Below are 57,671 nucleotides of genomic sequence, written 5' to 3'. Positions count from 1 at the left end.
ATCATGGACGGGATCGTCATGGGCGGCGGCGTCGGAGTGTCCGCACACGGCGACATTCGCATCGTGACCGAGCGCTCGATGATCGGAATGCCCGAGACCGGAATCGGTTTCATCCCTGACGTGGGCGGAACTTACCTGCTCTCGCGTGCTCCCGGTGAACTCGGAACGCACATCGCGCTCACCACGGCGCGACTGAGCGCCGGCGATGCCATCGCAGCAGGCTTCGCGGATCACTTCATCCCGTCGGAGAACATCGAGACGTTCATCGCCGCACTCGCGTCGTCTTCGGTTGCCGACGCCGTGGCGCAGTACGCGGAGCCGGCTCCGGTGTCGGAACTGTCGGCCCAGCAGAGCTGGATCGACGCCGCGTACTCTGCCGACGACGTCTCCACCATCGTCGAGCGTCTTCGAGCGAGTGGAATCCCCGAGGCGGAGAAGGCAGCGGAGCAGATTCTCGGCAAGTCTCCGATTGCACTGTCGGTGACCCTGCGATCCCTGCGACATGCCAAGGAAGCAGCAAGCTTGGAAGAAGTCCTCAACGAGGAGTTCCGGGTCTCGACGGCAGCGCTCGCCTCACACGACCTGGTCGAGGGTATTCGCGCCCAGGTAGTCGAGAAGGACCGAAACCCGAAGTGGTTGCCGGCAACCCTCGAAGATGTCACGGCTGAATCCGTCGATGCCTACTTCGCCCCGCTGGGCGACAACGAGCTCGGACTCACCCCTCAACCGCAAGGCAACTGATCACCGCCGAAGGAGCATCACAAATGAGCACCATTGGATTTATCGGACTCGGTCACATGGGTGGCCCGATGGCGGCCAATCTTGTCAAGGCCGGACACAAGGTCGTCGGTTTCGACCTGGCACCTGCGGCGCTGGAGCAGGCAGTCAAAGACGGTGCATCGGTGGCGGATTCGGCGGTCGACGCCGTTCGCGGTGCCGACGTCGTGATCACGATGCTGCCGAGCGGTAAGCACGTTCTGGGTCTGTACGAAGAGCTGCTGCCGGTGGCAACACCGGGCACCCTGTTCATCGACTGTTCCACCATCGACGTCGCCGACGCCCGCGAGGCACACGACAAGGCCGAAGCGGCCGGTCACCGCAGCGTCGACGCTCCGGTCTCCGGTGGAGTCGTCGGGGCTACCGCAGGCACGCTGGCATTCATGGTCGGCGGTTCCGAGGCTGACTTCCAAGCCGCGTCACCGTTGCTGGACGTGATGGGCCGCAAGGTCGTTCACTGCGGCGACGCCGGTGTCGGCCAGGCAGCCAAGATCTGCAACAACATGATCCTCGGCATTTCGATGATCGCGATCAGCGAGGCGTTCGTGTTGGGCGAAAAGCTCGGCCTGAGCAACCAGGCGCTCTTCGACGTGGCGTCCAACGCCTCGGGACAGTGCTGGGCACTGACCACCAACTGCCCGGTTCCGGGACCTGTGCCCACCAGCCCGGCCAACAACGACTACCAGCCTGGCTTTGCTGTTGCACTGATGGACAAGGACCTGGGTCTGGCAGCAAATGCGCTGCGCAACAACGGCGTCGATGCGGAGATCGGACTCAAGGCCGCCGAACTCTACAGTCGCTTCCATGCCGCGGGCGGTGGCGGTCAGGACTTCTCTGCCATCATCAACGACATCCGTGACCGTTCGACCGAAGGACAGTAGTGACCGACTTCAACACCATCATCCTCGAGCGTAAGGGTCGCGTCGGCGTCATCACGCTCAACCGCCCGAAGGCTCTCAACGCGCTGAACTCCGAGCTGATGAACGAGGTCGTCGCCGCGGTTGCCGACCTCGAGGCGGACAACGGCATCGGAGCCATCCTGATCACCGGTTCCGAGCGCGCCTTCGCCGCCGGTGCCGACATCAAGGAAATGCAGTCCAAGACGTACATGGACGCATACGTCGAGGATTTCTTCACCCCGTGGGATCGCGTCGCAGCAGCTCGTAAGCCGCTGATCGCCGCCGTCTCCGGATACGCGCTCGGTGGTGGCTGCGAACTGGCGATGCTCTGCGATTTCATCATCGCTTCGGATACCGCGAAGTTCGGCCAGCCCGAGATCAAGCTCGGTGTCATTCCGGGTATCGGTGGCTCGCAGCGCCTTACGCGCGCCGTGGGCAAGGCCAAGGCCATGGAGCTGTGCCTCACCGGCCGCAACATGGACGCAGAAGAAGCCGAACGTGCAGGCCTGGTTGCCCGGATCGTTCCGGCCGCCGATCTGCTCGACGATGCCCTGAAGACCGCAACCACCATCGCCGAGATGTCGCTGCCGATTGCGATGATGGCCAAGGAAGCAGTCAACCGCTCCTTCGAGACCACCCTCGCCGAGGGCGTCCGCTTCGAGCGTCGGGTGTTCCACTCGACCTTCGCGACGGAGGATCAGAAGGAAGGCATGACCGCGTTCGTGGAGAAGCGGTCGGCAGAATTCAAGCATCGCTGAATTTCAACAGCGCCGAATTTCAACAGCGCTGAAACTGCCCTCACACTCGTCGAGAGTGTGAGGGCAGTTTCTTTGTGTGTACGGGTGGTCGGTTCACCACTTGGTCGGTGCGCCGCCGGTGTCGAAGTCACCCGCAGTCTTGCGAAGTTCAGTGAGGATCGTCACCAATTGCTCGAGCTTGTCCTGCTGGAGTCCGGGGTGAGCGAACACCTTGCTGTTGAGCATTTCGGTGGCTTCGAGGGCCAGTGCGCGACCGGCGTCCGAGATCTCGATGAGCGTTGCACGGCGATCGCTGGGATGCGGGACCCGCCTGACCAACTCCGCTTTCTCCAAACGGTCGACGGCATTGGTGACGCTGGTGGGGTGAACCTGGAGTCGGGCACTTGCCTTGGCCATCGGGAGTGCGCCCGACCTGGTGAAGGTGAGAAGCGTCAGCAGTTCGTAGCGGGCGAAGGTCAGCCCGAGAGGCTTGAGTACCTCTTCGACCCGCGCCATCATGATCTGCTGCGCACGCATCACCGACGTGACCGCAGCCATACCGTCGGCGACATCGCTCCAACCGTGCTTCGTCCACTGACGATGCGCCTCTTCGATGGGGTCGAGGGGGAGCGGCGCGGGGGGAGACATAAGTTCGATCATCCCATGCTGGCAAGCGGTCGGGTGCCTTGTCTGATTGTGTGTCGCAGCCGCTTACGTCTGTAGAGTCCCACGGGTGATTTCAATCCTCGTAGCGGGTGGCGTCTCGTTGTTCGTCGCGCTCTTCCTGACTCCGTTTCTCATTCGTGTGCTTTCGCGGCAGGGGCTCGGGCACGAGATTCGGATCGAGGGTCCGCAGAGTCATCAGGGCAAGCGTGGCACCCCGTCGATGGGCGGGATCGCGATCATCGCCGGTATGTGGGCGGGCTACCTGGCGGCACACATCATCGGATTCGGCTCGCGGCTACCGCGGCTGTCTGCATCCGGTTGGCTGGTTCTCGCGCTCGCCACGTCACTGGGAATCGTCGGCTTTCTCGACGACTTCATCAAGATCCGTAAGAAGCGCAATCTCGGGCTCAACAAGACAGCGAAGACCGTCGGTCAGCTGGCGAGTGCCATCATCTTCGGCATTTTGTTCCTGCAGTTCTCCAACAACAACGGAGTCACTCCCGGAAGCCAGTACCTGTCCCATGTTCGTGACATCTCGGTGTTCTCCATGGGTGCCATCGGCTTTGTGGTCTTCTTCTGCATTCTGGTGTTCGCCTGGTCCAACGCCGTCAATTTCACCGACGGCCTCGACGGTCTCGCGGCCGGTTCGATGGGCATGATCCTGGGGACCTACGTCGTCATCGCCGGTTGGCAGTACCGGAACTCGTGTGTCCTCGAGCCTGCCGCCGGTTGCTACGACGTTCGTGACCCTCTCGATCTAGCGATCGTCGCTGCCGCCGCAGGCGGGGCGTGCCTCGGCTTCCTCTGGTGGAATGCCGCCCCGGCTCAGATCTTCATGGGCGACACCGGCTCCTTGGCACTCGGCGGCCTGGTTGTCGGCCTGTCCGTCACGACGCACACCGAGCTGCTGATGGTCATCATCGGCGCCCTGTTCGTCGCTGAGATCCTGTCGGTGATCATCCAGGTTCTGGTCTTCCGATCGTCCGGTCGACGCGTATTCAAGATGGCCCCGATCCATCATCACTTCGAGTTACTCGGTTGGCCGGAAACCGTCGTGATCGCAAGATTCTGGATCTTCGTCGCGATCTCGTGCGTCCTGGGACTTGCCACCTTCTACAGCGAGTGGTTCTCCGCTGCCGGTTAGACCGATTCACTCTTTCGGGTCGTAGCCAGAAGAGCGATCAGACCGAGCGACACACACGCCGTCATCGTGACGGCCAGGGCTGTGCTCGTGTTTCCCAGTAGGCCGACGGCCGGCGCGATGGCCGCACCGACGCCGAACTGGAATGCACCGAGCATTGCGGCGGCAGTACCGGCCGCTTCGCCGTGACGAGCGAGCGCCAGTGCCGGGGCGTTGGGCAGAACGAACCCGATGGCGCCGGCCATGACCCACAGTGCGATCACGAATCCAGCGAGCCCGCCCAGTTCCAGGACCGCGACAGCAATGACGACGGCCCCGGAGACAACGGCAGCCACGAGGGCCCACTTGGTGATCTGCTGAGGAGTCCACCGGTCGAGCAGTCGGACGTTGACCTGGGAAGCGCCGATCAACGCGATAGCGCCCGCACTGAAGAGCAGCGCGAACTCCTGTTGATTGAGGCCGTACTGATCCTGATAGACAAACGACGCGCCCGAGACATACGCGAACAACGACGCCATGCCGACGCTGGAGACGAGCGTGAGGACCATGAACGTGCGGTCGCCGAGCAGCGAACCGTAGGTACGGAGAACCGACGTCAATCCGCTCGGGCGACGCTTTTCCTTCGGCAATGTTTCGGACAGTCCGAACGCACCGATCATCGCCGTGCCGACGCCGATCAGTGCCAGGACGACGAAGATCCCGCGCCAGTCGAGGGCGACGAGGAGGGCGCCACCGATGCTGGGCGCCAGGATCGGCGCAACGCCGAGCACGAGCATCAGCCGGCTCATCACGACGGCAACGGTGTTACCGCTGTAGAGGTCGCGGACGATCGCCATGGTGACCACTGCCGCGGCCGCCGCGCCCATGCCCTGGAAAACCCGCAGGATGCCGAGGACAGCGATGCTCGGTGCGAAGACCGCCAGCAGCGAAGCCAGGATGTGCACACCGATCCCGGCGAGCAGCGGCTTCTTGCGGCCGAGAGTGTCCGAAAGCGGCCCGACCAACAGCTGTCCGAGTGCGAGGCCGATGAGGGTTCCGGTGATCGTCAGCTGAACCGTTGACGACGAGACTCCGAGATCGGCACCGATATCCGGCAGCGCGGGCAGGTACATGTCGATGGTGAAGGGTCCGAGTGCAGTCATGGAACCGAGGGCAAGAATCTTCCCGACGCTCGGCTTACGGTCGATACTGCTCGTTTCCAGCGGGGCTGCCTTCACAGGCGGGGCTGCCTTCACGGGCGGGGCAACGGCGGTGTTCTCGGCACTCATGAAACCTTCTGGGTTGTCTGGGTCTGGCGAACTGCTCGGTCGTTCGGTCGAATTTCGGGCCGCAATCGAATGACCTGCGCCCACCGAGAGAGTCAGCATCGAGACTGACCGATTTGTTCCCGAAAGGCCCGCACTTTTCCCAGAGACTGGAACGCTTGGTGAGAATGCACTCGAATCATGCTGAGCGGAACTGTGGTTCGAGATCGTCACTCAGGGCAGAGTTACTCACTGACGCGGGTGTGGCTGAGTGGCTAGGCACCGGCCTGCAAAGCCGTTCACACGGGTTCGAGTCCCGTCATCCGCTCGTGTCGGAGACCGGCAGGCATATCGCCTGCCGGTCTCTCTTGTGTGGTCCCGGTTCGCGGGGTCGGCTGCGATAGTCTGGGCTGCCGGAGCGAGCGGACCACATGAGTGAGGCACTGAATTGATTTCGGGACAGGACCTGCGATCGCGGCGCTTGCACGTGGGAATCAGTCAGTTCCAGTTCGCCCGCCAAGCGGGAGTCTCGTCAGCAGTCGTCTCCGCGTGGGAACTCGACAAGGCATATCCGAAGCCGCTGGTTGAGCGAGCAGTCCTCACGGCCCTCTCCGCGCTGGAAGCGGCCAAGCGTGAGGGCACGTACGCGGCCCCCCGGAAGCGATCGAGCGGTAGTACCCGTGCGCGTCGAGCGACACCGGTCAACGACCCCGCCTCGGTGGCCAGGCGTGCGGTCGCCGGGGCAGGAAACGGTGGCCCCACCGTATTGACGGCGTTCTCCGGTTGTGGCGGTATGGCCGAAGGCTTTCGGATGGCGGGGTTTTCGGTGGAGGGATACATCGAAGTCGTGCCGGAGGCGCGTGCGACCTTCGATCGGAACTTCCCCGGCGCGAGGTGCCTCGGCGAGGACATTCGGGCGATCGCCGAAGCCCGGGTGAAAGATCTTCTGGCACAAGTGGACATCGATGTGTTGGCTGGGGGACCGCCGTGTCAGGGGTTCAGCCTCGCCGGCCGGCGAGACCGCGACGATCCGCGCAACCATCTCTTCCGGAACCTGCTGCAGCTCGCCGAATTGGTGAAGCCGAAGGTCCTGGTGATGGAAAACGTGCGACTGCTGCTCAGTATGAAGGACCCGGACGGTGGGATGGTCGTCGACCGGATTCTCGGCGAGATGGCTGCATGCGGTTATGACGCCTCGGTCAACACGGTGAATGCGCAGGATTACGGAGTGCCGCAGTTCCGGGAACGAGTGTTCATCGTGGCGACCCGCCGCGACAGTGGTATCGGGCCGCTGCGTTTCCCGCCGAAGACTCACGGCGTGAATGGTGTTGCGCCGCTGAGGACTTTCCGCGATGCCACCGTCGATCTGGCCCCGCTGGAATCCGGGCAGGCCTGCGAGACGGACCCGCTGCACTGGGCCGTCGAACATCCCGAGCACGTCTTGCGGTGGCTGCGTGATGTACCGGAAGGAATGTCGGCTCACGACAACGAAGATCCGGCCATGCGACCGTCGTCCGGATACAACACGACGTACAAGCGCCTCCGGTGGGACGAGCCGGCGTCCACGGTCGGAACCACTTTCGGGATGATCTCGGCTTCACGCAACGTGCATCCGAAACACACGCGATCGTTGACCGTTCGAGAAGCTGCTCGCCTCCAGACCTTTCCCGACGACTACGTCTTCGAGGGTAAGTGGGGAGCGGTGCGCACGATGATCGGCAATGCGGTGCCGCCGCAGCTGGCGTCGGTACTGGCAGGAGAGATCAAGAAGGCACTCGGCTGAGATAGGGCACCTACGGAAAATGGGGCCGACGATGTCGGCCCCATTTCGAGTTACGCCCTGGCAGGGTGTGGTCCAAGCGAATCAGCTGAGGTTGAGCTTGGCGATCAACGGCTGGACGACCTTGATGATGTCGATGACGGCGCTGAGGGTGTTGATGGAACCCATGTTTCGGTCCTCCGTGTCGTATGTACAGGTTTGTATGTACAAGGTTGTGTCTGCGTGGTGTTTCTGTACGACCTTGTGTCGCAGACACAAATTAGCAAACTGGACGCTTGTTTGGGTCGAAATGACCGCTTTGCGCTGAAGTTGCTGAAAAGTTCACGGATTGTTCAGGAACGTAAACAAAAAACAGGCCGGACTCCCCGAAGTCCGGCCTGTCGATGACGCTTTGCGATCAGCTGAATGCCGACAGTGCGCTGATGAGGCCGATGCCCGCAACTGCGACCTTGAGGACACTCAAGACGTCTTCGAGCTTGACGCCAGCGGGCAATACGTTTTCGACAGACTCCATGTTGGATCCTTCATATGTTGGGGTCGTGGTCCAGCGCCACTGCAAGCAAGATACCCAATCGTGACCACCTGTGAAACCCCGGCGCGAAGATCACAGTTGTGTTGCGCCGGACTCACTGGCCGTCGCGACAACGGTGGCTGCCACTATTTGCTCCACGCTGATGCCCGCTGCCGGTAGGCAATGGTAGAAAATTCGTTCGCAGAGGTCGACCATTTCGCCTCGCTCGAGCGTCGGCTCGTCGATCCAGTTGACCACGATTTCCTCCATGAATGCCTGCCACCCGGCGATTGTCGCCTCCACGGTCGCGTTCGATTCGATGCCTAGATTCGTCAGCGCAGCGACGATCCACGTGGTGAAAGTGCGGCGCATGCCTCGGTAGATCGTGCGCATTCGGACGTCGCCACTGCCGGCCATACGCATCACGGCGAGGTAAATGGTGGGGTGCTCGATAACGGCGTCGACGAATGTCTCGATACCTGAGCGCAGCTGGGACGTGATGGGTAGCTCGGGATCCGGTCGCATTCGATCTTCGAGATCGGCCGAGGCGGCCTCGAGGATGGCGTTCTGGAAACCCTTCTTGTTCTTGAAGTAGTGGAACAGCAGTGGCGGCGAGACACCGGCCTCGGCTGCGACGCGATCCATCGACAGTTGGTCGAAAGGCTCGGTCCGCAGCATCTGTACTGCCACCTCGAGGATTTGCCTCTGACGGTCTTCGGGGGAGCGGGGGACTGCAGCCATTCCGTCATCCTATGTATTGGTTCGAAAGGTTCATTGACTTTTACTCAACGCTGTCTATAACGTGAGGTAACACATACGTGAGGCGAGGAGTCCGACAGTGTCTGCTTTCGACATCGTGGTCAACGACGGGTTGTGGTTCGACGGGACGGGGGCTCCAGGTCTGCGTCGTAATCTCGGAATTCGAGACGGCGTGGTCGCGGAGGTGTCCACGACGCGCCTCGAGATCGGGCCGGTCACAGAAGTGATCGACGCGGCCGGCAAATGGGTTCTCCCCGGCTTTGTCGACGTCCACACGCACTACGACGCCGAAGCCTTGGTCAGTCCAGGGCTTCCGGAATCGGTTCGCCACGGCGTCACGACGGTCGTGCTCGGCAATTGCTCGCTGTCGACGGTGTATTCGACGCCGCGCGAGATCGCGGATCTGTTCAGCCGGGTCGAAGCAGTTCCCCACGACGCGGTGCTGCGCATCCTCGAAGCGAACAAGACCTGGACCGGTCCCGCGGCGTACACCGCCGCCCTCGAAGCCCTTCCCCTCGGACCCAATGTCGCGGCCTTCATCGGTCATTCCGACATCCGCACGCACGTACTCGGACTGGGGCGCGGCACCGACAAGAAGGTCAAGCCGACTCGCTCGGAACTCGGCCGGATGGGCTCGATGCTCGAGGATGCCATCGACGCTGGGATGCTCGGCCTGTCGTCGATGACCAATGCCCTCGACAAGATCGACGGCGACGAATATCGTTCTCGCTCTTTGCCGTCGACGTATGCACGGTGGAAAGAGTTCCGATTCCTCAACCGCATCCTTCGCGATCGCGGCAAGATCTTGCAGAGCGCTCCGACCATCAACCTGCATCCGAACGTCGCGGCGTTCTTCGCCGAAAGCTCCGCGATCGGACGCAAGAAGCCGCTCAAGACGTCGCTGCTCTCCGGTGCGGATTCGAAGGCCTACCCGGTGATCGTGTACTTCATGCTCGCTGCGGCCCCACTGCTCAATCGCTTCGCGAAGACCGATTTCAAGTGGCAGCACCTTCCGGTTCCCTTCACCGTCTACGCGGATGGAATCGACCTGGTCGTGTTCGAGGAGTTCGGTGCCGGCGCCGCCGCTTTGCACCTCAAGGACCAGGTGGAGCGCAACGAACTGCTCCAGGACGAGTCGTACCGTCGCGCATTCCGTAAGGACTACGACAACAAGTTCTCACCCCGCATCTGGCATCGCAATTTCTACGATGCGGTCATCGTGGGATGCCCGGACGAGACGTTGATCGGCAAGAACTTCGGTCAGGTCGGTGACATCCGCGGAGTGCACCCGGTGGACGCGTACCTCGACCTGGTGGTGAAGTACGGGCGAGATCTTCGCTGGCGCACCACCATTGCCAATCACCGGTCCAAGTTCGCGAAGAAACTCGCCGCGAGTTCCGGTGTGCAGATGGGCTTCGGCGATGCCGGCGCGCATCTGCGCAACATGGCGTTCTACAACTACCCGGTGCGACTCCTCAAGCGCGTCAAGGACGCTCAGAGTGACCGCAAGCCGTTCCTCACCATCGAGCGCGCAATCCACCGCCTGACGGGCGAACTGGCGGACTGGTACGGCATCGACGCCGGGCATCTACGCCAGGGTGACCGCGCGGACTTCGTTGTCATCGACCCGGCCGGGCTCGACGAGTCGGTGGACGGGTTGTTCGAGGCAAAGGTTCCCGAGTACGGCGGGATCAGCCGGATGGTCAACCGCAGCGACGACGCAGCGGTCGCTACGGTGATCAACGGCCGACTCGTCTACCGCGAAGGTGAATTCGCCCCCGGATTCGGAATCGAAAAGACAGGTCAGTTCCTGCGTGCCGGTGAAAAGGCTCCGGTTACCAGGGCCGCGAAGACTAGCGTGGCGCTATGACTACACCGGCGGATCGCCTCACCTCGTACTCCCGGTCCGGGCTGACCTTCGACGTACGCGACGAAGGACCCGCCGACGGTCCGGTCGTGGTTCTCCTGCACGGGTTTCCGCAGGATTCCCGCTCATGGGATCACCTTGCGCCGTTACTGCACGCCCGCGGCTTCCGGACCGTCGCACCGGATCAGCGAGGGTACTCACCCGGCGCCAGGCCGAAAGCGCGCTGGGCGTACCGTGGGTCCGAACTCGCCGCTGACACTGTCGCACTGATCGACGCGCTCGCGGTGGGCAAAGTGCACCTGGTCGGCCACGACTGGGGTGCCGCAGTCGCATGGCAGGTGGCCGCCGAACGGCCGGACTTGCTCGATACCGTGACCGCGGTGTCGGTTCCGCATCCACTGGCGTTCGTCAAGGCGATGGTGACCAGCACGCAGGGACTGAAATCGTGGTACATGGGGGCGTTCCAATTGCCGTTCGTTCCCGAGAAGGTTCTGTCCTCCACCTCGGCGGGTGAGAAGTTCCTGATCTCGAGCGGGCAGACGCCGGAGAACGCACGGCGCGATCTGAATGCCATGCTGGCTCCCGGCCGCCTGCGCGGTGGTCTGAACTGGTATCGCGCGATGTGGATGACCAAGCCGAACCCGGAAGCTGCCCGGGTCACCGTGCCGACCCTGCACGTCTGGAGTGACGGCGACGCCGCCATCGGACCCAAAGGGTCTGCGCTCACCCCCGCGTTTGTCGACGGTCCGTATCGGTTCGAAGTTCTCCGGGGTGTGAGCCACTGGATCCCCGACGAGGCGCCGACGGAGTTGGATCGGTTGCTCGGTGAGCATTTCAGCAGCTGACCGAGTTTCGTACCGAAGCCCCCGCCGTTCGGCGGGGGCTTCAGTCGTCAGCAAGGTCGTCGACCAACCGTGGTCAGCGAGCTCCGAATCGCTCTTCCACCTGCTCCTTCGTCAGGCCGAACTCCTCGAGCGTGTACTTGTGCGACGGTTTGCGAGCACCCGAGCGGCTTTCCTCGTGCATGGCCTCCATCGACTGCTGCGCGGCAGATGTCAACGGGATGTCGAAGTGCGTGTAGATATTCTCGACGGTTCCCAGCGGATCGGTGACGAAGTCCTGATAGTCGACGTCGATGAACTGTGCGGGATTGTGGTGTGCGCGTGCACTGTCGAACTGCTCGAGCCCCCTGGCCCACAATTCGAGCTGACTTTCGCCGATCACCTTGTCGGTGAACGTGTTCGACCAACCCTCTGTCGCCTGGGCGGCCAGGCTGCATACCGACGGAATGATCGTCGTAGGGGAGCGGTGAGTCTGGATGACGAGAGCGTCGGGGTACGCCTCCATCAATTCGTCGAGCGCGAACAGGTGGCTCGGGTTCTTGAGGACCCACCGTCGATCCTGATCGGGCAGACCGATCAGCTGCAGGTTCTTCTTGTGTCGTGCATAGGCGTTCGACCACTCCTGGTCCCTCAGCCATGCGGAGTACGTGGGTAGATTCGCCAGGCACTCGTACGACACGGACTTGAACGTCTGACGCAAGAGTTGCCAACATTCTTCGACTTCGCTGGCGGACATGTAGTGCACGCCCATGAATTCGGGATGCTCGACGTGGTGTTGACCGAATGTCTCCTCGATCTTGGCGAAGACCGGGTTCGATTCCCACGTATCGCGAGGCGGGCGAGGCTGAGGGAACTCGGTCAGCCACATCTCGAGGCCCTGGTGAGCCGGGTCGACCGTGAGGAGGCGGTGCAAGGCAGTGGTGCCCGTCCGTGGCAATCCGGTGACGAAGATCGGCCGCTCGATCTTGACGTCGGCGTGCTCCGGATGCTCCTTCCATGCAGATTCACTGAGCAGACGTGCCACCAGGGCGCCTCGAAGGAATACCCGAGAGATCTTGCTGCCGAAGGGCGTCAGATCCTCGTCACGGTCGTAGGACTCGAGCAGGACCGACAGAGCTTCGGTGTAATCGTCGACGCCGAAGTCCGTCAGTCCGGTCATCCGTGTCGCCGAGGCGTGGAGATCCTCGACGGTGCCGACGTGAGTGCGTTCAGTCATGGTGCTCCTAGTGATGGAATTCGCCGCAGTTGACGTCGATGCATTGGCCGGTGATCGCGCTGGCCATCGGAGACGCCAGGAAGATCGCCGCGTCGGATACTTCATCCGTCGTCGGCAGGCGCTTGAGGTCGGTGTTCGACGCAGTGTGCTCGTAGATCTGCTCGACGGTCATGCCGAACTTCTCCGCCCGGTGCGCGAAGTATCCCTTGAGGGTGTCTCCCCAGATATAGCCGGGTGCAATCGAATTGACACGAATTCCCTGCGGGCCGAGTTCGGTGGCCAGGGACTGCGACATGGCGAGCAGGGCCGACTTCGCCATCTTGTAGCTGCCGTAACGCTCTTGCGAATGCCGCAACACCATCGAATTGATGTTCACCACGGAGCCGTCCGACTCGGCAAGTGCTGGCGTGAACAGCTGAGTCAGGCGCAACGCACCCAGCACGGTCAGTTCGATGCTGTCGCGGATGTGCTGGTAATCGGTGCGAGCCAACGGTTTCATCGACGGAATCGAGAATGCATTGTTGATCAGAGTGTCCACTTTGCCGTAGGCGGCAATGGACTCGGCCACCAGATTCTCGGCGGAAGCCTGGTCGGTGATGTCGGTGGCAACGGTGACGGCGCGCCCACCGGCATCGACTATTTCCTTCGCAACGTCGTCGAGTCGCGATTGCGTACGTGCTGCGAGAACAAGACTCGCGCCGGCCGACGCACATCGAAGGGCCAGAGCGCGGCCGAGTGCCGGGCCGACTCCGGAGATGACTACTACACGGTCTTCGAGCAAGGCGGTCATGATTACCCCAGCATTCGGTTGTCGATGGCGGCCTGGCGCTGGGCAATGCGCGCTGCCCAGTCCTCGGCGGTGATGGCGTTGGTGTCGAAATGCGGCAGGTGCTTCGCAATATCTGCGACGGCGACGATTTCGACGGTGGGACCGTCCTGCGGCGTCAGCTCGCGGGACACGCGCTGCCAACGGAACTGCAGAATGCCGCGCGGATGTCCGACGGTTTCGATCCAGTTGGTGACACCGGGGTTCTTCTCGCTGACCACCATTCGAACCATCCCGTCCGGATCGACCTGTGCCTGGCCGTTGTTGAGGGAGGTCTGATGATTGACGTAGTCCAGTGAGATGTACCAGAGGCTCCCCAGTTGGAAGCCGAGATACGGTGCGTCGGAGGCGGGAACGGTGATGATCATCGCCTGCTCGTCGGTGAGTTCGTAATGTCCCACCGACGAGTACTGCGTTGCCAGCCCGCCCGGTGTCAGGCGTGGTTCGGTCATGGTGTTGACCGCGAGCTTGAGGTAGAACCACTCCGGGAACTGGAGCCACGTCTTGACCCGCGTGACCAGTGCCTTCCCAGCCCGGGCGTAACGCTTCTCGGTCTCTTCGGCGGTGAGAGGTGGCGGCGCTATCCCGATCGAATCGGTGCGCTCGATGCGGATCACACCGCGCTGCTGACTCCAGTCGCTGTAGACCTCGCGAACGACCAGCTGCGAGGATCCGGGCGCCAGGGTGTAGTAGTTGGCTCGGCCGTCGGCAGGGCCGGGGCCGAACCAAGCGACGAAGTTACCGTCGTCGTCTATCTCCAGCTCGCGGTCGTCGAAGGCGATTTCGCTGCCGGGAACGTTCGAGTTGGTGTAGTTCCCACTCAACACCTGGAAGCTGAGATCGGCTGTGGTGCCGCGCTTTCCGGTGACCTTGTATTCCTTGTCGTCGTTGATTCGGGCGCCGAAGTACAGAGTGTCGGGGTTGTCGAGGCCCATCTTGGTGAATGGTCCGGTGCCCTGGATGAAACTCGGATGGGTCTTTTCGCCGGCCCAGGCGGCATGCGTCGTCGCGATGATTCCGCCGGCCAGATATTGGTATCCCTCCAGTAGATCCTGTTCGGATCTGATGTGCGGCGCAGTCTCGATCAATTTCTCGGCTTCGGCGATCGCCTCGGCAAACGGGTCCGTCAGCACGCTGGCTCCTCACAGTTCCGACTATGTCGCCGGTCCAGAGCGTCGTGGTACAAATATGTACCTATTTGGTAGATGTTGGGTATTTCGACAATAGAACGCGTTCTAGGGAGTGGTCAATGGGTGGACCGGAGAAGACGCCTGAAGAGGGACGCCCGAGGGGGAGACAATCGCCTCCCACCGAACGGGTGGTTCAGGTGCTCGACTACCTCGTCGGTCGCCCTGATCAGCGGTTCGGGCTGTCGGAACTGGCCCGCGCGCTCGAGATCAGCAAGCCCACCTGCTTGGGAATCCTCACGGCGCTGGCTGATCGTGGATACCTGACTCGGGACGAGGTGTCGAAGACCTATGGGCTCGGTCCGGCCTTGATCGCAGCCGGACGTGCAGCTCAGCGGGGATTTGCCGTCGGACCCATTGCCCGCACCCATCTGGAGAAAGTGAGCACGGAGTTCGGGACGACGTGCACGGCGTCCGGTGTGATCGGTGATCAGATCAGCGTTCTCGAAGTGACCGGACCGATCGGCGCGCGTCGCGCCGCCAAGGTCGGTCAGGTGTACCCGTTCGCTCCACCGGTCGGACTGATGTACGTCCTCTGGGGTTCGGATCACGACATGGACAGTTGGCTGAGCAAAGAGCCGAGCCTACCGGTGCGCTTGGATCGCGAGCGTCTGTGGAACGTGGTCCGCGAGTGTCGGGCTGCGGGGTATCTGGTCGAGAGTCTGGATCCCGTCGGGCAGCGACTGCACACGCTGATGGCGGGCGTTGCGACGCACGATCTTCCGCCGGAGGTGCGTGAACTGCTCGGTGAGATGGTCTCGAGCCTGGGCGAGAGGGTGTATCTCGGACGCGACATCAGCTCTGACGACGAGCATCCGGTGAGTCTCATTGCCGCCCCGACCTACGACGCCGAGGGGCATCAGGCCCTTGTGCTCACTCTGTATGTGGGTGGGGCGATCACGGGCGCCGAGATCGAGCGCCGCGCCGCGGCGCTGGTTGCGGCGGCGGATGCGGTGACGGCGGAAGTTGGTGGCAGGAGTCCGGTTCGCGGTCTGTGACGTCTGATTGCCGGTCATTGACCTTTGGGTAGAACGAGTTCTATTCTGTGATTGCGTTCAATTTAGAACCAGTCCGGTACATAAATGTACCGATGCGGAATGGTGTTCCGCACGGAGTACGTGATGCTCAGGAGCGAAAGACATGGCAACACTCCAGACCCCGCCCGCCTACGAGTTGTCGCATCTGCGAGCACTCGAAGCGGAGGCGGTCCATATTTTCCGCGAAGTCGCAGCGACTTTCGAAAAGCCGGTCCTCCTGTTCTCCGGAGGTAAGGATTCCGTCGTGATGCTGCACGTAGCGGCCAAGGCATTCTGGCCTGCCCCACTGCCGTTCGCTGTGATGCACGTCGACACCGGTCACAATTTCGACGAGGTGATCGAATTCCGCGACCAGACGGTCGATCGCTTCAACCTGCGTCTTGTCGTCTCCAGCGTGCAGGACGACATCGACGCCGGACGCGTCATCGAGGACACCGGAGTCGGTTCCAGTCGCAATCGCCTGCAGACGCACGCGTTGCTGCGCGGAATTCGCGACAACAAGTTCGACGCCGTGTTCGGTGGTGCTCGCCGAGACGAGGAGAAGGCGCGCGCCAAAGAGAGGGTGTTCAGCTTCCGGGACGAGTTCGGGCAATGGGATCCGAAGGTGCAGCGACCTGAACTGTGGAACCTGTACAACGGCAAACACCGTAAGGGCGAACATATTCGGATCTTCCCGCTCTCCAACTGGACAGAGCTCGACATCTGGCAGTACATCGAGAGCGAGCAGATCGACCTCCCCGGCATCTACTACGCCCATCGTCGCGAGGTGGTTCCACGCGACGGAATGTTGTTGGCACGCACCCGTTTCCTCGAGCTTCGCGCCGGCGAAGAGTCCTACGAGGCGTTGGTGCGCTTCCGTACGGTCGGCGACGCAACGTGTACCGGATGTGTCGAATCGTCGGCCGAAACACCGGGCGCTGTCGTGGAAGAAGTTGCGGCGAGCCGTATCACGGAGCGTGGCGCAACCAGGGCTGATGACCGGATTTCCGAAGCTGGCATGGAAGATCGTAAGAAAGAGGGGTACTTCTGATGCCGCAACTGCTGAGAGTCGCTACAGCGGGCAGTGTCGACGACGGAAAATCGACACTCATCGGCCGGTTGCTCTACGACTCCAAGTCGATCTTCGAGGACCAACTCGAGGCCGTGGAACGGAGCAGTCGAGAACGCGGCGACGAGTACGCCAACCTCGCGCTACTGACCGACGGATTGCGCGCCGAGCGTGAACAGGGCATCACTATCGACGTGGCCCACCGGTATTTCGCGACCCCTCATCGGAAGTTCATCATTGCGGACACTCCCGGGCACGAGCAGTACACCCGCAACATGGTGACCGGCGCGTCGACGGCCGACCTTGCCCTGATCCTGGTGGATGCTCGCAAAGGGGTGCTCGAACAGACGCGGCGGCACGCCTTCTTGTCCACTCTCCTGGGGATACCCCACCTCGTGCTGTGTGTGAACAAAATGGACCTGGTGGGCTGGTCTCAGGAACGGTTCGAGGAGATCAAGGAAGAATTCCGACAGTTCGCGATCAAGTTGGACGTCCACGACCTGACGTTCATTCCGGTCTCGGCGCTGTTGGGGGACAACATCGTTGCCCGGACCGAGAACATGTCCTGGTACGACGGGCCTTCTCTGCTGCACCATCTCGAGCAGGTGCACATCGCGTCGGATCGCAACTTGATCGACGCTCGGTTTCCGGTGCAGTACGTGATCCGTCCGCAGAAGCAGACCGACGCCGACCTCCACGATTTCCGTGGATACGCCGGAACGGTGGCCAGCGGCGTCTTCAAGCCCGGCGACGAAATCGTGGCTTTGCCTTCAGGATTCACCTCGACGGTGAAGGCAGTCCACGGGCCGGGCGGTGACGTGATCGACGAAGCGTTTGCGCCCTCGGCCGTATGCATCGAGCTGACCGACGATCTCGACGTCAGCCGCGGGGACCAATTGTGTCGGCTCAACAACCGGCCGCAGGTCGGGCAGGAAATCGATGCGATGGTCTGTTGGTTGACCGAACAGACAACTCTGTCGGAGAACAATCGCTACTCGTTGCTGCACACCACGCGCTCCACGAAAGCGCAGATCGTCAAGCTCGACTACCGGCTGGACGTCAATTCTCTGCACCGCGACGAGAAGGCAGAATCTCTGTCCCTCAACGAGATCGGCCGCATCTCGATCAAGACGCAGCAGCCGTTGATGTTCGATCCCTACCGCCGCAACCGCGTGACGGGCAGCTTCATTCTCGTGGACGAGACCACGGGCAATACCGTCGCCGCCGGAATGATCAACGGTCCGACGCTCAAGGAATCGCGCGTCGTCTGGCACAGTTCGGAGGTTTCTCGCGAGGAACGTGCGACTGCCGGCGCCACCGTGTGGCTCACCGGTCTCTCGGCCTCGGGTAAGTCGACGATCGCGGTGGAACTCGAACGCCGCTTGGTGGCCGCGGGTATCCCGGCGTACCGCCTCGACGGCGACAACCTCCGGCACGGATTGAACGCGGATCTGGGATTCAGTGCCGATGACCGCGCCGAGAACGTCCGCCGAGTCGGCTCGGTGGCGCAGTTGTTCGCTGATTCAGGTGCAGTGGCAGTGGCCTGCCTGATAAGCCCGTACCGCGAAGATCGTGATCGAGTGCGGGCGGCGCACGAGGCCGCCGGGCTGAAGTTCGTCGAGGTCTACGTCGACACCCCGATCGAGCAATGTGAAGCCCGAGACCCCAAGGGCATGTACGCCAAGGCCAGGGCCGGGGAAATCACGGGATTCACCGGAGTCGACGATCCCTACGAAGCTCCGACAAGTCCCGAGCTGGTGATCAGACCCGAAGACGGAACGCCTACCGAACTTGCGCTGCGAATTATGGAAGTGTTGGACCGGTGAGCGAATCCACACACAGCAGAATCGCCGACGAGGCACTCGCGGCGGAATTGGCGCAGGCCGCCGGTGCGATCCTCCTGGGGATCCGAGCCGAGGGTCTGGGTGTCGACGACGGTCGTGAACTGGGTCGCCGGGGCGACAAGGCCGCCGATTCCTACATCCTCGACCGGTTGGCTGCCGAGCGGCCGGGCGATGCCGTGCTCTCTGAGGAATCTGCCGACGATCGCAGTCGTCTGGATGCAGCTCGGGTCTGGATCATCGATCCGCTGGACGGCTCCAAGGAATACGGCTTGCCGAATCATGCGGATTGGGCAGTGCACGTGGCGCTTTGGGAGCGCGGTAGCGGAATTACCGCAGCCGCGGTTGCTCAGCCGGCGCTCGGAGCGGTGTACTCCAGTGGCGACGAGGCAGCTTCGGTTGCCGCCAACTCGCCGCTCCGCGTAGTAGTCAGCGGATCGCGACCACCCGCATTCACCGAAGCGGTGGCAGCCGAACTCGGCGCCGACGTGGTGCACATGGGATCGGCCGGCGCCAAGGCGATGGCGGTGGTGCGCGGCGAGGTCGACGCGTACCTGCACGCCGGTGGGCAGTGGGAATGGGATTCGGCTGCGCCCGTCGGCGTCGCACAGGCGGCGGGACTGCATTGCAGCCGCATCGACGGTTCGTCGCTGCTCTACAACGAATCTCATCCGTACCTGCCGGATCTCGTGATCTGCCGACCGGAGTTGTCGGAGTCGATCCTGGGCGCAATTGCCAAGCACTCCACGGAGTCTGCGGTCAGCGGACGCGTCGCCATGGCGCGTGAATACGTGAACGCATTGCTCACTCATGACGCAACGAAGGTCCGCTTCGCCGCCGACGCCTGGCGGGTCGAGAACGGTCAGCGAACCGGTGACAGCGGCGCCTTCATCAGCAACGAGCTCGAACAAGGCCAGCAATATCGCGGAATCGTGGCGATACGTGAACTCGCGCTGCGTGAGTGGGGCGAGAGCGTCGTAGCCCGGTATCTGCTCGACCTCGGAACACCTGGCCAGGCACCGGCCGTCACAGTTTTCGTCACCGAGTACTTCGGGATACCGGCAGGCGAGATCGAAAGCATCCTGGCAATCATCGAACCCCACGAAGACGATTCGAAAGAGGCTGGAACACAATGACATCGGACAAACTGATCACCGATTTCTGTGCGCTGTGGGCAGACATCGATGTTGCAAAGATCGTCGACTACTTCACCGATGACGTCGTTTATCACAACATCCCGATGGAGCCCGTGGTCGGTCGCGAGGCCGTCCGGGCGTTCATCGAGCAGTTTGTCGGTGCCTTCGGCAACATCGACTTTCAGATCAAGCGTCAGGTCGCGGACGGCAACACCGTCATGAACGAGCGCGTCGACGTTTTCACCATCAACGGCGCCGAGGTAGCGCTCCCGGTCATGGGGGTGTTCGAAGTCGAGGACGGAAAGATCAAAGCCTGGCGCGACTATTTCGACATGGCGCCGATCAATGCGGCAGCCGGCCAGGCCTGATCGGGGCGCCTACTCCGCGATGACAGCGTGCGGGTAGTCCGACGAGCGGTGCTGGAAACGTGTGATGGCGGGATTCACGATGACGCCGTCCCGGATTTCGATGGCCCGATCGACGGTCTCGTCTGCCTTCCAGGCCGTCTCTCCTGCCATCACAGTGGGCAGGTAGGGAAGAAGTGATTCGCTGATCTCCCACGACGCGGAGTTCCACAGGTACGACGGGCTGTGATCGACGCCGTAGTAAGTGATGTTGTCGCCGACGATGAAGGTCGGATCCGCGAACGAGGTGGGACGAGCCCAGCTGAACCCCATGCCTTCGTCGCACGAGACGTCGACGATGAGGCTTCCCGGTTGGAAGTCCATGAGATCTTCCTCGGTCAAGAACGTCAGTGGGGCGTCCGTGTTCTGCAGTACGCAGTTGACGACGATGTCGTGCTCGGCCAAGAAGCCGGGCACCGGCACGCTGTGGTTGTCGAGCATGACGTGGCTGCCACGGACGTCACCGTTGTTGTTGTCGAACGAGACCATGCGCGCCGAGTGGATGGGGGAGCTGACCGCGGTGACTCCACGCTGGGTGAGGACGTTCACTTCGTGGATACCGTGCGCCTTGAGTGCTGTGACCGCGCCGCGTGCAGTGGCTCCGAAACCGATCACGGCAGCGGTGAGACGCCGGCCGTAATCACCGGTGGAACCGATCAACTGCAGGGCGTGCAGTACCGAGCAATAACCGGCGAGCTCGTTGTTCTTGTGGAACACATGCAGATTGAACGATCCGTCGCTGTGCCAGAAGTTCATGGCCTCGAAGGCGATGAGAGTCAGTTTCTTGTCGATCGCGATCTGTGTCAGTTCGGTGTCCTGGACACAGTGCGGCCAGCCCCAGAGAACCTGACCTGACCGTAGTTCGGCGAGGTCACGCACCAACGGCTTCGGTAGCAGAACCACATCGGTTTCCGCCAAAATCTGCTTGCGCGTGCGGATTCCGGCAACGAGGCGCGAGAGGTAGTCGTCGGAGTAGCCGAAGGGGTGGCCGTAGCCTTCTTCGAGGTAGATCCGAGAACGTAGTTCGGCATCGATGCGATCGAAATGCGCAGGATGGATCGGCAACCGGCGTTCTGCCGGTTTGCTCGACTGTCCGATGACTCCAAGGGTGCGTGCGTTGTTCAATTGTGTATCTCTCGATAGGAGCAGGTAGAGATGTCAGGCAGGAGCCTGAGGGACTAGCAGAAGCCGCAGGAACGCTGGCAGATTGCCTCGGCCAGGACCGCGTGAAAGCGTGCTGGCTGCGCTGCTGTCGATCGCCGACGGCAACAGAAAGGCGCGTCGGTATGTGCTCAGTCTAGTCCGGAACGGCCCTCGGCCGGTGGCCGGGCGCTGTGTCGTGCTCCGCTGACGTGTGGCTACTGCTCGCGCAGGCGTGAATCCAGTACGGCCAGTTGGATTTTGCTGGCGTCCGCGTGTACCTGACGTCCTTTGTCGGTGACGTCGACGAAGACTCCGCGCCGGTCGGCCTCGCACAGTGCTCGCTGAACCAGTCCGGCCTTCTCGAGACGGGCCACGCTACGGGAGAGCGCGCTGGGACTCAGGTACATCTCCGAGGCAAGCTCCTGCATGCGTGGACGTTCGCACGTGGCGTCCATGAGTCGGTCGAGAGCCTCGAAGTCGCTCATGCTCAGCCCATGCGCCGACTGCATCTGGCGATCGAGTTCGCACGCGATGTCGTTGTAGCTGGTCGACAGCGAGCGCCAGGTGTTGCGCAATTCGGATTCCGACGTCACGACCGCATTCTAGTTGAAGACTCGATTACGTGCAATTGCATTAAATGCTTGTGCATTATGTGCATGTGCATCTATTCTCGCTGACGTGACTTGCACAGACTCGACACTCAAACCATTCGATTCGCCGGAAGCCCCGGTTTCTACGGAATCCTCGGATCCGGCCACAGGGGAGGGCTGGTCCCTCAAGCTGTGGGGCATCCTCGCGGTGCTCTGCCTCGTGTTGTTCCTCGACGGTCTCGATGTGTCGATGGTGGGCGTCGCGCTTCCGTCCATCGGCAATGAACTGGGCCTGTCCACTACCTCGCTGCAGTGGATCATCAACGGCTACGTCCTCGGATTCGGCGGCCTGTTGCTACTCGGTGGACGTACCGCCGATCTTCTCGGGCGCAGGAAGGTCTTCCTGATCGCACTGACCGTGTTCGCAATCGCCTCGCTGGTCGGTGGCCTTGTCGACAACGGAACACTGCTGATCGCATCACGATTCGTGAAGGGATTGGCCGCGGCCTTTACCGCTCCGACCGCAATGTCCATTCTCACCACGACGTTCAAGGAAGGTCCGGCCCGTAACCGTGCGCTGTCGGTGTTCTCCGTGTTCGGCGCCAGTGGTTACTCGTCCGGTCTGATCCTCGGTGGGCTGTTGACCAGTGCCGGTTGGCGATTCACGTTCCTGATGCCGGTTCCGTTTGCCGTCATCGCGCTGATCGGTGGGTACTTCCTCATTCCGCGGGACCGTCCCGCAGATACCGGGGGACACGATCTCGTCGGCGCCGTCACCCTGGTGACGGGAATGCTTCTCACGGTGTACACGATGGTTTCGGCTCCGACCCGTGGATGGGCACACCCGATGACGCTGGGTTCGTTCGCCGTCGCAGCCGTGCTTCTGGCGACGTTCTTCTTCGTGGAGAAGAAGGTGGCGCATCCGCTTGTGCGACTTGGGCTTCTGCGCGTCGGCACTATCGTTCGTGCGAATCTGGCCATCATCGCACTCTTCGGTTCCTACCTGAGCTTCCAGTTCATGATGACGATCTTCCTGCAGTCGGCCCTCGGCTGGTCGCCCCTGAAGATGGCGATGGCACTGCTCCCCGCGGGCATCATCGTCGCCTTCGGATCACCGTTCGTCGGACGGCTGGTCGACCTGTACGGCAGTGCCAAGCTCATCATCGCGGCACTGACCTCGCTCAGCGTCGGGTACCTCTGGTTCCTCTTCGCGGGCAGCGATTCACCGTCGTACGTCGTGGCGATTCTGCCGAGCGTCATCCTGCTCGGACTCGGATTCGCGCTGGGATACACCTCGATCATGGCCCAGGCCACCTCGGGTGTCGACGACTCGGAGCAGGGTTTGGCGTCCGGGCTGGTGAACACCTCCGCTCAGGTCGGTGCGGCGCTCGTGCTCGCTCTCACCACTGCCCTCGTAACCGCTGGATCGCACACCGCGTCCGGCGCCGGTACCGCCGGATTCGAGCAGTTCCATCCCGGACTGATCCTGGTCACCGGGGTCGCGCTGGTGGGCTTGGCGATCACCGTCTCGCCGCTGGTACGTGGAAGGTCGCAGCGGGGAAGATCCGTGCGTGAAATGCGCGCTGAGGAAGAAAAGGAATTGGCCGAGGTCAACTGAATACTCGCTTCATCCGCGAATGCGCTCGGCCGCGTAGGGGACAATCCTGCGCGGCCGAGTTGCTGTGTCTGAACTATCGCGTGGCAGATTTCAGGGCAGCGTCTTTCAGTGCTACGTCGAAGGTCGTCGACGTAGCTTGCGAACCGAGAATCAAGGCAAGGCGCACCAACATGGCTTCGCGGTCGGACGGATCAGCCTGATCCAGTGCATTCGACAGTGCCAACCAGACGTGTTCGCGGTGGCACTCGTCGTCGACCACCGCAGTTGTCGCCGACTGTGCCGTATCGAAGTGCGTCGGCGCAGTGCCGGCGGTGAGGTGTTTGGCCACGTCGTTCAATTGCGTGGGATCGCTGATGCGGCACAGCACCAATCCGTCGGGCCGAATCACGAAGATCTCGCCGACACGTGCGCCGAGGGCAGATGCGAGATTGCCTTCGGCATCGGGAACCGTGGAGTCGGTAGTTCCCACGGTGATCACGCGTACGGTTTCCGGTGCAAGGGCCTGAGCAAGGATTTCGGCTTGCGTGTCGAGTTCGGATACCAGCTCAGCTGACAGTCCGAAAGCCAGCAGGCCGAATCCAGTACCGCGCAGACTGTTCAAGGAGGTAGATGAACCGTCCGCCGAGACCTGGACGACCCTGTCTTCCAACGGATCGCCGGGTAGTACGCCCTCGGCGCCCGCAGCTGTGGGCCACGTCAGCGGGGAGAGCCGGGCGTGCGTCGCACTCGACTGGCGCGGGTTGATGAGGTGCGCGAATTCGCTTCGCTTGGTGGCGAGTTCGAGTACGGCATCGCGGGTGGTCCGGTAGCCGTGACTTCCCGGCGACATGATGAGCGTCGACTTGCCTGCGTTGTCGACGTTCTGCTGCCACGCGCTGCGACGTTCCTTCGAATACGCGTCGAGGATGGTGGAATCGGCAGCTCCGTTGATGACGGCGGCTAGTTGCCACACCAGGGTCTCGGCGTCTTCCATGCCCGAGTTCAGGCCGCGCACACCGAAGATCGGAACGAGATGCGCGGCGTCGCCGGCAAAAAGCACACGGCCGTGAGTGAAATCTTCCAGAGCGAGTGCGTGGGCGCGGTAGAAGCCGAACCATTCCAGGGTCCAGGGGATGTCGCTCTGGAGCCATTCGAGGTGACGCGTGATGCGGTCACGGATGCGATCTTCTTGCGTCTCCGCTTCCGGATCGTCCGAGGCGTCGAGCTGGTAGTCGATGCGCCAGATGTCCCGTGGTTGGCGATGCATGATGATCGTGGACCCCGGGTTGCTGGGTGCGTCGAACCACACCAGACGCTCGGCCGGGAGTTCCGATTCCCAATGAATGTCGGCAATGACGTAGTTGCCCTCGTAGCTGTTGCCCTGCAAGCGGATTCCGCTGAGTTCGCGCATCTTGCTGCGTCCACCATCGGCGGCAACGACCCACGCCGCGCGCAGTTCGCGGGTTCCGAACGCGGTGTCGACGGTCAGAGTCACCTCGTCGTCACCGACGGAGATGCCGGCGATCGACGACGACCAGTGGAAGTTCACCAATGGGTGAGCGAGCAGCTTGTCGGTCATGATCTGCTCGAACTCGGATTGCGAGACGTTGACCATGGGTCCACGCGCGTCGTGCTCGGCGGATGCCATGCGGAACTGCAGTACTTCCTGATCGCGGTAGTAACTCCGACCACCCACCCACGGCAGAACTATGTCTTCGAGCTCGGCACCGAAGCCGAGGCGTTCGGCAACTTCGAGGCTGTGGCGTGACACGCAGATCGCGCGACTGCCGAACGAGACCTGATCGGCCGCTTCGAGAATCGTGACGGCAATGCCGCGCTGCGCCAAGCCCATGGCTACGCCCATGCCGACGGGGCCGGCTCCGACGATCACGACGGGAAGTGCGTCGGCCGAAGGCGCCAGGGAGGCGAAGTCCTCGGGTGCGTACTTCTTCGGATGAAAGTAGGTCGACATGGTCACGAGGCTTTCTGTGCGGCAGTGTTTTTCGGGATCAATTGAGGTTCCGGGAGCAGCAGGATGGAAACCAGGCTGATCACGGCAATGATCACGAAGTAGGCGGTGATGGCGAACGAGGTATCGAAGGCGGCGTAGAGCGCGGTGGCGATCATCGGGGCCAGACCGCCGCCGAGGATTGCGCCGATCTGGTAGCCGAGTGACGCTCCGCTGTAGCGGATGTGTGCGGGAAACAATTCGGCGAACAGTGCCGCTTGTGGGCCGGCGCAGCAGCCGAGCGTGAAGCCGAGGGCGATCATCGATACGAGCATCACCGGAACGATCGCTGTGTCGATCAGCGGAAAGAACACCGCTGCCGCCACTACCAGGGTGATCGAACTGCGGATGTAGACGGTCCGGCGTCCGAGAGTGTCCGACTTGTGAGCGCTGAAAGCCATTCCCGCCATCCAGAACGGGCAGGATGCGATGAGAAGAAAGAGCATCGTGGTCTTGCTGAAGCCGAGTTCGGTCTCGCCGTACTTGAGGACGTAAACCATGTACGCGTACGCGATTCCGTTGGTGGCGATGAAGGTTCCACCGGCGAGGAGCACAGTCTTCCAGTGTCTGGTGAGAACCTCGAGAATCGGCATGGACTCCGCCGGTGCCTCGGACTTCGACGCGGTGAACTCGTCACTTTCCTCGAGGCCGAGACGGATCCACATCGCAACGCCCACCAGAACTGCGCTGAGCAGGAACGGGATTCGCCATCCCCAGGAGTTGAATGCATCGTCGTCCATGAAGGCGGCGAGGGGGAGATAGACGAGATTGGCCACCAGTACGCCTGCGGGAACACCGATTTGTGGTGCGCTGCCGTACAGCCCCTTCCTGCCCTCCGGTGCGTTTTCGGTGGCGACCAGAACTGCGCCGCCCCACTCGCCGCCGACACCGAGTCCCTGAACGAATCGCAAGGTCACCAGGAGTATGGGGGCAAAGACGCCGATAGCGGCGTAGTTGGGTAGCAGCCCGATGGCAACGGTGGCGCAGCCCATCAGCATCAACGAGGTGACCAACATGGATTTGCGTCCGATGCGGTCGCCGAAGTGGCCCATCACGATTCCGCCGATGGGACGCGCGACGAATCCGACGGCGAGGGTGGCGAAGGCGGCGAGGGTGCCGGCCAGATCGGACGTGCCGGGGAAGAACTGCTTGCCGAGCACGAGTGCGGCGGCGGTGCCGTAGATGAAGAAGTCGTACCACTCGATGGCGGTGCCGACAAAGCTGCCGAGGGCGGCCTTACGCGCCTTGACCGTCGCGGCGGCGCGCGTTGCGGTCGGTGAGGCGATGGAGGTCATGAAGTGCCTTTCGAGATGAATGTGGCTTGAAGAAACAATGACGTGCGCCACAACAATTGAAAAGCGAAAGAATTGGAGGTTCTTGCACGGAAAATACGTGGAACCAGCTCCGCTGCCTGGTAGCGGGACTATTGGGCAGGTTCTGAGGGTGAAACGAATTCTATGAAAGCGCGTGCGACGCGGCTGAGGCGAGTGTTCTGGTGCCAAGCGAGAACTACGTGCACCGACGGCACGGCGGGGGAAGCGATGGTCTTGACGACCACCTCGAGCCCCTCGTACGTGACGTCGATCTTGGGCCGCTGGAGTAGCAGCGTCCAGCCGAGGCCACGGCCGACAAATGCCCTCGCCGTCTCGAAGTTCGCAGTTCTGTAGGCAACCTTCGGGGCGAATCCGCCTGCGCGACAGACGTCGAGCGCGTGTTTGGTGCTCGGCGGCGCGTCGAGGAGAACCATCGGGTGTTCCGCGAGGTCCGGAAGATGGATCGGTCGCTCGGACCGCGCGAGTGGGTGTTCTGCACCCAGGACGATCAAGGGTTCGCGGATGGCCAACGGAACTGTGCGTAATTGTGGAGACAGGTCCAGGTCGTAAGCGATTGCGAGGTCCAACTCGCCGTTCTCGAGATGTGTCTGGAGCCGATTCTGAGTGTCCTCGCGGAACTCCACCTGCGCGTCAGGATTCTCACGGGTGAACCCGGCGATCATCGACGGCAACACCGTCGGCCCCAGAGCGGGATAACAGCCGATCGCGATGGGCCCCGACACGCTTCCGCCGGTTCCGAGCGCATCGGATTCGAGTTCCCCGGCTTGCTGAAGTAGCGCCCGGGCGCGCACCAGAACGGATTCACCGGTGCGGGTCAGTTGAATGCCGAATGAGCGACGGCGAACGCACAGTTGAACTTTGAGCGCGCGTTCGAGTTCGGTGAGCGCCGCGGACAGGGCGGAAGGAGAGAGGTGCAGGCGCTCGGCCGCGGCACTGATCGTTCCGGTCTCGGCTACCGCGACAAACGCAGCAAGCTGACGCATCGTGTACGTGGGAGCAGGATCGATGCGAGGCATGAGATCGACAGTAGTCGGGTAGATTGCCCTGAATATTTTGGTGTGGCACCGTGAAGAGGTCGACGATCAATCGCTGACCTGCGTCTTCGTGGTGCCCCCGGCAGGATTCGAACCTGCGACCTTTCGCTCCGGAGGCGAACGCTCTATCCCCTGAGCTACGGGGGCGCACCGAACTTTCGGTGTGCCGATTGGGCTGCGTTAGCGTAGCGCATCACGGGGGGACAAGACCAAACCGGCACCCGTCTCGGCATGGCGTCCTCGCGTGAGGTAGTCGAGGATGCGGCCGGGGACCATGGTCGTCGAATCATCTGTACCGACTGACTCGGATGCTTTTTACGCCTAGGCTCGGCTCTGAGCACAGGCTCGGGCGGACTGCTCGGGCACCCTCGTGAGGTACGGGAGTCGTTGATGACCGATCACCACTATTCCGAAGACCAGCTCGCGCTCGACCTGAAGTGGTGGGCAGCGGCCAACTACCTGACCGTCGCGCAGATCTATCTGAAGGACAACACGCTTCTGCGGGAACCGTTGCGTGCCGAGCACATCAAGCCCCGACTGCTCGGGCACTGGGGGACCAGCCCCGGCTTGTCGATGATCTACACGCTCCTCAATCGGCACATCGTCGCCACCGGCGCAGACTGGCTTTACGTGACCGGTCCCGGGCACGGCGGTCCGGCGCTGGTCGCGTCGACGTATCTCGAGGGAACGTACTCGGAGATCTATCCGGAAGTCTCGGACGACGCCGAGGGCATCCACCGGATGTGTCGGCGATTCTCCGCTCCCGGCGGAGTGCCCAGCCATGTGAGTGTGCAGACACCCGGAAGCATCCACGAAGGCGGCGAGCTCGGCTACGCCCTTGCCCATGCGGCCGGCGCTGCCTTCGATCATCCGAACCTCGTGGTGGCCTGTGTGATCGGCGACGGCGAAGCGGAGACCGGGCCGTTGTCCGGCTCGTGGAAGCTCCCGGCGTTCCTGAATCCACGACGCGACGGCGCGGTGCTGCCGATCCTGCACGTGAACGGTGCCAAGATCGCCGGGCCGACGGTCTACGGACGCAGCAGCGACGAAGACATCCAGGCCTATCTTGGTGGACAGGGGTGGGCGCCGATCGTCGTCTCCGGTGACGACCCCGACGCGGTGTTTCCTCAGCTGTATCAAGCGATCTCGCAGGCGCACGAGAAGATCCGCGAGATGCAGGGTGCCGCACGCCGCGTAGAGGAGTGGACGGGTTCGTGGCCGGCAATCGTGTTGCGGACGCCGAAAGGATGGACCGGTCCACACACCGTCGACGGAATCTTGGTCGAGGGCACACATCGTGCGCACCAGGTGCCGTTGTCCGGCGTGCGAAGCAACGAATCACATCTGCGGCAACTCGAAGAGTGGATGCGGTCGTACCGTCCGGACGAGTTGTTCGACGCCAACGGATCACTCGTCGCGGAACTGGCGGCGCTGTCGCCGACGGGGGACAAGCGCATGGGGAGCACTCCCTACGCGAACGGTGGACGACTTCGCGTCGATCTCCCGATGCCGCCGCTCGAAAAGTATGCGCTTCCCATCCAATCCCCGGGTTCGACCTTCCACGAGACGACGCGAGTTCTCGGCGAGCTTCTGCGCGACATCTACGCCGCCACGGAAACCGAGGACAGCGGCGGGATCTTCCGACTCTTCTGTCCGGACGAGACGTCGAGCAATCGCCTCGGCGCCGTATTCGAGACAACCGATCGCTGCTGGCAACTGCCGATCACCGACTACGACGACGGGCTGTCCGCGGACGGTCGTGTCATGGAGGTCCTCAGCGAGCACCTCTGCGAGGGATGGCTCGAGGGCTATCTGCTGTCGGGCCGACACGGGATGTTCGCGAGCTACGAAGCATTTGCGATGGTGAGCGTGTCGATGCTCATCCAGCACGCCAAGTGGCTCCAACATGCCGTCGACCTGCCGTGGCGGGCGTCTGTTGCTTCGCTCAACGTGCTGTTGACCAGTACGTGCTGGCGCAACGACCACAACGGATTCAGTCATCAGGGCCCCGGCATGATCGACGCCGTTATTCCCTTGGCACCCAGTGTGATCCGCGTGTGGCTGCCGCCGGATTCCAACACGTTGCTCTCGATCTCGGATCACTGCCTGCGTAGTACCGACCACGTCAACCTGATAGTCGTGGACAAGCAACCGCACCTGCAGTACCTCACGCTCGAGCAAGCGCACGAGCACTGCGCGGCGGGCGCTTCGGTCTGGGAATGGGCCGGAACCGAGGCTCGCGGACAGGAACCGGACGTGGTCCTGGCCGCCGCGGGAGATGTGCCGACGCAGGAGATCCTGGCTGCTGCACAGTTGCTGCGCGATCACACACCCGAACTGATCACCCGCGTCGTCAACGTCGTCGATCTGATGGCCTTGCTGACGCCAACCGAGCATCCCCACGGATTCGGGGAGCGGGTCTTCCTCGATCTGTTCTCCGCGCAGACCGACGTCGTGTTCGCATTCCACGGATACTCGCGTGCCGTGCACGAACTGATTCACGGGCGTCCGAGTCCCGAGCGCTTCCACGTTCGCGGATTCAGTGAACAGGGAACAACCACAACACCGTTCGACATGGTCGTCCTCAACAAGATGAGCCGCTACCACCTGGTGATCGAGGCGCTACGACGCTCCAAGCGTCGGCCGGCCGGGGCGTCCGAGTTGGCGGAGTTCTGCCGCACACAACTCGAAAAGCACTCGCGTTACATCGTCGAGCACCTCGAAGACATGCCGGAAGTAGAAAACTGGACCTGGTCCTGAAATTCAGGACCAGGCCCAGTTGGGTCTGAACATTCTCGGCTCAGTTCAGTTCTGCTCAGTTCATGGGCAGTGGCATTGCGCCGCGAGCTGCCAACATGTCGGTCATCAGCTTGGACTCGCTCTGCTGCGTGTTGACCATCGTCTGCGCCAGGCTGCGCACCGGCCCCTCGGTGGCGTCGGCTGCTGCGTACTCCATCATCGGAAGCCCACCTTCGTGGTGACGAAGCATCAGCTGCAGGAACAAGGTGTCGAGTTGCAGACCTTCCGCTGCGCGGAGAGCCGCAAGGTCCTCGGGGGACGCCATGCCGGGCATGGTGTCGACCGGCCCGGAATGACTCATGTCCATCGTGGCCGAAGTCCCGTGCGATCCATGGCCGGAGCCCGAATCCGACGACATCCACTCCATGTACGGGCCCACCTTGGACAGCGGCTGATCCCACATGGTCAGCCACGCCTGCATCTGACCGAGCTGGTTCTGCTGCGTGGTCAAGATGTCGAACGCCAGCGTGCGTACGTCGTTGTCCGTGGACTTCGTCAGGGCGATGGACGCCATGTCGACGGCCTGGCTGTGATGCACGCTCATGTCCTGCGCGAAGCCCACGTCCACCGAATCCGAAGCCGGAACGGTCAGTGACGACTTCGCATCGGGTCCGAGGAGGTTGGTCAGTGCGCCGAGCGCAAAACCGACGGCGATCGCGCCGATCAGACCGATGATCAGCAGTGCGGTGCGCTGACTCGGCTTCGAAGACTGATCGGTGTTCGTCGAACTATCCACCGGCGGGAATCTGTTCGTCGGTGGCCGGGGTAGCGCCCGTGCCGTCCATCTGGATGGCGTCGGCGCCCGGAGGTGTCGGATCGAACGGCGACGTCGACGGAGTGAACAGCGGGTTGGTGCAGCTCGCGCCGACCTCGGGGTAGACGTTCGGGTTCTGGTTCAGCGCAGTGATGAACTGATCGATGCGATCGTCGTCGGCCTTGTCGATCTCGAGGCGATGGCCCCACGACTGCAGAGAAATGGGGCTGCTCTGACCGGGGTACGGCGACATCAGCATGTAGGACTTGCCGTTCACGCGTCCGGCGAGACTGTCGATCTGGTCCTGGTCGACGAGATCGGGGTTGTACGTGATCCAGATGGCGCCGTGCTCGAGCGAGTGGACGGCGTTCTCGGTGCGAATCGGGTCGGCGTACACGGTTCCGGTGCAGTTAGCCCAGGTGGCGTCGTGCGGGCCACCGAACGGCGGGGTCTGGTCGTACGCCACGCGCTGAGTGGAATCGACGTGCTGGCCGGCCGGGTACTCGATCTTGAGGACGCCGTCGATCTTGTCGGACGGATCCTTGTTCTCGGAGCTGTACTTGTACGGCTCGAGGGCCTGCCGCTCCTCGACCTTGGGCCACAGATTGATACCGAGCACGGCGATGAGTGCGAGCACAGCCACACCGGCGCCGATCGACAGCCAGGGGATCTGGCGGGGAGCGGGGACGCCGCCCTTGCCCTTCTTGGCCGGCCGACTGTTCTTGTTGGCGGCCTTGATGGCCTTGGCTGATTTGGCCCCGGAGTTCTTGTTGGGACCGCGACTATCGGAACCGCTTGGCATCGATTGGGCTCTTTCGGTGTGTGGGCTTGAGGTGTGGCGCGCCCGCGCATGAAGGTACGCGGTGGTAGCTCGGGCATTACCACTGTACTTTCCGAGTCTGAGGGCAAACTTTGAGAGTGGCGTGCGACACGCCACAGCGGCCCCGCGCACGTTCACGGAGAGCGAGGCGTGAGGCGAGTCTCCACTTCCGGTGTGCAGGCAATAGGATGAATACCTGTGACTCCAGCTGACCTTGCCGAACTGCTCCGCGGAACCGCAGCGAGCGTCCTTGCCGATCGTGGCCTCGACGTATCCGTGCTACCCGAAACCCTCACCGTCGAGCGACCACGCAACCCCGAGCACGGCGATTACGCCACCAACATTGCCATGCAGGTAGCCAAGAAGGTCGGCACGAATCCCCGCGAGCTGGCGGGCTGGATCGCCGAAGCCCTCACCGCTGCCGACGGAATCGAATCCGCCGAGATCGCCGGGCCCGGCTTCCTCAACATTCGGTTGGACAAGGACGCCCAGGGCGCGATCGTCGTGTCGGTTCTCGAAGCCGGTGCGTCGTACGGCTCGGGTGACTCCCTCGCCGGCAAGAAGATCAACCTCGAATTCGTCTCCGCCAACCCCACCGGACCGATTCACCTCGGTGGAACCCGTTGGGCCGCAGTCGGAGACGCGCTCGGACGCATTCTGTCCGCGCAGGGTGGTTTGGTAACACGTGAGTACTACTTCAACGATCACGGTGCCCAGATCGACCGCTTCTCGCGTTCGCTGATCGCTGCAGCGAAGGGTGAACCTGCTCCCGAAGACGGTTACGCCGGTGCATACATCGCCGACATCGCCGCCTCGGTTCTGAAGCAGCGTCCCGACGTCATGGATCTGCCTGCCGACGAGCAGCAGGAAACCTTCCGCGCCATCGGCGTCGAATTGATGTTCACGCACATCAAGCAGACCCTGCACGACTTCGGCGTCGACTTCGACGTCTACTTCCACGAGAACTCGCTCTTCGAATCCGGTGCGGTCGAGAAGGCCGTCGAATCCCTCAAGGGTTCGGGCAACCTCTTCCACGAAGACGGTGCGTGGTGGCTCAAGAGCACCGACTACGGCGACGACAAGGACCGCGTCGTCATCAAGAGCGATGGCAACGCCGCCTACATCGCCGGTGACATCGCCTACTTCCAGAACAAGCGCGCACGTGGGTTCGACCTCTGTATCTACATGCTCGGCGCCGACCATCACGGTTATATCGGCCGTCTCAAGGCTGCCGCTGCCGCATTCGGCGACGATCCGGACACCGTCGAGGTGCTGATCGGCCAGATGGTCAACCTCGTCAAGGACGGCACTGCCGTCAAGATGAGCAAGCGTGCAGGCACCGTCATCACCCTCGACGACCTGGTCGAGGCAATCGGCGTCGACGCCTCGCGTTACGTCATGATCCGCTCGTCGGTCGACTCGAGCATCGACATCGACCTCGACCTGTGGACCAAGACCAGCAGCGAGAACCCCGTCTACTACGTGCAGTACGCGCACGCACGCCTCTCGGCGATCGCTCGCAACGCCGCAGACCTCGGTCTGTCCGCCGACGCGAGCAACCTCGCCCTGCTCACCGTCGAGCAGGAGGGTGACCTCATCCGCACGATCGGCGAGTACCCACGCGTCGTGTCGAGCGCTGCGAATCTGCGTGAGCCGCACCGTATTGCCCGCTACCTCGAAGAACTCGCGGGTGCGTACCACCGCTTCTACGGCGCGTGCCGCATCCTTCCGCAAGGCGACGAAGACGCCACCGACGTGCACCGCGCGCGTCTGGCTCTCTGCGCCGCCACCCGACAGGTCCTGGCCAACGGTCTCGAACTGCTCGGCGTCACCGCACCGGAGCAAATGTGAACGCGCACCCCGCCGGCCCCAAGCACGCCGAGCAGTTGCAGGCCCCCGGCTTGCCCGACCGTCCGACCAGCCCCGAAGCCTTCGGCGAACTCTCACCGCAGGTGTGGCCGCGCAACGCTTCTCGTGGCGACGACGGTGAAGTGACCCTCGCGGGTGTCAAGGTCGGTGAACTTGCCGAGAAGTACGGCACTCCGTTGTTCGTCATCGACGAGGACGACTTCCGCTCGCGCTGCCGTGACATGGCCCGCGCCTTCGGCCCGGATGCCAAGGTGCACTACGCATCCAAGGCATTCCTCTGTGGCGAGATCGCACGCTGGGTCGCCGACGAAGGCCTCTCGCTCGACGTCTGCTCCGGCGGCGAACTGGCGATCGCGTTGCACGCGGACTTCCCGGCCGAGCGAATTGCCATGCACGGCAACAACAAGTCAGTCGCCGAACTGGCCGCTGGTGTCGCCGCGGGCGTCGGACACGTCGTGCTCGACTCGTCGATCGAGATCGACCGACTCGATCGTGTCGCCGGTGAGGCCGGTGTCGTTCAGGACGTGTTGATCCGACTGACCGTCGGCGTCGAAGCGCATACCCATGAATTCATCTCCACCGCACACGAGGACCAGAAGTTCGGTTTCTCGCTGGCCGGGGGAGCGGCGATCGACGCGGTCCGTCGCGTCTTCGCCGCCGAAAACCTGCGACTGGTCGGCCTGCACAGCCACATCGGTTCGCAGATCTTCGACGTCGACGGTTTCGAGGTGGCAGCGCACCGCGTGATCGGTTTGCTCCGCGACGTCGTCACCGAGTTCGGAGTCGAGAAGACCAAGCAGATTTCGATCATCGACCTCGGCGGCGGCATGGGGATCTCGTACATCCCCTCCGACGACCCGCCGCCCGTCGACGAACTGGCAGCAAAGCTCGGCCACATCGTGCGCAACGAGTCAGCACTGGCCGGATTGCCGGAGCCGACGCTTGCCGTCGAACCCGGCCGCGCCATCGCCGGACCTGGCACGGTGACGCTCTACGAGGTCGGCACCATCAAGGACGTCACGGTGGGTAGCTCGCTGACACGCCGCTACATCAGCGTCGACGGCGGGATGAGCGACAACATCCGCACGTCCCTCTACGGTGCGGAGTACGAAGCCAAGTTGGTTTCGCGAACTTCCGAGGCTGATCCCGTCGTTGCACGTATCGTCGGTAAGCACTGCGAGTCCGGTGACGTGGTCATTCGGGACACCTGGATGCCCGAGGACGTCGGGCCCGGTGATTTACTAGCGGTAGCAGCGACCGGTGCATACTGCTATTCGATGTCGAGCAGGTACAACCTGCTCACCCGCCCAGCCGTGGTGGCGGTGCGTGACGGAGTCTCACGCGTGATTCTGCGGAGGGAAACAGTGGAAGATCTGCTCAGCTTGGAGGTATCGCAGTGACGAGCGAATCGGCGCATCGCGCTATCGGTGTGGCCGTTCTCGGCCTCGGCAACGTCGGGAGCGAGGTCGTCCGGATCATTCGTGAGCAGGCCGAGGAACTCGAAGCTCGCGTCGGCGCCCCGTTGGAACTGCGGGGGGTTGCCGTCCGCCGTATCGGCTCGGACCGCGGAATTCCCGAGGAACTGCAGACGACGGACGCCGAGTCCCTGGTCGGTCGTGACGACGTCGACATCGTGGTCGAGGTGATCGGCGGAATCGAGCTCCCTCGCAAGCTGATTCTCTCTTCCCTCAACTCCGGTAAGTCGGTCGTAACCGCCAACAAGGCGCTGCTCGCGGACCACACCGGTGAATTGGCGGAGGCTGCAGAGGCCAACTCTGTCGACCTGTACTTCGAGGCCGCTGTTGCCGGCGCGATCCCCGTGATCCGCCCGCTCACACAGTCGTTGGCCGGAGACCGTGTCAACAAGGTCGCCGGAATCGTGAACGGCACCACCAATTTCATCCTTTCGGCGATGGACGAGACCGGCGCCGACTACGAAGAGACCTTGGCCGAAGCCGGACGCCTCGGATACGCGGAAGCCGACCCGACCGCGGACGTCGAAGGCTACGACGCCGCGGCGAAGGCAGCGATCCTCGCGTCGATCGCGTTCCACACCCGCGTCACTGCCGCGGACGTGTACCGCGAAGGAATCTCCACGATCACCTCCGCCGACCTGGCGTCGGCGAAGGCACTCGAGTGCACGATCAAGTTGCTCTCGATCTGCGAGCGCATCGTCACGCCCAAGGGCAAGGAGCGGATTTCCGCTCGCGTGTACCCGGCGCTGGTTCCGCTCAGCCATCCGCTGGCCTCGGTCAACGGCGCGTTCAACGCCGTTGTCGTGGAAGCAGAGAACGCCGGCCGGCTCATGTTCTACGGCCAGGGCGCAGGCGGCGCCCCCACCGCTTCCGCGGTGATGGGTGACCTGGTGATGGCTGCGCGCAACAAGGTTCACGGCGGCCGCGGCCCCCGCGAGTCCAAGTACGCCAAGCTGAAGGTCGCCCCGATGGGCGACATCCTCACGCGCTACTACGTGAACATGGAGGTCGCGGACAAGGAAGGTGTGCTGTCCGCAGTCGCCGCCGAGTTCGCCAAGCACGGCGTGAGCATCTCCGTCGTCCGCCAGGAGGGCGCCGGCGCCGGCGCGCGTCTGGTGGTCGTCACTCATGTAGCAACCGACGCGGCTCTCTCCGAGACCGTGGCGGCTCTCAACGAACTCGAATTCGTCACCGCTGTGACCAGCGTGCTGCGACTGGAAGGCACTGAACAATGACCGGCATCGTCAACCCCGTCCACAAGGCATGGCCGGGTCTCATCGAGGCATACCGGGACCGTCTCGCGATCGGTGACAACTGGAAGACCGTCACCCTGCGCGAAGGCGGCACCCCGCTCCTGCCGGCCGGCCACCTCTCCGAGATCACCGGCTGCGACGTCTACCTCAAGGTCGAGGGTCTCAACCCCACCGGTTCCTTCAAGGACCGCGGCATGACGATGGCCGTCACCGACGCCTTGGCCCGTGGCCAGCGTGCAGTTCTGTGCGCGTCCACCGGCAACACCTCCGCCTCGGCCGCTGCGTATGCAGCCAAGGCAGGCATGACCTGCGCCGTGCTCATCCCGCAGGGCAAGATCGCCATGGGCAAGCTTGCGCAGGCAGTCATGCACGGTGCCAAGATCATTCAGGTCCAGGGCAACTTCGACGACTGCCTCGAGCTGGCACGCAAGACCACGGCCGAGTTCCCCACCATCGGCCTCGTCAACTCGGTCAACCCGGTGCGCATCGAAGGCCAGAAGACCGCGGCATTCGAGATCATGGACGTGCTCGGCAAGGCTCCCGACGTGCACGCACTCCCGGTCGGAAACGCCGGTAACATCACCGCGTACTGGCGCGGATACTCCGAGTACTACGCGGACGGTCTGACCACGGTCAAGCCCCGCATGCTCGGTGTCCAGGCAGCCGGAGCGGCTCCGCTGGTCAACGGTGCACCCGTCAAGGATCCCGAAACCATCGCCACCGCAATCCGAATCGGTTCTCCCGCGTCCTGGAACGGCGCTGTCGCCGCGAAGGAAGAGTCGAACGGTGCATTCCGTGCCGCCACCGACGAGAAGATCCTCGAGGCTTACCGTCTGATCGCCGCCACCGAGGGCGTCTTCGTCGAACCGGCGTCGGCAGCCAGTGTCGCCGGCCTGCTCGCCGCACGTGCAGAGGGCTGGCTCGAGCCGGGCCTGACCGTCGTGTGCACGGTGACCGGTAACGGTCTCAAGGATCCTGACACGGCTTTGAAGGGTATGCCGAACGTCGAGCCGATCGGTGTCGATCCCGTTGCCGTCGCGGCTGCCCTCGAGCTTGCATAGTGTCCGTGGATTCATCGACCACTCCGCGGAATCCGGTGTCTGACATGACTATAACCCTGCCTATCGGCCTTTCGGTGACTGCTCGCGTCCCGGCCTCGAGTGCGAACTTGGGGCCGGGGTTCGACACCCTCGGTCTGGCGTTGGGGTTGTACGACGAAATCGTGGTCACCACAACGGATTCAGGCCTTCAGATTCGCGTCGAAGGTGAAGGCGCTGCCGACGTGCCCTGGGGTCCTTCGCATCTCGTGGTCCGCGCCATCGAGCGTGGTCTCGAGGCGGCCGGAGTGTGGGCCAGTGGCCTGGACGTGTTGTGCCGCAACGCGATTCCGCATTCGCGCGGGTTGGGATCCTCGGCTTCCGCGGCTGTCGGTGGATTGGCAGCAGCCAACGGTCTGGCGCGCGCTCTCGATGCCGAGATCGGCTTGACGGAAGAGCAGTTGGTTCAACTCTCGTCCGAGTTCGAAGGTCACCCGGACAACGCGTCTGCCAGTGTTCTCGGTGGCGCAGTCGTCTCGTGGAGTTGCCCACCGGCCGTCGAAGGCGACGAGCCGATCTACTCCGCGGCCAAACTCGACGTCCATCCCGACATCCGTGCTGTGGCACTGGTTCCCGAGGAGCGGTCGTCCACCGCACACACTCGCGGGCTCCTGCCCGAATTGGTTCCGCACCAGGATGCCTCGTTCAACGCGAGCCGCAGCGCGCTCGCCGTCGTTGCGCTCACTGCTCGGCCCGATCTGTTGATGGCGGCCACCGAGGATCGCCTGCATCAGGCACAGCGCGCACCCGCGCTTCCGCTCACGACGCGATGGATCGGGATCCTGCGCGAGGCGGGTATTGCTGCGACCGTTTCGGGAGCCGGCCCCACCGTGTTGGCGCTCAGCACAGAACCTTTCCCCGTCGAACTCGCGGAAGCGGCGCGGGCAGACGGACTACGTGTGCTCGAATTGGACATCGCCGACGGCGTCGAAGTATCCACGACGACGGTCTGATCCCTGCCTTGGTCCTGGTGATCGCCCACTACCGATCGGTAGTGAACTGACACACCCAGTCATCCAAATTCTTGCCGGACTCAGGTTTGGGCGCTATCCTGGGCTATGTCCGTACATCGTGCGCGTCAGTCGCCGGTGCATCACCAGGGGGCAAAACTCCTTCCCAATCGGGGTCCACAGTCCTTGGCATGATTCTCGCAGGCATGATCCTCACGCTTGTACCTTCTCCGAAGGTTTGAATCCTCCGCGGATCGAACACTCAGAGGTTCCATCACTCTGGGGTTCAACACACGGGGGAGTGAATCGTCGACGAAGGCGCGTTGGGCAGGTTTGCGAGCGCATGAAAAGTTTGAGGCGAGAGTTTCCGACAATCATGTGACGGCGGACAAGCCGGCAGTTCTGGACAGCAACCACGTACGGCACCACCGAGTTCGGTATTCAATCGAACTGCGGGACGAACCCTCGACTTTGCGCAGTGCGAGTGAGGGAAGGAAAGGACCTCCGTGACCGATACGGACCTCATCGCCACTTCTGCACCCGCCGGGTCGGAATCAGGCGACAATTCTCAGGCGTCATCTTCAGCATCGAACGGTGCGGTGGCGACCTCCACGAAGCGTGCCGAAACGCGCCGTGGTGCCGGACTCTCCGGCATGGTGCTCACCGAACTCCGCACTCTTGCGGGTGAACTGGGCATCAAAGGCACTTCCGGCATGCGCAAGGGTGACCTGATCGCAGCCATCAAGGAGCGCCAGGGCGGCAGCGCGAAGGCTGCACCCGCACAGAGTGAACTCACTCTCGACGACGCACCCGTTGCGCGCACTCGTGCCAAGAGCACTCGCGCCGCACGCACCGAAACCCCCGCAGCCGAAACAGCTCCGGCAGCCGAGTCGGCTCCTGCCGAGGCCGCGCCTGCGCGTACGGAATCCGCCGAGGATTCCGATCAGAGCGCACCCCGTCGCGGACGTCAGCGTCGTGGCGCCGCTCGTCGTGCAGGTTCACCCGACCAGGGCGAACTGAGCATCGAGCAGGAAGCGCCTTCGGCGAAGTCCGACGCGGACACCGCGAAGGCCGCCGATTCTTCGAAGGTCGCCGAGACCGCCAAGGCCGAGGCTCCGGCCGAGCGTCCTGCGCGCACCGAGGGCAAGTCCGACGCTGATCAGGCTCCCGCCGAGCAGGGCAACGAGCGTCCCCGCCGCGAGCGAAACCGGGACAACCAGGGCCAGCGGGACAACCAGGGCCAGCGCGAGAACCAGGGCAACCGGGGCAACCAGGATCGCCAGGATCGCCAGGACCGTCAGGATCGCGGCAATCAGAACAACGCCGGCCAGAACAACGCCGGTCCGCGTACGGACAACCGCAACAACGGACCGGACGACGACGAAGAGGGCGGACGCGGACGCCGCGGACGCCGTTTCCGCGAGCGCCGTGGCCGTGGTCGCGATCGCGGTGAGGGTGGCGCACCCAACGATTCACGCGAGACCGAGATTCGTGAGGACGACGTCCTTCAGCCGGTCGCCGGCATCCTCGACGTCCTCGACAATTACGCCTTCGTGCGTACGTCTGGGTACCTCGCCGGTCCCAACGACGTCTACGTCTCCATGAACCTGATCCGCAAGAACGGCCTTCGCCGTGGCGACGCCATCACCGGTGCCGTCCGCGTCTCGCGTGACGGTGAGCAGGGCAGCCAGCGCCAGAAGTTCAACCCGCTGGTTCGCATCGACACGGTCAACGGCGGCGATGTCGAGGCCGCGAAGAAGCGCCCCGAGTTCAACAAGCTCACGCCGCTGTACCCGAACCAGCGTCTGCGCCTCGAGACCGAGCAGCACATTCTCACGACGCGTGTCATCGACCTGGTGATGCCCATCGGTAAGGGCCAGCGTGCCCTCATCGTCAGCCCGCCCAAGGCCGGTAAGACCAGCGTGTTGCAGGCGATCGCGAATGCCGTCGCCACCAACAATCCTGAGTGCTACCTGATGGTCATCCTCGTGGACGAGCGTCCCGAGGAAGTGACCGACATGCAGCGCAGCGTGAAGGGTGAGGTCATTTCCTCCACCTTCGACCGCCCGCCGGGAGATCACACCGCAGTTGCCGAGCTGGCAATCGAGCGTGCGAAGCGCCTGGTCGAGATGGGTAAGGACGTCGTCGTACTGCTCGACTCCATCACGCGTCTGGGTCGTGCGTACAACAACTCCTCGCCGGCGTCGGGACGCATCCTCTCCGGTGGTGTCGACTCGACGGCGCTCTACCCGCCGAAGCGTTTCCTCGGTGCTGCCCGCAACATCGAGAACGGTGGATCGCTCACCATCATCGCTACCGCAATGGTCGAGACCGGATCCACCGGCGACACCGTGATCTTCGAAGAGTTCAAGGGCACCGGCAACGCCGAGCTCAAGCTCGATCGCAAGATCGCCGAACGCCGCGTGTTCCCGGCCGTGGACGTCAACCCGTCCAGCACGCGTAAGGACGAGTTGCTCCTGAGCCCGGACGAAGCTGCGGTGCTGCACAAGCTCCGCCGCGTCCTGTCCGGTCTGGACTCGCATCAGGCCATCGATCTGCTGATCGATCGACTGAAGAAGAGCAAGAACAACCTCGAGTTCCTGATGCAGGTCTCCAAGACCGCACCGGGTGCGATCGACGACTGATCGACTCGACGTCAAAGGCCCACAACCAGCTGGTTGTGGGCCTTTTGCGTGGGCGGAACAAAACCGAGGGGCAGTGCGTTGACAACTTCGTACAGCCACCCCGAGGCGTGCGAGACGCGGATTATCTGGTGAGGTACCGCATCTGGCATACTGAACGGCCGAGTCCGGTTCCGGTTCACGATGTCGATTGGCGACGTCGACCCGGCGACCATTGAAAGGGACACCATGAAGGCAGGAATCCACCCAACCTACGTAGCGACCACCGTCGTCTGCGGTTGCGGTAACACGTTCGAGACCCACAGCACCAAGGAGTCCGGACGCATCAACGTCGAGGTTTGCTCGCAGTGCCACCCGTTCTACACGGGCAAGCAGAAGATTCTCGACACCGGTGGACGCGTCGCTCGCTTCGAGGCTCGCTACGGTAAGCGCGCAGACAGCAAGGTCCCGGCCACCGAGTCCTAGCTGTTCCGCCGACGCCCGATCTGCCATGCGCAGATCGGGCGTCGGCTTTTTTGTGCCTGCACTCGGTTTGCGCGTTTCCCGGGTCCCGGCGTCGAAATACCTTCAAGCGCGCACCGTAGGAATCGAAACTCAGAGCGGAGCGAACCATGGCAGGCGCAACCCAGCCCTCGGCCATCGACGACATCTTGGCGGAGCACGCCGGTCTCGAAGCACAGATGTCCGATCCGGCGCTGCACAACGACCCTGCCGCTGCCAGGCGCGTCGGTAAGAGGTTCTCCGAGCTCTCGCCGATCATGTCGACGTACAACAAGCTCACCGCTGCGCAGGACGATCTGGAAGCCGCGCGCGAACTAGCCGCCGACGATTCCAGCTTCGCCGCCGAGATCCCCGATCTCGAAGCCGAGGTCGCGCAGCTCGAGCAGACGCTTACCGATCAGTTGGCGCCGCGTGACCCGCATGACGGCGACGACATCGTCCTCGAAGTGAAGTCCGGTGAGGGCGGCGAAGAATCCGCGCTCTTCGCCTCGGACCTGGCCCGCATGTACGTCCGCTACGCGGAACGGCATGGCTGGCGCGTCGAGATTCTCGACGCGACGGTCTCCGATCTCGGCGGATACAAGGAAGCCACGCTGTCGATCAAGAGCAAGTCGGACACCCCGGACGGAGTGTGGGCGCGGCTGAAGTTCGAGGGCGGCGTTCACCGCGTCCAGCGAGTGCCCGTCACCGAATCCCAGGGACGCGTTCACACTTCGGCTGCCGGCGTTCTGGTCTACCCGGAGCCCGAAGAGGTCGAGCAGGTCCAGATCGACGAAAGTGACCTGCGTATCGACGTCTACCGTTCGTCCGGCAAGGGCGGTCAGGGCGTCAACACGACCGACTCTGCTGTCCGAATCACGCACCTTCCGACCGGCATCGTCGTCACCTGCCAGAACGAGCGTTCGCAGCTCCAGAACAAGGCGCGCGCCATGCAGGTCCTTGCAGCCCGTTTGCAGGTAGTCGCCGAGGAAGCCGCGGACGCTGAAGCGTCGGCAGGTCGCCAGAGTCAGGTTCGGACGGTGGACCGTTCGGAGCGCATCCGCACCTACAACTTCCCCGAGAACCGCATCACCGATCACCGCATCGGATTCAAGTCGCACAACCTCGACGCGGTGCTCGACGGTGAGCTCGACGCACTTCTCGATGCATTGGGCAAGGCGGACCGAGAGGCGCGTCTCGCGGCCGAGTAGATGCAGACCATGACTGACCTCCATCCCGCCGGGAACTCGGTGAACCGCGTGTCGGTCGAGCGTGGCAGGCTGTACCCGTGAGTCGACTTCCACTTCGTTTGGCGCTGATCGAAGCTGCAAAACAGCTCGACGCCGCAGGTGTGCCCAGCCCACGCACCGACGCCGAGTTGTTGGCATCCCACCTGCTCGGGGTCGAACGCACGCGTCTCGGACTGATTCCGTTGGTCGATCCCGAGGTCATCGCGGCGTTCGACGAGTTGGTTGCCCAACGGGTGAAGCGGATTCCGTTGCAGCACATCATCGGAGTCGCGTCGATGGGCAACATCGACGTCGCTGTCGGGCCGGGTGTCTTCATTCCGCGGCCGGAAACCGAACTGCTCATGGGTTGGGCACTCTCGTTCCTCGAAGGTTGCGGAAGCAAGCCGCCGGTAGTTCTGGACCTGTGTACGGGATCGGGTGTACTCGCGCTGTCCATCGCCGAGGCCCGTCCGGACGCCGTCGTTCACGCCGTGGAGAAGGAGCCCGCCGCCCTGGCGTGGGCGCGTCGTAATGCTGCCGACCGCGAGGCCGCCGGTGATACACCGATCCATCTGCATCAGGGTGATGTCACCGATCGGAACCTGTTGCCAGGGCTCGAGGGCGGCGTCGATCTGGTCGTGTCCAATCCGCCGTACATCCCCGAAGGCGCGCAATTGCAGCCTGAGGTCATGGATTACGACCCACACACCGCACTGTTCGGCGGTACCGACGGTCTGTCCGTCATCAAACCCATGATCAGCAACATCGCACGGTGGCTTCGAATCGGCGGCGCGGCAGGCATCGAGCACGACGACACCAACGGGGACGGCGTCGCTGCGCTGTTCTCGGCGCGCCGGGTATTCGGCGAGGTCGCGCAGCATCCAGATCTTGCCGGTCGTCCGCGATTCGTCGTCGCCAGACGTGTCGCCACCGACGTCGAAGCACAGCGGAATCGAACGCCCGAAGCGCAGAGTGAAAGGATGGCTGAGTGAGCACCGTGTACGACTGCAGTCAGACAGATTCCCGAACCGCAGGCTTGGCCGCCGCGAAGAACGCGCTCAAGGCCGGCCGACTCGTAGTTCTCCCTACCGACACCCTTTACGGACTCGCCGCCGACGCGTTCGACAGCGAAGCTGTCACGAGTCTTTTGCGCGCCAAGGGACGCGGGCGAGACATGCCCGTCCCGGTTCTGGTCGGATCGTGGAACACCATCGACGGGCTCGTCTACAGCGTGCGCCCGCAGGCACGGGATCTGATCCGCGCATTCTGGCCCGGCGGACTGAGCCTGGTCGTCGAGCAGGCGCCTTCACTTGCCTGGGACCTCGGTGATACCCGCGGAACCGTCATGCTCCGCATGCCCTTGCATCCGGTTGCCCTCGAACTGTTGCGCGATGTCGGACCGCTTGCCGTCTCGAGCGCCAACATTTCGGGGCGTCCGCCGGCAACTACCGTCGAGGAAGCCCGAGATCAGCTCGGCGGATCTGCCAGCGTGTATCTCGACGGGGGCAAGGCCGAACACGCCGTTGCTTCCACGATCGTCGACCTGACCGGCAATTCACCGCGTATCTTGCGAGTGGGTGCCGTCTCGGCAGAATCCATCGCCGAGGTATTGGGCACCAGTCCGGAAAGTCTCGTAGAGGGAGTTTCGTAACGATGGTCGGCGCCGGCGGCGAGCGCGCGGGGGAATCCACGTATTGGGGACCGGATTTCGGTGAGCTTGCCACGGCAGACCCCGAGATCGCGGCTGTTGCGCTGGCCGAACTCGAGCGTCAGCGCGACGGACTTCAACTCATCGCGAGCGAGAACTTCACCAGCCCTGCCGTACTGGCTGCCTTGGGTTCGACCCTGAGCAACAAGTACGCCGAGGGCTATCCGGGTCGGCGTTACTACGGCGGGTGCGAGTACGTCGACGTAGCCGAGAATCTGGCGATCGATCGGGCAAAGGCGCTGTTCGGCGCCGAGCACGTCAACGTCCAACCGCATTCGGGGGCCACTGCGAATCTCGCGGTGTACGCCGCATTCGCCAAGCCCGGCGACACCGTATTGGCGATGAGTCTGCCGCACGGTGGGCATCTGACTCACGGGTCTCGCGTCAGCTTTTCTGGGCAGTGGTTCACCACCGTTCCCTATCACGTCGATTCGGCCACCGAATTGATCGACTACGACGAGGTTCGCACCCTGGCTCTGGCGCACAAGCCGAAAATCATCGTCGCCGGCGCGACCGCGTACTCCCGCACCATCGACTTCGCAGCCTTCCGCTCGATCGCAGACGAGGTCGGTGCGATCCTGTGGGTCGACGCCGCCCACTTCATCGGACTCGTGGCAGGCCGGGCGATACCTTCGTGCGTTCCGTACGCCGACGTCGTCTCCGCGACGACGCACAAAGTCCTCAGAGGCCCGCGCGGCGGAATGATCCTGTGCCGCAGCGAGCATGCCTCGGCTGTAGATCGCGCGGTGTTCCCCTTCATTCAAGGCGGCCCGATGATGCATGCGATCGCCGGGAAAGCGGTTGCGTTCAAAGAGGCGTCGACGCCGGAATATCGTTGGTATGCACAGGAAGTGGTTGCCAACGCATCGGCGCTCGCGCTGTCGTTGGAAGCTCGCGGTCTGCGCACCGTGTCCGGTGGAACCGACACACATCTGGCGCTTCTCGACCTGCGCGCAAGCGGTGTCACCGGCGTCGACGCCGAGCGTAGGTGCGGACTGGCTTCGATCACGCTCAACAAGAACGCGATTCCGTTCGATCCGCAGTCGCCCGCCGTCACGTCCGGAATCCGCGTCGGGTCCGCGGCCGTGACGACCCAGGGTTTCAACCGCTCCGACATGAGCGTGGTGGGGGAGTTGATCGCGCGCGCAGTTGTCGCGGACCCCGCCACCACGTCAGGAGAGGCCGAGTTGGCAGCAGTTGCCGACGGCGTTCGCGAACTGGTCCGGGCAAAGCCTGCCTATGCCCGCCAGACGGGTGATCTCGAGCAGTGATCACTTCCTACGAGGCGACCACGTATCTGGCACAGGGTGGCGGGGGAGCGGGTGTTCCCATCCGTGAACTTTTGCTCGTGCTGTGTACGGCGGCGGTGGTGACCTACCTGGCGACTGGCGCAGTCCGGTTGTTGGCGCTGAGGTTCGGCGCTGTCGCGATTCCTCGTGATCGGGACGTTCACGTCGAGCCGATTCCGCGCCTCGGTGGCGTCGGAATGTATGTCGGCATGGCTGTCGGTCTGCTGTTCGCGCAGCAATTACCCGCGCTCACAAGAGGTTTCGGCTTCGGCAGTCCTGACGTACACGCTGCGCTCGTAGCTGGCGCCGTCATCGTCCTCGTGGGTGTGATCGACGACAGGTGGGGCCTCGACGCCCTCACCAAATTTGTCGGTCAGGTGACTGCTGCCGGCGTTCTCGTGGTGATGGGCGTCAGCTGGTTCATCATCTACAACCCGTTCGGCGGTGACGGTGGGTCCACCATCATCCTCGATCAGATTCAATCCGGACTGTTCACCGTTGCTGTTGCCGTCGCGACCATCAACGCCATGAATTTTGTCGACGGTCTCGACGGATTGGCCGCCGGGTTGGGGCTGATCGCGGCGCTCGCCATCCTCATCTTCTCGATCGGTCTTCTCCACGATCAGGGCGGCGACGCGAGTGTCTACCCGCCGGCGATGATCGCGGCGGCCTTGGCAGGCGCTTGTCTCGGTTTTCTTCCACACAACTTCAATCCAGCGCGCATTTTCATGGGCGATTCCGGGTCGATGTTGATCGGTCTCATGCTGGCCGCGATCTCCACCAGTGCATCCGGTCGTATTCCGCTCGCTGCTTACGGAACCCGCGACCTCGTCGGCCTCCTCGCGCCGTTGTTGCTGGTCGGGGCTGTGATGTTCATCCCGATGCTGGACATGCTCCTGGCCGTGATCCGCCGGACGAAAGCGGGCGTCAGTCCGTTCAGTCCGGACAAGATGCACCTGCATCATCGCCTCTTGCAGATCGGACACACGCACCGACGAGTTGTGCTGGTCATCTACCTGTGGGTCAGCGTCCTGGCGTTCGGTGCCGTCGGATCCTCGCTGCTCAATCGTCAGCTGGTTGTTGTACTCGTCGCGGCCGGTTTGGTTCTTGCGTTGTTCTTCACTGCGGTGCCTTCGCTGATCGATCGCAAGCAGCAGCGTCGCTAGCCAAGTTTTCCGATCCATTACCCTTGGGCATCGTGACGAACACGCCGCAGCCTGTACCTGCCTCGCAACCCATCCCTGATTCGACCGCCGCCATGAAGTCGGCCGTGAAGTGGGGTGTGATGGGGCTGATCGCGCTGGCCGTGGTCGGCGCGCTCCTGGGCGGGCTCTTCGCCGGTAAGGAAGGCGTCTACGGCGCTCTGATCGGCGCAGCCGTCGGCGGCGGGTTCATCCTGTTCACGGCGTTGGGCGTGCTGCTCACAGCGAAGCTGCCTGCGCTCACGGCCGGTGCCGTTCTGCTCGGTACCTGGCTGCTGAAGATGATTCTCGCCATGGTGGTTCTCTTTGTCCTCTCGGACATGGATTTCTACAACAAGACCGCCCTCGTCCTGGTCATCATCATGTCGCTGGTCGTGGTGCTCGGTGCGGAGACTTACGGCGTCCTGGGAACCAAAACTCCGTACGTCGATCCCACTCCCAGCAGCAACGTCGACGACGACGAGTAGTACTACAAGAGGTAACTAATCGGACTTCCAGGTACCCCATCTACACAATGTCGTAGATGACTTGATAAGGTTCGGTTCAAGCGAGAGCAATGGTGGGCCGAGTAACACTCAGCCGACGATGCCATGTGCTCGCAGGTGGTCGAAATTCTGACCACTGAGTCGACGAGAGTCGCCGACACCGACAGACGCCAGGCCCCTCTAGGGTTCTCCAGCTGCTGACGAATGCGCGAGTCGAACTTGTCGACTTGTAGATCGTCAATGTCCGATCGAACCGCAGTCAATGATGGCTGCGGACCGACTACGGGAGAGAACGCTGAGCGTCACCACCCTGGCCGCGGATGAATTCCATGCGCCGTCACTAGACGATTTTTTCCCGCCCTCCGTGTTGATCCACGCGGGCCCCTTCGAGCTCGACCGTCTGATGCTGATTCGTCTGCTGATGTCGGTGCTGGTCGCAGCGTTCTTCGTGATCGCGATGCGCAGCCCTCGATTGGTTCCCCGCGGACTTCAGAACGCCGCTGAGCTTGCGCTCGACTTCGTTCGGATCAACATCGCCGAGGAGATCCTGGGCAAGGAACAGGGCAAGCGCTTCCTGCCGGTCATCACGACGATCTTCTTCCTCGTGGTCGCCAGCAACCTGGCCAGCGTCATTCCTTTCCTGAACATCTCGCCGAACGCGCGAATCGGTATGCCGCTGGTACTCGCAGCGCTCGCCTACATCGTGTTCAACTACGTGGGAATCAAGAAGTACGGCTTCTTCAAGTACGTCAAGAGCAGCATCGTCGTTCCCGGCGTCCCGCTGCCCCTGCACTTCCTGTTGGTGCCCATCGAGTTCATCTCGACCTTCATCCTGCGTCCGTTCACGCTGATGGTTCGTCTCATGGCCAACATGTTGGCCGGCCACATCCTGCTGGTGCTGTTCTTCAGCGCGACGAACTACTTCTTCTTCGTGTCCGGCGGATTCCAGGCGATCTTCGGTGTTCCGTCGATCATTGCCGGTATCGCATTCACGTTCTTCGAGCTGCTGGTCATCTTCCTGCAGGCGTACGTGTTCGCGTTGCTGACCGCGGTGTACATCGAATTGGCGCTTCACGCCGACGAGCACTGACCTTTTACCTCATCACCAGCTACACCAAGAACTGAGCCTCTTGCCGAATCCGGCGGAGGTCAACAGAAAGGGAACGGAACACCATGAGCCTCGCATACCTGGCACAGGAAACTGCCGAGACTGTCTCTCGCTCCAAGGGCTTCGGAGCCATCGGCTACGGCCTCGCAGCGATCGGCCCCGGCATCGGCGTGGGTATCGTTGTTGGCAAGGCAATCGAAGGCATGGTCCGCCAGCCCGAGATGGCCGGACAGGTTCGCACCACGATGTTCCTCGGTATTGCATTCACCGAGGCCCTCGCGCTGATCGGCCTCGTCGCCGGCTTCATCTTCTAAGACCGACATGGCAGCCACCATCGCAATTCTCGCGGCGGAGGGGACGACTGAACACAACCCCCTCATCCCCGAGACATACGACATCGTGTGGTCCGCGGTCGCGCTCGTAGTAGTCGGTTTCGTCTTCTGGAAGCTCGTTCTTCCGAAGTTCCAGAAGGTCTTGGCCGAACGCACCGAGCAGATCGAGGGCGGTATACAAAAGGCCGAAGCAGCACAGGCAGAGGCAGCAGCAGCGCTCGAGCAGTACCGCGCGCAGCTCGCCGAAGCTCGTACCGAGGCAGCGCAGATCCGTGAGGAAGCGCGTACCCAGGGTCAGCAGATCATCGCTGACATGAAGGTTCAGGCGCAGGACGAGAGCGACCGCATCGTGGCCGCAGGCCACAGCCAGCTCGTCGCCCAGCGTCAGCAGATCGTCGCTGAGCTCCGCTCGGATCTCGGCAAGACCGCTGTAGACCTGGCCGAGAAGGTCATCGGGGAGTCCCTCGCCGACGACGTGAAGCGCGCCGGAACGGTTGATCGTTTCCTCAACGAGCTCGACACCGTCAGCGCTGATTCAGCCAGGAAGTGAGCAACATGTACGCAGCGAGCCGTGAAGCCTTGGCGCAGACTCGTTCTGCGCTGAGCAGTGCCCTGGGCGCCGTCTCTGCAGGAGCCGCAACTGCTGCTTCTGCTCAGGCTGGGTCCGAGCTCTTCTCGGTGGTCGAGGTACTCGACGGCCAGCGCGCTCTTCGCAGCGCGCTGGCTGACGCTTCGGCACCGGCCGCTGGTCGCCAGGCTTTGGCAGAGCAGTTGTTCTCCGGAAAGGTCGGCGCCGAGGCGCTCGCCACCGTGAAGGCAGCTGCAGGCCAGGACTGGTCTGCGGCCCGCGACTTGGTCAACTCGCTCGAACTGCTCGGACGCGAAGCTCTGCTCCGCGCCGCAGCCGATCAGAGCCAGTTGGACACCGTTGAGGACGAGCTCTTCCGTCTCGGTCGCATCGTGGCAGGGGATCCCAGCCTGGAGCAGACGCTCTCGGATCTGTCGGTTCCCGCAGCCCGCAAGCGTGAGTTCCTCTCCCGCTTGCTCTACGGCAAGGTCACCGCGGTCACCGAGGCACTCGCCGGACAGGCTGTCGGCCGGTTGAAGTCTGCACCCGCAGACACTTTCGATCAGCTGTCGAATCTTGCCGCAGCGCAGCGCGATACCACCGTTGCTCACGTTCGCAGCGCCTCGGCGTTGAGCTCGGAGCAGTCGGATCGCTTGGCGAGCACTCTTACCCGCAGCTACGGGAAGCCGGTAGCAGTGCACGTCGAGGTCGATCCAGAACTCCTCAGCGGCTTGGTCGTCCGGGTGGGCGACGAGGTTATCGACGGCAGCGCAGCGGGTCGACTCGCAGCACTGCGGAAGAACCTCAAGTAGTCCTTCAGCCGAACACATACTCCAGATCTTTTCGAAGACCAGACACCGAGAGCAGGAAAAACATGGCGGAGCTGACGATCTCCTCCGACGAGATCCGTAGCGCGATCGACAACTACACCGCGAGCTACTCCCCGGAGGCCTCCCGTGAGGAGGTCGGCACAGTGACCGACACCAGTGACGGCATTGCGCACGTCTCTGGCCTGCCTTCGGCTATGTCCAACGAGCTGTTGGAGTTCCCCGGTGGAATCGTCGGCGTCGCGCTCAACCTGGATGCCACCGAAATCGGTGCCGTCATCCTTGGCGATTACCAGAACATTCAAGAAGGCCAGGAAGTAAAGCGCACGGGCGACGTTCTGTCGGTTCCCGTCGGCGATGCTTTCCTCGGCCGCGTCATCGACCCGCTGGGTGCGCCCATCGACGGCCTCGGCGAGATCGAGAGCACCGAGAACCGTGCACTCGAGCTCCAGGCCGCTTCGGTGCTCGAGCGCCAGCCGGTCGAAGAGCCGCTCCAGACCGGTATCAAGGCTATCGACGCCATGACCCCGATCGGCCGCGGCCAGCGCCAGCTCATCATCGGCGACCGCAAGACCGGCAAGACCGCGGTCTGCATCGACGCCATCCTGAACCAGAAGGCCAACTGGGATTCCGGCGATGTCAACAAGCAGGTGCGCTGCATCTACGTTGCCATCGGTCAGAAGGGTTCCACCATCGCGGGCGTCAAGGCTGCCCTCGAGGAGAAGGGCGCGATGGAGTACACCACCATCGTTGCTGCCCCGGCATCTGATTCCGCAGGCTTCAAGTGGCTCGCACCGTACACCGGCTCGGCCATCGGCCAGCACTGGATGTACCAGGGCAAGCACGTTCTGGTCGTGTTCGACGACCTGACCAAGCAGGCAGAGGCGTACCGCGCCATCTCGCTCCTGCTGCGTCGCCCGCCGGGACGCGAGGCTTACCCCGGCGACGTCTTCTACTTGCACTCCCGTCTGCTGGAGCGTTCGGCGAAGCTGTCCGACGCACTCGGCGGTGGCTCGCTGACGGCTCTGCCGATCATCGAGACGAAGGCGAACGACGTCTCGGCTTACATCCCGACCAACGTCATCTCCATCACCGACGGTCAGGTGTTCCTCGAGTCCGACCTGTTCAACAAGGGCGTTCGCCCCGCGATCAACGTCGGTATCTCGGTGTCCCGCGTCGGTGGCGCTGCACAGACCAAGGGCATGAAGAAGGTTTCCGGTTCGCTGCGTCTGGAACTGGCTCAGTTCCGTGAGCTCGAAGCGTTCTCCGCCTTCGCATCCGACCTCGACGCTGCCTCCAAGGCTCAGCTCGAGCGCGGTGCCCGCCTGGTCGAGCTGCTCAAGCAGGATCAGTACAGCCCGATCCCCGTCGAGGACCAGATCGTCTCGATCTACCTCGCCGGCGAAGGCATCTTCGACAGCGTTCCGATCGGCGACGTCCGTCGCTTCGAGAAGGAACTGCTCGAAGACCTCAAGCACTCGGCTGCAGGCGTCTACTCCAGCATCAACGGCGGTAAGGCACTCGATGCCGACAACGCTGCTGAGCTGATCGCTGCAACGAACAAGTTCAAGGAAGGCTTCATCGCATCCGACGGAAGCCGGGTCGTGAACGAAGCCGAGGCTGACGCTTTGGGCGCCGACGAGGTCGCGAACGAGCAGATCAACGTCAAGCGCAAGACCGTCAGCAAGTGACGTACGCGCCCATGACACTGCGAATTCCGAAGGGAGAGTGATTGATCGATGGCGAGCATTCTCGAATTGCGGTCTCGTATCAAGTCGGTCAACTCGACCAAGAAGATCACCAAGGCACAGGAACTGATCGCGACTTCGCGTATCACCAAGGCTCAGATTCGCGTCGCCGCGTCCAAGCCGTATGCCGAGGAGATCACGAAGGTACTCACCGAATTGGCGAGTGCGTCTGCTTCGCTCGATCACCCGTTGCTCAACGAGCGTCCGGAGCCCAAGCGGGCAGCGGTCCTCGTTGTCACCAGTGACCGCGGCATGTGTGGGGGCTACAACTCCAACGTCCTCAAGCAGGCAGAAGAGCTCATGGCTCTCCTCCGCAGCGAGGGCAAGGAGCCGGTCGTGTACGTGCTCGGTTCCAAGGGGCTCGGCTACTACACGTTCCGCGGCCGCGACATCGGTGCTGCGTGGACGGGCTTCTCGCAGGATCCGGGTTACTCGGATGCCGCGAAGGCCAGCCGCCACCTGGTGGAGCTGTTCATGGCTGGTTCGGGTAACCAGGTTGCCGCTCCGAACGGTGAAGGCACGATCGAGGGCGTCGACGAACTCCATATCGTCTACACCCGCTTCGTGTCGATGCTGACGCAGACTCCCGAGGTTCGCCGTATGGCTCCTCTCGAGGTCTTCGTGTCGGAAGAGCGCATCGAACTCGGTGACGACATGCTGACCAACGGCCACGACGACGACCATGACAATGGCCCCGTCGCGGACTTCAGCTTCGAGCCCGAGCCCGAGAAGCTTCTCGGCGCTCTTCTCCCGAAGTACGTCAGCACTCGTATCTTCTCGTCGCTTCTCGATGCTGCGGCATCGGAGTCGGCAGCCCGTCGTACTGCCATGAAGGCCGCGACGGACAACGCAAACGAACTGGTGAACACGTTGAGCCGTCAGGCCAACCAGGCTCGCCAGGCCCAGATCACCCAGGAAATCAGCGAGATCGTCGGCGGCGCCAACGCGCTCGCCTCGAGCGCAGGAAGTGACTAGCACATGACCGCAGCAGTAACCGAAAACAACGGGGCAGGTTCGGCTTCGGCCGTAGCCGGCCGCGTCGTGCGGGTCATCGGTCCCGTCGTGGACGTTGAATTCCCGCGTGGCGCTGTTCCTGAACTGTTCAACGCCCTGAACGCCGAGATCACGCTTCCCTCGGTCGCCAAGACGCTGACGCTCGAGGTTGCACAGCACCTCGGTGACAACCTGGTCCGCACCGTCTCCATGCAGCCCACCGACGGCCTCGTCCGCGGCACTGCAGTGACCGACTCGGGCAAGCCGATCTCGGTTCCCGTCGGTGACGTCGTCAAGGGCCACGTGTTCAACGCCCTGGGCGATTGCCTCGACACCCCCGGCCTCGGCCGCGACGGCGAGCAGTGGGGCATCCACCGCAAGCCACCAGCCTTCGATCAGCTCGAAGGTAAGACCGAGATCCTCGAGACCGGCATCAAGGTCATCGACCTTCTCACCCCGTACGTCAAGGGTGGAAAGATCGGCCTGTTCGGTGGCGCCGGCGTCGGCAAGACCGTTCTGATCCAGGAAATGATCACGCGTATCGCTCGCGAGTTCTCGGGCACCTCGGTGTTCGCAGGCGTCGGTGAGCGTACCCGTGAGGGCACCGACCTCCACCTGGAAATGGAAGAGATGGGCGTCCTCCAGGACACCGCCCTTGTCTTCGGCCAGATGGACGAGCCGCCCGGAACGCGTATGCGCGTCGCCCTGTCCGCACTGACGATGGCGGAGTACTTCCGCGACGTCCAGGGCCAGGACGTTCTGCTGTTCATCGACAACATCTTCCGCTTCACGCAGGCAGGCTCCGAGGTTTCCACCCTCCTCGGCCGTATGCCTTCGGCAGTGGGCTACCAGCCCACGCTGGCGGACGAGATGGGTGAGCTCCAGGAACGCATCACCTCGACTCGCGGTCGCTCGATCACCTCGCTGCAGGCTATTTACGTGCCCGCCGACGACTACACCGACCCCGCGCCGGCTACGACCTTCGCGCACCTCGATGCCACCACCGAGCTTTCGCGCCCGATTTCGCAGATGGGTATCTACCCCGCTGTGGATCCGCTGAGCTCGACCTCCCGCATCCTGGAGCCCGGCATCGTCGGTGCCGAGCACTTCCGCGTCGCCAACGAGGTCAAGCGCATTCTGCAGAAGTACAAGGAACTGCAGGACATCATCGCCATCCTCGGTATGGACGAGCTTCAGGAAGAGGACAAGGTCCTCGTCGGCCGCGCCCGTCGTATCCAGAAGTTCCTCGGCCAGAACTTCATCGTTGCCGAGAAGTTCACCGGTGAGCCCGGCTCCGTCGTGCCGCTCCGCGACACGATCGAAGCCTTCGACCGCGTCTGCAAGGGCGAGTTCGATCACCTGCCCGAGCAGGCATTCAACAGCTGCGGTGGACTCGACGACGTCGAGGCTGCAGCCAAGAAGATGGCCGGGAAGTAGTCCACGATGGCTGAGATGACCGTAGAACTCGTTGCCGTCGAGCAGCGCTTGTGGTCTGGTTCGGCGACGCTGGTCAGCGCTCAGACCACCGAGGGTGAAATCGGAATCATGCCTGGGCATGAGCCGGTCCTCGGCCAGCTGATCGAGGGCGGAACCGTGTCGATCACCTCGGTCGACGGCGAGCGTATCGTTGCTGCGGTACACGGAGGATTTCTCTCCGTCACTGCGACGACGGTGACGATCCTTGCCGAGTCCGCGGACATGGCACAGGACATCGACGTCGAGGCAGCCAAGGCTGTCTTGGCCGAGAACTCGGGCGACCTCGAAGCGATTGCGGTCGCCAAGGGTCAGCTCCGGGCCGTCGAGCGCGCGTAAGTTACTCGAGTAAAGCCGCGACGGGAGCCGACGAACAGTGACATTCGGAATGACTGTGTTGATCATTCTGGTTGTGCTGCTCGCGGTTCTCGTCGCGGCTTTTCTGTATCGTCTGCTGGTTCTGCGTCGCGGCGGTACCGCTGCACTGCTTCGTGTTCTGCCATCTCCGGGGGACAGCGGGTGGCGTCACGGAATCATTCGCTACGGCGAAAGCACCTTTGTCTTTTTCAAACTGTCGAGTCTGCGGCCGGGCCCGGACTCCAGGATCGATCGTCAAGGTATCGAGGTCGAGAGCCGTCGTTCTCCCTCGGGTACCGAATTCGACATCATGAGCGACGACATCGTCGTGGTCAAGGTCAATGACGGCTCGTCGGCCTACGAAATCGCTTTGGACAGTGGAGCATTGACAGCGTTCCTGTCCTGGGTGGAATCTCGGCCGGACGGGCGCGCCCGTAGGCGACGCACCGCCTGACCGGTCCCGCTCAAGCCCCGGCGCCGGGCTTCCAGAGCACATCGCCTTCAGGATTTGCCACTCTTCCCATGATGAAGAGCAGATCCGACAATCTGTTGAGGTATTTCGCGGGGAGCACGCTCGTGTCCTCCGGGTTCGCATTGATGGCGGACCAAGCCGCACGCTCAGCACGCCGCGAGACGGTTCTTGCTACGTGAAGCAGGGCTCCCAAGGCGGTTCCGCCCGGCAGAATGAACGAATTCAACGGTGCCAGTTGCTCATTGAGTTCATCGCACCATCCTTCGAGTCGATCGATGTAGGACTGAGTCACTCGTAGCGGCGGGTACTTCGGGTTCTCGACCACGGGGGTGGACAAGTCGGCCCCTGCGTCGAAAAGGTCGTTCTGGATCTGGCGCAGCATTGCGAGGAGATTCTCCGGGGGAGTGCCGAGGGCAACGGCCACACCGATCGCTGCATTGGTCTCGTCGCAATCCGCGTAGGCGATCAGACGCGGATCGTTCTTGGACACGCGGGAAAAATCGCTGAGGCCCGTGGTCCCGTCGTCGCCGGTCCGGGTGTAGATCTTCGTCAGGTGAACAGACATAGGGCTACGGTACCGGCGCGGTGCCGACGAGGTTGTGGCTCTAGGCTGTGAACCGTGAGTGAGCACTTTCTTGTGACCGGGGGTAACCGCCTCGAAGGTGAAGTACTGGTGGGAGGGGCCAAGAACAGTGTGCTGAAGCTGATGGCCGCGGCGCTGTTGGCCGAAGGCACCACTGTCGTGACCAACTGCCCGGACATTCTCGACGTACCGCTGATGGCGGACGTTCTGCGAGGTCTGGGCTGCGAAGTCGAACTCGAAGATTCCGAAGTGCGGATCACGACGCCGGCCGAGCCGAAGTATCACGCTGACTTCGATGCGGTGAAACAGTTCCGAGCGTCAGTGTGTGTTCTCGGTCCGCTGGTCGCGCGTTGTAGACGCGCTGTTGTTGCCTTGCCTGGCGGTGACGCCATCGGTTCTCGGCCCCTCGACATGCACCAATCCGGGCTCCGCCTGTTGGGTGCGCGCAGCGAGATCGAACACGGATGTGTAGTTGCCGAGGCAGACGACCTGCATGGAGCGAACATCCGCCTGGTCTTCCCGTCTGTGGGTGCAACCGAGAACATCTTGATGGCAGCGGTCCTCGCCCGTGGTGAGACAGTGATCGACAACGCTGCACGTGAGCCCGAGATCGTGGATCTGTGCAACATGCTCAACGAGATGGGCGCCAAGGTATCTGGCGGCGGAAGTTCGACGCTCACCATTCAAGGCGTCCGCAAGTTGGAACCGACTACGCACCGTGTCATCGGCGATCGGATCGTCGCTGCAACGTGGGGTGTCGCGGCATCCATGACCAGGGGTGACGTCCGCGTTCGTGGGGTGAACCACAAGCATCTCGGACTGGTCCTCGACAAGCTTCGGACGGCCGGCGCGGAGGTGACTCCCGAGGTTGACGGTTTCCGCGTCATTCAGCGTGAACGGCCTAAAGCGGTCAATTTCGCAACATTGCCGTACCCCGGATTCCCGACCGACCTGCAGCCGATGGCAATCGGTTTGGCTGCGGTTGCCGAAGGCACGTCGATGATCACCGAGAACGTATTCGAATCGCGTTTCCGATTTGTCGAGGAAATGATCCGACTCGGCGCCGACGCTCGTACTGACGGTCACCATGCGGTGATCCGCGGAGTTCCGGTGTTGTCGAGTGCACCGGTGTGGTCTTCGGACATTCGGGCCGGCGCCGGGCTCGTGCTTGCGGGGTTGGTTGCGGACGGAACCACCGAAGTTCACGACATCTTCCACATCGACCGTGGGTACCCGCGATTCGTCGAGAATCTCCGTGGACTCGGGGGAGTGATCGAGCGGGTGGGCTCCGAATAGCTTCGGTGCTCGGCGTCACACTCGGGCCTATTCGCAGTTGGCGGAAAGGCTCAACGGTCTGACCTGGCCTTAATCGGCCAATTCGGTGTGGTGACCAGGCGATTTGTGAATTGATTGAAGGTTCGCGTAACTTATTCCAAGTCAGAGCGACACGGACACCGACTCCCACCTGCGAGGGTGAGGGACACGAGGTTGTACGAAGTGCCTGGCGAACACAATCCAGTTTTTCTTCTCGGGG

The 57,671-nt window shown here is 62.9% G+C and carries 52 protein-coding genes and 2 tRNA genes (1 of these 54 running past the window's edge); 38 read left to right on the top strand and 16 right to left on the bottom strand.

What is annotated here, in order from left to right; translation table 11 throughout:
- The 3 genes in view from QM609_RS16300 to QM609_RS16290 are tightly spaced (at most 23 nt apart) and all read left to right on the top strand, a layout consistent with a single transcriptional unit that may run on beyond the window.
- A protein-coding gene (locus tag QM609_RS16300; RefSeq protein ID WP_050655249.1) for an enoyl-CoA hydratase/isomerase family protein crosses the window boundary here: on the top strand, positions 1 to 741 show its 3' portion. It extends 318 nt beyond the left edge of the window; 741 of the gene's 1,059 nt are visible here — the last part of the coding sequence; the start codon falls outside the window, past its left edge; the stop codon is at positions 739 to 741.
- A gap of 23 nt (positions 742 to 764) precedes the next feature.
- Positions 765 to 1,658 carry a 3-hydroxyisobutyrate dehydrogenase gene (mmsB, locus tag QM609_RS16295; protein WP_003941308.1) on the top strand — a complete coding sequence of 298 codons (894 nt, stop codon included), beginning with the start codon at positions 765 to 767 and terminating at the stop codon, positions 1,656 to 1,658.
- On the top strand, positions 1,658 to 2,434 hold the full coding sequence (locus QM609_RS16290) for an enoyl-CoA hydratase (protein WP_003941374.1): 777 nt from the start codon (positions 1,658 to 1,660) through the stop codon (positions 2,432 to 2,434). Before mmsB ends, QM609_RS16290 begins: the two co-directional genes overlap by 1 nt.
- A gap of 93 nt (positions 2,435 to 2,527) precedes the next feature.
- On the opposite strand, the gene QM609_RS16285 is transcribed toward QM609_RS16290, so the two are convergent.
- Positions 2,528 to 3,061: a MarR family winged helix-turn-helix transcriptional regulator gene (locus QM609_RS16285; protein WP_020970065.1), complete on the bottom strand. Its 534-nt coding sequence runs from the start codon at positions 3,059 to 3,061 to the stop codon at positions 2,528 to 2,530.
- An 85-nt stretch (positions 3,062 to 3,146) separates the two neighbouring features.
- Between QM609_RS16285 and mraY the strand changes: the two genes are divergently transcribed.
- Complete coding sequence (mraY, locus tag QM609_RS16280) at positions 3,147 to 4,223, top strand: phospho-N-acetylmuramoyl-pentapeptide-transferase (protein WP_003941316.1); 1,077 nt, start codon at positions 3,147 to 3,149, stop codon at positions 4,221 to 4,223.
- On the opposite strand, the gene QM609_RS16275 is transcribed toward mraY, so the two are convergent.
- On the bottom strand, positions 4,220 to 5,488 hold the full coding sequence (locus QM609_RS16275) for a multidrug effflux MFS transporter (RefSeq protein WP_102999547.1): 1,269 nt from the start codon (positions 5,486 to 5,488) through the stop codon (positions 4,220 to 4,222). The two genes, mraY and QM609_RS16275, sit on opposite strands and share 4 nt — an antisense overlap.
- Before the next feature lie 233 nt (positions 5,489 to 5,721).
- Here QM609_RS16275 and QM609_RS16270 point away from each other — a divergent pair.
- Together QM609_RS16270 and dcm are read left to right on the top strand one after the other, a co-directional pair.
- Positions 5,722 to 5,792, top strand: a tRNA-Cys gene (locus QM609_RS16270).
- Between the two features lie 159 nt (positions 5,793 to 5,951).
- On the top strand, positions 5,952 to 7,247 hold the full coding sequence (gene dcm / locus QM609_RS16265) for a DNA cytosine methyltransferase (protein ID WP_050655250.1): 1,296 nt from the start codon (positions 5,952 to 5,954) through the stop codon (positions 7,245 to 7,247).
- Positions 7,248 to 7,328: 81 nt separating this feature from the next.
- Here dcm and QM609_RS16260 read toward each other — a convergent pair whose 3' ends face one another.
- Together QM609_RS16260 and QM609_RS16255 are read right to left on the bottom strand one after the other, a co-directional pair.
- The gene (locus tag QM609_RS16260; protein WP_255246884.1) at positions 7,329 to 7,454 is read right to left on the bottom strand and encodes a hypothetical protein; all 126 of its coding nucleotides are present in this window, start codon (positions 7,452 to 7,454) and stop codon (positions 7,329 to 7,331) included.
- A 394-nt stretch (positions 7,455 to 7,848) separates the two neighbouring features.
- Positions 7,849 to 8,496 (bottom strand): TetR/AcrR family transcriptional regulator, encoded by a 648-nt coding sequence (locus tag QM609_RS16255; protein WP_003941289.1) that lies wholly within the window; start codon positions 8,494 to 8,496, stop codon positions 7,849 to 7,851.
- 97 nt (positions 8,497 to 8,593) lie between these two features.
- Between QM609_RS16255 and QM609_RS16250 the strand changes: the two genes are divergently transcribed.
- Together QM609_RS16250 and QM609_RS16245 are read left to right on the top strand one after the other, a co-directional pair.
- Positions 8,594 to 10,384, top strand: coding sequence for an N-acyl-D-amino-acid deacylase family protein (locus tag QM609_RS16250; protein WP_050655251.1), 1,791 nt, complete (start codon positions 8,594 to 8,596; stop codon positions 10,382 to 10,384).
- Complete coding sequence (locus QM609_RS16245; protein WP_050655252.1) at positions 10,381 to 11,226, top strand: alpha/beta fold hydrolase; 846 nt, start codon at positions 10,381 to 10,383, stop codon at positions 11,224 to 11,226. The genes QM609_RS16250 and QM609_RS16245 overlap by 4 nt, the downstream gene beginning before the upstream one ends.
- A 73-nt stretch (positions 11,227 to 11,299) precedes the next feature.
- Here QM609_RS16245 and QM609_RS16240 read toward each other — a convergent pair whose 3' ends face one another.
- The 3 genes from QM609_RS16240 to QM609_RS16230 are packed head-to-tail and all read right to left on the bottom strand — an operon-like array spanning position 11,300 to position 14,398.
- Positions 11,300 to 12,439, bottom strand: coding sequence for a sulfotransferase family protein (locus QM609_RS16240; RefSeq protein ID WP_050655253.1), 1,140 nt, complete (start codon positions 12,437 to 12,439; stop codon positions 11,300 to 11,302).
- Between the two features lie 7 nt (positions 12,440 to 12,446).
- Positions 12,447 to 13,229: an SDR family oxidoreductase gene (locus tag QM609_RS16235; protein ID WP_050655254.1), complete on the bottom strand. Its 783-nt coding sequence runs from the start codon at positions 13,227 to 13,229 to the stop codon at positions 12,447 to 12,449.
- A gap of 2 nt (positions 13,230 to 13,231) precedes the next feature.
- Positions 13,232 to 14,398, bottom strand: coding sequence for a hypothetical protein (locus QM609_RS16230; protein WP_030537322.1), 1,167 nt, complete (start codon positions 14,396 to 14,398; stop codon positions 13,232 to 13,234).
- Positions 14,399 to 14,514: 116 nt separating this feature from the next.
- On the opposite strand from QM609_RS16230, the gene QM609_RS16225 reads away from it, so the two are divergent.
- From QM609_RS16225 to QM609_RS16205, 5 genes are all read left to right on the top strand, one after another.
- Positions 14,515 to 15,450: a helix-turn-helix domain-containing protein gene (locus QM609_RS16225; protein ID WP_039972651.1), complete on the top strand. Its 936-nt coding sequence runs from the start codon at positions 14,515 to 14,517 to the stop codon at positions 15,448 to 15,450.
- A gap of 142 nt (positions 15,451 to 15,592) precedes the next feature.
- Positions 15,593 to 16,519 carry a sulfate adenylyltransferase subunit CysD gene (gene cysD / locus QM609_RS16220; RefSeq protein ID WP_003941285.1) on the top strand — a complete coding sequence of 309 codons (927 nt, stop codon included), beginning with the start codon at positions 15,593 to 15,595 and terminating at the stop codon, positions 16,517 to 16,519.
- Positions 16,519 to 18,363, top strand: coding sequence for an adenylyl-sulfate kinase (gene cysC, locus QM609_RS16215; protein ID WP_003941334.1), 1,845 nt, complete (start codon positions 16,519 to 16,521; stop codon positions 18,361 to 18,363). Before cysD ends, cysC begins: the two co-directional genes overlap by 1 nt.
- Entirely contained in the window at positions 18,360 to 19,514 is a 1,155-nt protein-coding gene (locus QM609_RS16210; protein ID WP_050655255.1) for a 3'(2'),5'-bisphosphate nucleotidase CysQ, read from the top strand. Before cysC ends, QM609_RS16210 begins: the two co-directional genes overlap by 4 nt.
- On the top strand, positions 19,511 to 19,882 hold the full coding sequence (locus QM609_RS16205) for a limonene-1,2-epoxide hydrolase family protein (RefSeq protein ID WP_050655256.1): 372 nt from the start codon (positions 19,511 to 19,513) through the stop codon (positions 19,880 to 19,882). Before QM609_RS16210 ends, QM609_RS16205 begins: the two co-directional genes overlap by 4 nt.
- A gap of 9 nt (positions 19,883 to 19,891) precedes the next feature.
- Here QM609_RS16205 and QM609_RS16200 read toward each other — a convergent pair whose 3' ends face one another.
- Both QM609_RS16200 and QM609_RS16195 read right to left on the bottom strand, forming a co-directional pair.
- Positions 19,892 to 21,043: a N(5)-(carboxyethyl)ornithine synthase gene (locus QM609_RS16200; protein WP_050655257.1), complete on the bottom strand. Its 1,152-nt coding sequence runs from the start codon at positions 21,041 to 21,043 to the stop codon at positions 19,892 to 19,894.
- A gap of 233 nt (positions 21,044 to 21,276) precedes the next feature.
- Positions 21,277 to 21,654, bottom strand: coding sequence for a MarR family winged helix-turn-helix transcriptional regulator (locus tag QM609_RS16195; protein ID WP_003941367.1), 378 nt, complete (start codon positions 21,652 to 21,654; stop codon positions 21,277 to 21,279).
- An 85-nt stretch (positions 21,655 to 21,739) separates the two neighbouring features.
- Here QM609_RS16195 and QM609_RS16190 point away from each other — a divergent pair, with 85 nt between their 5' ends.
- Complete coding sequence (locus tag QM609_RS16190; RefSeq protein WP_007726177.1) at positions 21,740 to 23,269, top strand: MFS transporter; 1,530 nt, start codon at positions 21,740 to 21,742, stop codon at positions 23,267 to 23,269.
- Between the two features lie 73 nt (positions 23,270 to 23,342).
- Here the strand turns inward: QM609_RS16190 and QM609_RS16185 are convergent, their stop codons facing one another.
- The 4 genes from QM609_RS16185 to QM609_RS16170 all read right to left on the bottom strand — a co-directional run bounded on the left by QM609_RS16185 (position 23,343) and on the right by QM609_RS16170 (position 27,771).
- Positions 23,343 to 25,220, bottom strand: coding sequence for an FAD-dependent monooxygenase (locus tag QM609_RS16185; protein ID WP_050655262.1), 1,878 nt, complete (start codon positions 25,218 to 25,220; stop codon positions 23,343 to 23,345).
- Positions 25,221 to 25,222: 2 nt separating this feature from the next.
- Positions 25,223 to 26,551 (bottom strand): MFS transporter, encoded by a 1,329-nt coding sequence (locus QM609_RS16180; protein ID WP_007726181.1) that lies wholly within the window; start codon positions 26,549 to 26,551, stop codon positions 25,223 to 25,225.
- 128 nt (positions 26,552 to 26,679) lie between these two features.
- Positions 26,680 to 27,606, bottom strand: coding sequence for a LysR substrate-binding domain-containing protein (locus QM609_RS16175; protein WP_030537328.1), 927 nt, complete (start codon positions 27,604 to 27,606; stop codon positions 26,680 to 26,682).
- Positions 27,607 to 27,695: 89 nt separating this feature from the next.
- Positions 27,696 to 27,771: transfer RNA gene (locus tag QM609_RS16170), tRNA-Arg, on the bottom strand.
- 243 nt (positions 27,772 to 28,014) lie between these two features.
- On the opposite strand from QM609_RS16170, the gene QM609_RS16165 reads away from it, so the two are divergent.
- Complete coding sequence (locus QM609_RS16165) at positions 28,015 to 30,384, top strand: phosphoketolase family protein (RefSeq protein WP_050655258.1); 2,370 nt, start codon at positions 28,015 to 28,017, stop codon at positions 30,382 to 30,384.
- A 55-nt stretch (positions 30,385 to 30,439) separates the two neighbouring features.
- On the opposite strand, the gene QM609_RS16160 is transcribed toward QM609_RS16165, so the two are convergent.
- Together QM609_RS16160 and QM609_RS16155 are read right to left on the bottom strand one after the other, a co-directional pair.
- Positions 30,440 to 31,159, bottom strand: a complete 720-nt coding sequence (locus QM609_RS16160) for a DUF305 domain-containing protein (protein ID WP_047270160.1) — start codon at positions 31,157 to 31,159, stop codon at positions 30,440 to 30,442.
- Complete coding sequence (locus QM609_RS16155) at positions 31,152 to 31,979, bottom strand: thioredoxin-like domain-containing protein (RefSeq protein WP_003941378.1); 828 nt, start codon at positions 31,977 to 31,979, stop codon at positions 31,152 to 31,154. The genes QM609_RS16160 and QM609_RS16155 overlap by 8 nt, the downstream gene beginning before the upstream one ends.
- 216 nt (positions 31,980 to 32,195) lie before the next feature.
- Between QM609_RS16155 and argS the strand changes: the two genes are divergently transcribed.
- From argS to QM609_RS16045, 22 genes are all read left to right on the top strand, one after another.
- Positions 32,196 to 33,848 (top strand): arginine--tRNA ligase, encoded by a 1,653-nt coding sequence (argS, locus tag QM609_RS16150; RefSeq protein ID WP_003941360.1) that lies wholly within the window; start codon positions 32,196 to 32,198, stop codon positions 33,846 to 33,848.
- Positions 33,845 to 35,266, top strand: a complete 1,422-nt coding sequence (gene lysA, locus QM609_RS16145) for a diaminopimelate decarboxylase (RefSeq protein ID WP_030537331.1) — start codon at positions 33,845 to 33,847, stop codon at positions 35,264 to 35,266. The genes argS and lysA overlap by 4 nt, the downstream gene beginning before the upstream one ends.
- A complete protein-coding gene (locus QM609_RS16140) occupies positions 35,263 to 36,576 on the top strand; it encodes a homoserine dehydrogenase (protein ID WP_030537332.1) in 1,314 nt (437 codons plus the stop codon). The genes lysA and QM609_RS16140 overlap by 4 nt, the downstream gene beginning before the upstream one ends.
- A complete protein-coding gene (thrC, locus tag QM609_RS16135) occupies positions 36,573 to 37,655 on the top strand; it encodes a threonine synthase (RefSeq protein WP_003941280.1) in 1,083 nt (360 codons plus the stop codon). The genes QM609_RS16140 and thrC overlap by 4 nt, the downstream gene beginning before the upstream one ends.
- Positions 37,656 to 37,699: 44 nt before the next feature.
- On the top strand, positions 37,700 to 38,644 hold the full coding sequence (gene thrB, locus QM609_RS16130) for a homoserine kinase (RefSeq protein WP_007726194.1): 945 nt from the start codon (positions 37,700 to 37,702) through the stop codon (positions 38,642 to 38,644).
- 503 nt (positions 38,645 to 39,147) lie between these two features.
- Complete coding sequence (gene rho / locus QM609_RS16125; RefSeq protein ID WP_042923185.1) at positions 39,148 to 41,286, top strand: transcription termination factor Rho; 2,139 nt, start codon at positions 39,148 to 39,150, stop codon at positions 41,284 to 41,286.
- Between the two features lie 225 nt (positions 41,287 to 41,511).
- Complete coding sequence (gene rpmE, locus QM609_RS16120) at positions 41,512 to 41,748, top strand: 50S ribosomal protein L31 (protein ID WP_003941310.1); 237 nt, start codon at positions 41,512 to 41,514, stop codon at positions 41,746 to 41,748.
- A gap of 146 nt (positions 41,749 to 41,894) precedes the next feature.
- Positions 41,895 to 42,974: a peptide chain release factor 1 gene (gene prfA, locus QM609_RS16115; RefSeq protein WP_003941341.1), complete on the top strand. Its 1,080-nt coding sequence runs from the start codon at positions 41,895 to 41,897 to the stop codon at positions 42,972 to 42,974.
- 77 nt (positions 42,975 to 43,051) lie between these two features.
- Positions 43,052 to 43,984: a peptide chain release factor N(5)-glutamine methyltransferase gene (prmC, locus tag QM609_RS16110; protein WP_030537333.1), complete on the top strand. Its 933-nt coding sequence runs from the start codon at positions 43,052 to 43,054 to the stop codon at positions 43,982 to 43,984.
- The gene (locus QM609_RS16105; RefSeq protein WP_003941345.1) at positions 43,981 to 44,643 is read left to right on the top strand and encodes an L-threonylcarbamoyladenylate synthase; all 663 of its coding nucleotides are present in this window, start codon (positions 43,981 to 43,983) and stop codon (positions 44,641 to 44,643) included. The genes prmC and QM609_RS16105 overlap by 4 nt, the downstream gene beginning before the upstream one ends.
- A 2-nt stretch (positions 44,644 to 44,645) precedes the next feature.
- Complete coding sequence (glyA, locus tag QM609_RS16100) at positions 44,646 to 45,971, top strand: serine hydroxymethyltransferase (protein ID WP_042923189.1); 1,326 nt, start codon at positions 44,646 to 44,648, stop codon at positions 45,969 to 45,971.
- Positions 45,968 to 47,155 (top strand): glycosyltransferase family 4 protein, encoded by a 1,188-nt coding sequence (locus tag QM609_RS16095; protein WP_030537335.1) that lies wholly within the window; start codon positions 45,968 to 45,970, stop codon positions 47,153 to 47,155. The genes glyA and QM609_RS16095 overlap by 4 nt, the downstream gene beginning before the upstream one ends.
- Positions 47,156 to 47,187: 32 nt before the next feature.
- Positions 47,188 to 47,658: a Cg1360 family ATP-synthase-associated protein gene (locus QM609_RS16090; protein WP_019749175.1), complete on the top strand. Its 471-nt coding sequence runs from the start codon at positions 47,188 to 47,190 to the stop codon at positions 47,656 to 47,658.
- A 280-nt stretch (positions 47,659 to 47,938) separates the two neighbouring features.
- Positions 47,939 to 48,766 carry a F0F1 ATP synthase subunit A gene (gene atpB / locus QM609_RS16085; RefSeq protein ID WP_050655259.1) on the top strand — a complete coding sequence of 276 codons (828 nt, stop codon included), beginning with the start codon at positions 47,939 to 47,941 and terminating at the stop codon, positions 48,764 to 48,766.
- An 83-nt stretch (positions 48,767 to 48,849) separates the two neighbouring features.
- Positions 48,850 to 49,098 carry an ATP synthase F0 subunit C gene (locus tag QM609_RS16080; protein WP_042923194.1) on the top strand — a complete coding sequence of 83 codons (249 nt, stop codon included), beginning with the start codon at positions 48,850 to 48,852 and terminating at the stop codon, positions 49,096 to 49,098.
- 7 nt (positions 49,099 to 49,105) lie between these two features.
- The gene (locus QM609_RS16075; protein ID WP_042923197.1) at positions 49,106 to 49,666 is read left to right on the top strand and encodes a F0F1 ATP synthase subunit B; all 561 of its coding nucleotides are present in this window, start codon (positions 49,106 to 49,108) and stop codon (positions 49,664 to 49,666) included.
- A 5-nt stretch (positions 49,667 to 49,671) separates the two neighbouring features.
- Positions 49,672 to 50,496, top strand: a complete 825-nt coding sequence (locus QM609_RS16070) for a F0F1 ATP synthase subunit delta (RefSeq protein ID WP_283337312.1) — start codon at positions 49,672 to 49,674, stop codon at positions 50,494 to 50,496.
- Between the two features lie 62 nt (positions 50,497 to 50,558).
- Positions 50,559 to 52,202, top strand: coding sequence for a F0F1 ATP synthase subunit alpha (gene atpA / locus QM609_RS16065; protein ID WP_007726218.1), 1,644 nt, complete (start codon positions 50,559 to 50,561; stop codon positions 52,200 to 52,202).
- A gap of 48 nt (positions 52,203 to 52,250) precedes the next feature.
- Positions 52,251 to 53,234: a F0F1 ATP synthase subunit gamma gene (locus QM609_RS16060; protein ID WP_003941320.1), complete on the top strand. Its 984-nt coding sequence runs from the start codon at positions 52,251 to 52,253 to the stop codon at positions 53,232 to 53,234.
- 3 nt (positions 53,235 to 53,237) lie between these two features.
- Complete coding sequence (gene atpD / locus QM609_RS16055) at positions 53,238 to 54,689, top strand: F0F1 ATP synthase subunit beta (RefSeq protein WP_003941349.1); 1,452 nt, start codon at positions 53,238 to 53,240, stop codon at positions 54,687 to 54,689.
- Positions 54,690 to 54,695: 6 nt separating this feature from the next.
- Entirely contained in the window at positions 54,696 to 55,064 is a 369-nt protein-coding gene (locus QM609_RS16050) for a F0F1 ATP synthase subunit epsilon (protein WP_003941287.1), read from the top strand.
- Between the two features lie 49 nt (positions 55,065 to 55,113).
- Complete coding sequence (locus QM609_RS16045; RefSeq protein WP_029255703.1) at positions 55,114 to 55,536, top strand: DUF2550 domain-containing protein; 423 nt, start codon at positions 55,114 to 55,116, stop codon at positions 55,534 to 55,536.
- A gap of 10 nt (positions 55,537 to 55,546) precedes the next feature.
- Here QM609_RS16045 and QM609_RS16040 read toward each other — a convergent pair whose 3' ends face one another.
- Positions 55,547 to 56,119 (bottom strand): cob(I)yrinic acid a,c-diamide adenosyltransferase, encoded by a 573-nt coding sequence (locus tag QM609_RS16040; RefSeq protein WP_030537338.1) that lies wholly within the window; start codon positions 56,117 to 56,119, stop codon positions 55,547 to 55,549.
- Between the two features lie 54 nt (positions 56,120 to 56,173).
- Here QM609_RS16040 and murA point away from each other — a divergent pair, with 54 nt between their 5' ends.
- Positions 56,174 to 57,433, top strand: coding sequence for a UDP-N-acetylglucosamine 1-carboxyvinyltransferase (gene murA, locus QM609_RS16035; RefSeq protein WP_003941314.1), 1,260 nt, complete (start codon positions 56,174 to 56,176; stop codon positions 57,431 to 57,433).
- Positions 57,434 to 57,671 lie beyond the last annotated feature (238 nt).

It is taken from the genome of Rhodococcus sp. IEGM 1302 (assembly GCF_030056935.1).
In the GTDB taxonomy this organism is placed as follows: Bacteria; Actinomycetota; Actinomycetes; order Mycobacteriales; family Mycobacteriaceae; genus Rhodococcus_F; species Rhodococcus_F qingshengii.
Note: the sequence above shows the minus strand (reverse complement) of the source record. Positions and strands in the feature narration are given on the sequence as shown.

What these genes read in the sequence shown, in the direction of transcription:
- QM609_RS16240 (WP_050655253.1), bottom strand. Translation starts at nt 12,439, where the DNA reads ATGACTGAACGCACTCACGTCGGCACCGTCGAGGATCTCCACGCCTCG.
- QM609_RS16070 (WP_283337312.1), top strand. Translation starts at nt 49,672, where the DNA reads ATGTACGCAGCGAGCCGTGAAGCCTTGGCGCAGACTCGTTCTGCGCTG.
- QM609_RS16255 (WP_003941289.1), bottom strand. Translation starts at nt 8,496, where the DNA reads ATGGCTGCAGTCCCCCGCTCCCCCGAAGACCGTCAGAGGCAAATCCTC.
- QM609_RS16235 (WP_050655254.1), bottom strand. Translation starts at nt 13,229, where the DNA reads ATGACCGCCTTGCTCGAAGACCGTGTAGTAGTCATCTCCGGAGTCGGC.
- QM609_RS16165 (WP_050655258.1), top strand. Translation starts at nt 28,015, where the DNA reads ATGACCGATCACCACTATTCCGAAGACCAGCTCGCGCTCGACCTGAAG.
- atpA (WP_007726218.1), top strand. Translation starts at nt 50,559, where the DNA reads ATGGCGGAGCTGACGATCTCCTCCGACGAGATCCGTAGCGCGATCGAC.
- QM609_RS16050 (WP_003941287.1), top strand. Translation starts at nt 54,696, where the DNA reads ATGGCTGAGATGACCGTAGAACTCGTTGCCGTCGAGCAGCGCTTGTGG.
- QM609_RS16275 (WP_102999547.1), bottom strand. Translation starts at nt 5,488, where the DNA reads ATGAGTGCCGAGAACACCGCCGTTGCCCCGCCCGTGAAGGCAGCCCCG.
- QM609_RS16155 (WP_003941378.1), bottom strand. Translation starts at nt 31,979, where the DNA reads ATGCCAAGCGGTTCCGATAGTCGCGGTCCCAACAAGAACTCCGGGGCC.
- cysD (WP_003941285.1), top strand. Translation starts at nt 15,593, where the DNA reads ATGGCAACACTCCAGACCCCGCCCGCCTACGAGTTGTCGCATCTGCGA.
- QM609_RS16285 (WP_020970065.1), bottom strand. Translation starts at nt 3,061, where the DNA reads ATGTCTCCCCCCGCGCCGCTCCCCCTCGACCCCATCGAAGAGGCGCAT.
- QM609_RS16205 (WP_050655256.1), top strand. Translation starts at nt 19,511, where the DNA reads ATGACATCGGACAAACTGATCACCGATTTCTGTGCGCTGTGGGCAGAC.
- thrC (WP_003941280.1), top strand. Translation starts at nt 36,573, where the DNA reads ATGACCGGCATCGTCAACCCCGTCCACAAGGCATGGCCGGGTCTCATC.
- atpD (WP_003941349.1), top strand. Translation starts at nt 53,238, where the DNA reads ATGACCGCAGCAGTAACCGAAAACAACGGGGCAGGTTCGGCTTCGGCC.
- QM609_RS16040 (WP_030537338.1), bottom strand. Translation starts at nt 56,119, where the DNA reads ATGTCTGTTCACCTGACGAAGATCTACACCCGGACCGGCGACGACGGG.
- mmsB (WP_003941308.1), top strand. Translation starts at nt 765, where the DNA reads ATGAGCACCATTGGATTTATCGGACTCGGTCACATGGGTGGCCCGATG.
- thrB (WP_007726194.1), top strand. Translation starts at nt 37,700, where the DNA reads ATGACTATAACCCTGCCTATCGGCCTTTCGGTGACTGCTCGCGTCCCG.
- QM609_RS16080 (WP_042923194.1), top strand. Translation starts at nt 48,850, where the DNA reads ATGAGCCTCGCATACCTGGCACAGGAAACTGCCGAGACTGTCTCTCGC.
- rpmE (WP_003941310.1), top strand. Translation starts at nt 41,512, where the DNA reads ATGAAGGCAGGAATCCACCCAACCTACGTAGCGACCACCGTCGTCTGC.
- atpB (WP_050655259.1), top strand. Translation starts at nt 47,939, where the DNA reads ATGATGGCTGCGGACCGACTACGGGAGAGAACGCTGAGCGTCACCACC.
- QM609_RS16245 (WP_050655252.1), top strand. Translation starts at nt 10,381, where the DNA reads ATGACTACACCGGCGGATCGCCTCACCTCGTACTCCCGGTCCGGGCTG.
- QM609_RS16185 (WP_050655262.1), bottom strand. Translation starts at nt 25,220, where the DNA reads ATGTCGACCTACTTTCATCCGAAGAAGTACGCACCCGAGGACTTCGCC.
- prfA (WP_003941341.1), top strand. Translation starts at nt 41,895, where the DNA reads ATGGCAGGCGCAACCCAGCCCTCGGCCATCGACGACATCTTGGCGGAG.
- QM609_RS16180 (WP_007726181.1), bottom strand. Translation starts at nt 26,551, where the DNA reads ATGACCTCCATCGCCTCACCGACCGCAACGCGCGCCGCCGCGACGGTC.
- QM609_RS16045 (WP_029255703.1), top strand. Translation starts at nt 55,114, where the DNA reads ATGACTGTGTTGATCATTCTGGTTGTGCTGCTCGCGGTTCTCGTCGCG.
- cysC (WP_003941334.1), top strand. Translation starts at nt 16,519, where the DNA reads ATGCCGCAACTGCTGAGAGTCGCTACAGCGGGCAGTGTCGACGACGGA.
- QM609_RS16175 (WP_030537328.1), bottom strand. Translation starts at nt 27,606, where the DNA reads ATGCCTCGCATCGATCCTGCTCCCACGTACACGATGCGTCAGCTTGCT.
- QM609_RS16075 (WP_042923197.1), top strand. Translation starts at nt 49,106, where the DNA reads ATGGCAGCCACCATCGCAATTCTCGCGGCGGAGGGGACGACTGAACAC.
- QM609_RS16225 (WP_039972651.1), top strand. Translation starts at nt 14,515, where the DNA reads ATGGGTGGACCGGAGAAGACGCCTGAAGAGGGACGCCCGAGGGGGAGA.
- glyA (WP_042923189.1), top strand. Translation starts at nt 44,646, where the DNA reads ATGGTCGGCGCCGGCGGCGAGCGCGCGGGGGAATCCACGTATTGGGGA.
- QM609_RS16060 (WP_003941320.1), top strand. Translation starts at nt 52,251, where the DNA reads ATGGCGAGCATTCTCGAATTGCGGTCTCGTATCAAGTCGGTCAACTCG.